Annotated in this window: 53 protein-coding genes, 3 tRNA genes and 2 pseudogenes; 28 read left to right on the forward strand and 30 right to left on the reverse strand. The window is 54.3% G+C overall.

Annotated elements, in window-relative coordinates; translation table 11 throughout:
• Positions 1-42: 42 nt before the first annotated feature.
• From QQ91_RS04860 to QQ91_RS04865, 3 genes are all read right to left on the reverse strand, one after another.
• Positions 43-336 carry a hypothetical protein gene (locus QQ91_RS04860; RefSeq protein WP_166280646.1) on the reverse strand — a complete coding sequence of 98 codons (294 nt, stop codon included), beginning with the start codon at positions 334-336 and terminating at the stop codon, positions 43-45.
• 107 nt (positions 337-443) lie between these two features.
• Positions 444-569, reverse strand: coding sequence for a hypothetical protein (locus QQ91_RS21595; RefSeq protein WP_284707156.1), 126 nt, complete (start codon positions 567-569; stop codon positions 444-446).
• Between the two features lie 254 nt (positions 570-823).
• Positions 824-1,291 carry a tellurite resistance TerB family protein gene (locus tag QQ91_RS04865; RefSeq protein WP_166280648.1) on the reverse strand — a complete coding sequence of 156 codons (468 nt, stop codon included), beginning with the start codon at positions 1,289-1,291 and terminating at the stop codon, positions 824-826.
• Between the two features lie 140 nt (positions 1,292-1,431).
• On the opposite strand from QQ91_RS04865, the gene QQ91_RS04870 reads away from it, so the two are divergent.
• Positions 1,432-2,673 (forward strand): ABC transporter substrate-binding protein, encoded by a 1,242-nt coding sequence (locus QQ91_RS04870; protein WP_375340936.1) that lies wholly within the window; start codon positions 1,432-1,434, stop codon positions 2,671-2,673.
• Between the two features lie 94 nt (positions 2,674-2,767).
• Here the strand turns inward: QQ91_RS04870 and QQ91_RS04875 are convergent, their stop codons facing one another.
• Positions 2,768-4,390, reverse strand: a complete 1,623-nt coding sequence (locus QQ91_RS04875) for a peroxidase family protein (protein WP_250833262.1) — start codon at positions 4,388-4,390, stop codon at positions 2,768-2,770.
• A 220-nt stretch (positions 4,391-4,610) separates the two neighbouring features.
• Between QQ91_RS04875 and QQ91_RS04880 the strand changes: the two genes are divergently transcribed.
• Positions 4,611-5,060 carry a secondary thiamine-phosphate synthase enzyme YjbQ gene (locus QQ91_RS04880; protein WP_166280654.1) on the forward strand — a complete coding sequence of 150 codons (450 nt, stop codon included), beginning with the start codon at positions 4,611-4,613 and terminating at the stop codon, positions 5,058-5,060.
• 65 nt (positions 5,061-5,125) lie between these two features.
• Here the strand turns inward: QQ91_RS04880 and QQ91_RS04885 are convergent, their stop codons facing one another.
• Complete coding sequence (locus QQ91_RS04885) at positions 5,126-6,463, reverse strand: hypothetical protein (protein ID WP_250833263.1); 1,338 nt, start codon at positions 6,461-6,463, stop codon at positions 5,126-5,128.
• 293 nt (positions 6,464-6,756) lie between these two features.
• On the opposite strand from QQ91_RS04885, the gene QQ91_RS04890 reads away from it, so the two are divergent.
• Together QQ91_RS04890 and QQ91_RS04895 are read left to right on the forward strand one after the other, a co-directional pair.
• Positions 6,757-7,356, forward strand: coding sequence for a Mo-dependent nitrogenase C-terminal domain-containing protein (locus tag QQ91_RS04890; RefSeq protein WP_166280746.1), 600 nt, complete (start codon positions 6,757-6,759; stop codon positions 7,354-7,356).
• A 34-nt stretch (positions 7,357-7,390) separates the two neighbouring features.
• Positions 7,391-8,059 (forward strand): type IV pilin-like G/H family protein, encoded by a 669-nt coding sequence (locus tag QQ91_RS04895; protein WP_166280658.1) that lies wholly within the window; start codon positions 7,391-7,393, stop codon positions 8,057-8,059.
• A gap of 23 nt (positions 8,060-8,082) precedes the next feature.
• Here the strand turns inward: QQ91_RS04895 and bioF are convergent, their stop codons facing one another.
• From bioF to QQ91_RS04915, 4 genes are read right to left on the reverse strand one after another with little or no spacing between them, the layout of a single operon-like run.
• A complete protein-coding gene (gene bioF / locus QQ91_RS04900) occupies positions 8,083-9,324 on the reverse strand; it encodes an 8-amino-7-oxononanoate synthase (protein WP_166280660.1) in 1,242 nt (413 codons plus the stop codon).
• Positions 9,325-9,341: 17 nt separating this feature from the next.
• Positions 9,342-10,295, reverse strand: coding sequence for a lysylphosphatidylglycerol synthase domain-containing protein (locus QQ91_RS04905; protein WP_166280662.1), 954 nt, complete (start codon positions 10,293-10,295; stop codon positions 9,342-9,344).
• 21 nt (positions 10,296-10,316) lie between these two features.
• Positions 10,317-11,591, reverse strand: coding sequence for a glycosyltransferase (locus tag QQ91_RS04910; protein WP_236096074.1), 1,275 nt, complete (start codon positions 11,589-11,591; stop codon positions 10,317-10,319).
• A gap of 31 nt (positions 11,592-11,622) precedes the next feature.
• A complete protein-coding gene (locus QQ91_RS04915; protein ID WP_166280664.1) occupies positions 11,623-12,615 on the reverse strand; it encodes an NAD-dependent epimerase in 993 nt (330 codons plus the stop codon).
• A gap of 330 nt (positions 12,616-12,945) precedes the next feature.
• On the opposite strand from QQ91_RS04915, the gene QQ91_RS04920 reads away from it, so the two are divergent.
• Positions 12,946-14,592, forward strand: coding sequence for a B12-binding domain-containing radical SAM protein (locus QQ91_RS04920; RefSeq protein WP_166280666.1), 1,647 nt, complete (start codon positions 12,946-12,948; stop codon positions 14,590-14,592).
• A gap of 25 nt (positions 14,593-14,617) precedes the next feature.
• Here the strand turns inward: QQ91_RS04920 and QQ91_RS04925 are convergent, their stop codons facing one another.
• From QQ91_RS04925 to QQ91_RS04935, 3 genes and pseudogenes are all read right to left on the reverse strand, one after another.
• On the reverse strand, positions 14,618-14,800 hold the full coding sequence (locus QQ91_RS04925; protein WP_166280668.1) for a hypothetical protein: 183 nt from the start codon (positions 14,798-14,800) through the stop codon (positions 14,618-14,620).
• Between the two features lie 235 nt (positions 14,801-15,035).
• Positions 15,036-15,129 (reverse strand): annotated as a pseudogene (locus QQ91_RS04930) (RNA-guided endonuclease TnpB family protein); the annotation flags it as partial.
• Positions 15,130-15,247: 118 nt separating this feature from the next.
• Positions 15,248-16,186, reverse strand: coding sequence for an NAD(+) kinase (locus QQ91_RS04935; RefSeq protein ID WP_166280670.1), 939 nt, complete (start codon positions 16,184-16,186; stop codon positions 15,248-15,250).
• A gap of 84 nt (positions 16,187-16,270) precedes the next feature.
• On the opposite strand from QQ91_RS04935, the gene QQ91_RS04940 reads away from it, so the two are divergent.
• A tRNA-Arg gene (locus QQ91_RS04940) sits at positions 16,271-16,344 on the forward strand.
• A gap of 41 nt (positions 16,345-16,385) precedes the next feature.
• On the opposite strand, the gene QQ91_RS04945 is transcribed toward QQ91_RS04940, so the two are convergent.
• From QQ91_RS04945 to QQ91_RS04970, 6 genes are all read right to left on the reverse strand, one after another.
• Complete coding sequence (locus QQ91_RS04945) at positions 16,386-17,480, reverse strand: hemolysin family protein (RefSeq protein ID WP_250833264.1); 1,095 nt, start codon at positions 17,478-17,480, stop codon at positions 16,386-16,388.
• A 396-nt stretch (positions 17,481-17,876) separates the two neighbouring features.
• Entirely contained in the window at positions 17,877-18,197 is a 321-nt protein-coding gene (locus QQ91_RS04950; protein WP_166280672.1) for a DUF2288 domain-containing protein, read from the reverse strand.
• Positions 18,198-18,244: 47 nt separating this feature from the next.
• The gene (locus QQ91_RS04955) at positions 18,245-20,116 is read right to left on the reverse strand and encodes a peptidoglycan D,D-transpeptidase FtsI family protein (protein WP_236096075.1); all 1,872 of its coding nucleotides are present in this window, start codon (positions 20,114-20,116) and stop codon (positions 18,245-18,247) included.
• 132 nt (positions 20,117-20,248) lie between these two features.
• Entirely contained in the window at positions 20,249-20,737 is a 489-nt protein-coding gene (locus QQ91_RS04960) for a hypothetical protein (protein WP_166280674.1), read from the reverse strand.
• Between the two features lie 297 nt (positions 20,738-21,034).
• A complete protein-coding gene (locus QQ91_RS04965; RefSeq protein ID WP_166280676.1) occupies positions 21,035-21,625 on the reverse strand; it encodes a hypothetical protein in 591 nt (196 codons plus the stop codon).
• 109 nt (positions 21,626-21,734) lie between these two features.
• Positions 21,735-21,977, reverse strand: a complete 243-nt coding sequence (locus QQ91_RS04970; protein ID WP_166280678.1) for a type II toxin-antitoxin system HicB family antitoxin — start codon at positions 21,975-21,977, stop codon at positions 21,735-21,737.
• Positions 21,978-22,174: 197 nt separating this feature from the next.
• Between QQ91_RS04970 and QQ91_RS04975 the strand changes: the two genes are divergently transcribed.
• The 3 genes from QQ91_RS04975 to QQ91_RS04985 are packed head-to-tail and all read left to right on the forward strand — an operon-like array spanning position 22,175 to position 26,388.
• Positions 22,175-22,522, forward strand: a complete 348-nt coding sequence (locus QQ91_RS04975) for a rhodanese-like domain-containing protein (RefSeq protein ID WP_375340937.1) — start codon at positions 22,175-22,177, stop codon at positions 22,520-22,522.
• A 37-nt stretch (positions 22,523-22,559) separates the two neighbouring features.
• On the forward strand, positions 22,560-23,651 hold the full coding sequence (gene hrcA / locus QQ91_RS04980; protein WP_166280680.1) for a heat-inducible transcriptional repressor HrcA: 1,092 nt from the start codon (positions 22,560-22,562) through the stop codon (positions 23,649-23,651).
• Positions 23,652-23,655: 4 nt separating this feature from the next.
• Positions 23,656-26,388, forward strand: a complete 2,733-nt coding sequence (locus QQ91_RS04985; protein WP_166280682.1) for a DEAD/DEAH box helicase — start codon at positions 23,656-23,658, stop codon at positions 26,386-26,388.
• Here the strand turns inward: QQ91_RS04985 and QQ91_RS04990 are convergent.
• Complete coding sequence (locus tag QQ91_RS04990) at positions 26,385-27,170, reverse strand: response regulator transcription factor (RefSeq protein ID WP_201277329.1); 786 nt, start codon at positions 27,168-27,170, stop codon at positions 26,385-26,387. The two genes, QQ91_RS04985 and QQ91_RS04990, sit on opposite strands and share 4 nt — an antisense overlap.
• A 413-nt stretch (positions 27,171-27,583) precedes the next feature.
• Between QQ91_RS04990 and QQ91_RS04995 the strand changes: the two genes are divergently transcribed.
• Positions 27,584-27,655 (forward strand) — tRNA-Asn (locus QQ91_RS04995).
• A gap of 1 nt (position 27,656) precedes the next feature.
• On the opposite strand, the gene QQ91_RS05000 is transcribed toward QQ91_RS04995, so the two are convergent.
• Positions 27,657-28,127 (reverse strand): hypothetical protein, encoded by a 471-nt coding sequence (locus tag QQ91_RS05000; RefSeq protein WP_166280684.1) that lies wholly within the window; start codon positions 28,125-28,127, stop codon positions 27,657-27,659.
• A gap of 326 nt (positions 28,128-28,453) precedes the next feature.
• Here QQ91_RS05000 and QQ91_RS05005 point away from each other — a divergent pair, with 326 nt between their 5' ends.
• The 3 genes from QQ91_RS05005 to argS all read left to right on the forward strand — a co-directional run bounded on the left by QQ91_RS05005 (position 28,454) and on the right by argS (position 32,158).
• On the forward strand, positions 28,454-30,052 hold the full coding sequence (locus tag QQ91_RS05005) for a serine/threonine-protein kinase (protein ID WP_166280686.1): 1,599 nt from the start codon (positions 28,454-28,456) through the stop codon (positions 30,050-30,052).
• A gap of 70 nt (positions 30,053-30,122) precedes the next feature.
• The gene (petN, locus tag QQ91_RS05010; RefSeq protein WP_166280688.1) at positions 30,123-30,212 is read left to right on the forward strand and encodes a cytochrome b6-f complex subunit PetN; all 90 of its coding nucleotides are present in this window, start codon (positions 30,123-30,125) and stop codon (positions 30,210-30,212) included.
• A gap of 188 nt (positions 30,213-30,400) precedes the next feature.
• On the forward strand, positions 30,401-32,158 hold the full coding sequence (argS, locus tag QQ91_RS05015) for an arginine--tRNA ligase (RefSeq protein ID WP_166280690.1): 1,758 nt from the start codon (positions 30,401-30,403) through the stop codon (positions 32,156-32,158).
• A gap of 79 nt (positions 32,159-32,237) precedes the next feature.
• On the opposite strand, the gene QQ91_RS05020 is transcribed toward argS, so the two are convergent.
• Positions 32,238-34,943 carry a CBS domain-containing protein gene (locus QQ91_RS05020; RefSeq protein WP_236096076.1) on the reverse strand — a complete coding sequence of 902 codons (2,706 nt, stop codon included), beginning with the start codon at positions 34,941-34,943 and terminating at the stop codon, positions 32,238-32,240.
• 117 nt (positions 34,944-35,060) lie between these two features.
• Here QQ91_RS05020 and psbZ point away from each other — a divergent pair, with 117 nt between their 5' ends.
• The 6 genes and pseudogenes from psbZ to QQ91_RS05050 all read left to right on the forward strand — a co-directional run bounded on the left by psbZ (position 35,061) and on the right by QQ91_RS05050 (position 38,144).
• A complete protein-coding gene (psbZ, locus tag QQ91_RS05025; protein WP_166280692.1) occupies positions 35,061-35,249 on the forward strand; it encodes a photosystem II reaction center protein PsbZ in 189 nt (62 codons plus the stop codon).
• Positions 35,250-35,541: 292 nt separating this feature from the next.
• Positions 35,542-36,012: pseudogene (gene ribH / locus QQ91_RS05030) on the forward strand (6,7-dimethyl-8-ribityllumazine synthase); the annotation flags it as partial.
• 192 nt (positions 36,013-36,204) lie between these two features.
• Positions 36,205-36,276, forward strand: a tRNA-Gly gene (locus tag QQ91_RS05035).
• 2 nt (positions 36,277-36,278) lie between these two features.
• Positions 36,279-37,052, forward strand: a complete 774-nt coding sequence (panB, locus tag QQ91_RS05040) for a 3-methyl-2-oxobutanoate hydroxymethyltransferase (protein WP_166280696.1) — start codon at positions 36,279-36,281, stop codon at positions 37,050-37,052.
• Positions 37,053-37,187: 135 nt separating this feature from the next.
• Positions 37,188-37,829 (forward strand): J domain-containing protein, encoded by a 642-nt coding sequence (locus QQ91_RS05045; protein WP_250833265.1) that lies wholly within the window; start codon positions 37,188-37,190, stop codon positions 37,827-37,829.
• Positions 37,830-37,865: 36 nt separating this feature from the next.
• Positions 37,866-38,144, forward strand: coding sequence for a DUF3143 domain-containing protein (locus tag QQ91_RS05050; RefSeq protein WP_166280698.1), 279 nt, complete (start codon positions 37,866-37,868; stop codon positions 38,142-38,144).
• A gap of 48 nt (positions 38,145-38,192) precedes the next feature.
• Here QQ91_RS05050 and uppS read toward each other — a convergent pair whose 3' ends face one another.
• Genes uppS through lysA form a run of 3 tightly spaced genes read right to left on the reverse strand, consistent with a single transcriptional unit; the run spans position 38,193 to position 41,345 of the window.
• Positions 38,193-38,942 (reverse strand): polyprenyl diphosphate synthase, encoded by a 750-nt coding sequence (gene uppS / locus QQ91_RS05055; protein WP_166280700.1) that lies wholly within the window; start codon positions 38,940-38,942, stop codon positions 38,193-38,195.
• Positions 38,939-39,856, reverse strand: a complete 918-nt coding sequence (gene cdaA, locus QQ91_RS05060) for a diadenylate cyclase CdaA (protein WP_166280702.1) — start codon at positions 39,854-39,856, stop codon at positions 38,939-38,941. Before cdaA ends, uppS begins: the two co-directional genes overlap by 4 nt.
• A gap of 52 nt (positions 39,857-39,908) precedes the next feature.
• Entirely contained in the window at positions 39,909-41,345 is a 1,437-nt protein-coding gene (lysA, locus tag QQ91_RS05065; RefSeq protein WP_166280704.1) for a diaminopimelate decarboxylase, read from the reverse strand.
• Between the two features lie 89 nt (positions 41,346-41,434).
• Between lysA and QQ91_RS05070 the strand changes: the two genes are divergently transcribed.
• Both QQ91_RS05070 and QQ91_RS05075 read left to right on the forward strand, forming a co-directional pair.
• Positions 41,435-42,019, forward strand: coding sequence for a GNAT family N-acetyltransferase (locus QQ91_RS05070; RefSeq protein ID WP_166280706.1), 585 nt, complete (start codon positions 41,435-41,437; stop codon positions 42,017-42,019).
• Positions 42,020-42,305: 286 nt separating this feature from the next.
• Positions 42,306-44,789 (forward strand): ATP-dependent Clp protease ATP-binding subunit, encoded by a 2,484-nt coding sequence (locus QQ91_RS05075; protein WP_166280708.1) that lies wholly within the window; start codon positions 42,306-42,308, stop codon positions 44,787-44,789.
• Positions 44,790-44,965: 176 nt separating this feature from the next.
• On the opposite strand, the gene QQ91_RS05080 is transcribed toward QQ91_RS05075, so the two are convergent.
• Both QQ91_RS05080 and uvrC read right to left on the reverse strand, forming a co-directional pair.
• Entirely contained in the window at positions 44,966-45,157 is a 192-nt protein-coding gene (locus QQ91_RS05080; RefSeq protein WP_166280710.1) for a replication restart DNA helicase PriA, read from the reverse strand.
• 279 nt (positions 45,158-45,436) lie between these two features.
• Positions 45,437-47,302: an excinuclease ABC subunit UvrC gene (uvrC, locus tag QQ91_RS05085; RefSeq protein ID WP_166280712.1), complete on the reverse strand. Its 1,866-nt coding sequence runs from the start codon at positions 47,300-47,302 to the stop codon at positions 45,437-45,439.
• 186 nt (positions 47,303-47,488) lie between these two features.
• Between uvrC and QQ91_RS05090 the strand changes: the two genes are divergently transcribed.
• Both QQ91_RS05090 and QQ91_RS05095 read left to right on the forward strand, forming a co-directional pair.
• Positions 47,489-48,172, forward strand: a complete 684-nt coding sequence (locus QQ91_RS05090) for an SDR family oxidoreductase (protein ID WP_166280714.1) — start codon at positions 47,489-47,491, stop codon at positions 48,170-48,172.
• Entirely contained in the window at positions 48,132-48,884 is a 753-nt protein-coding gene (locus QQ91_RS05095; protein WP_166280716.1) for a glycoside hydrolase family 24 protein, read from the forward strand. Before QQ91_RS05090 ends, QQ91_RS05095 begins: the two co-directional genes overlap by 41 nt.
• A gap of 48 nt (positions 48,885-48,932) precedes the next feature.
• On the opposite strand, the gene QQ91_RS05100 is transcribed toward QQ91_RS05095, so the two are convergent.
• On the reverse strand, positions 48,933-49,892 hold the full coding sequence (locus tag QQ91_RS05100; RefSeq protein WP_166280718.1) for a protochlorophyllide reductase: 960 nt from the start codon (positions 49,890-49,892) through the stop codon (positions 48,933-48,935).
• Positions 49,893-50,177: 285 nt separating this feature from the next.
• On the opposite strand from QQ91_RS05100, the gene QQ91_RS05105 reads away from it, so the two are divergent.
• Entirely contained in the window at positions 50,178-50,957 is a 780-nt protein-coding gene (locus tag QQ91_RS05105) for an MBL fold metallo-hydrolase (RefSeq protein WP_166280720.1), read from the forward strand.
• A 4-nt stretch (positions 50,958-50,961) separates the two neighbouring features.
• Positions 50,962-51,849, forward strand: coding sequence for a DUF72 domain-containing protein (locus QQ91_RS05110; protein WP_166280722.1), 888 nt, complete (start codon positions 50,962-50,964; stop codon positions 51,847-51,849).
• 29 nt (positions 51,850-51,878) lie between these two features.
• Here QQ91_RS05110 and dut read toward each other — a convergent pair whose 3' ends face one another.
• Entirely contained in the window at positions 51,879-52,307 is a 429-nt protein-coding gene (gene dut / locus QQ91_RS05115; protein WP_166280724.1) for a dUTP diphosphatase, read from the reverse strand.
• A 16-nt stretch (positions 52,308-52,323) separates the two neighbouring features.
• Complete coding sequence (locus QQ91_RS05120) at positions 52,324-53,250, reverse strand: glycosyltransferase family 9 protein (RefSeq protein WP_166280726.1); 927 nt, start codon at positions 53,248-53,250, stop codon at positions 52,324-52,326.
• 215 nt (positions 53,251-53,465) lie between these two features.
• Between QQ91_RS05120 and QQ91_RS05125 the strand changes: the two genes are divergently transcribed.
• Positions 53,466-54,524 (forward strand): alpha/beta fold hydrolase, encoded by a 1,059-nt coding sequence (locus QQ91_RS05125; RefSeq protein ID WP_166280728.1) that lies wholly within the window; start codon positions 53,466-53,468, stop codon positions 54,522-54,524.
• 45 nt (positions 54,525-54,569) lie between these two features.
• Here the strand turns inward: QQ91_RS05125 and tsaD are convergent, their stop codons facing one another.
• Entirely contained in the window at positions 54,570-55,622 is a 1,053-nt protein-coding gene (gene tsaD / locus QQ91_RS05130) for a tRNA (adenosine(37)-N6)-threonylcarbamoyltransferase complex transferase subunit TsaD (protein WP_166280730.1), read from the reverse strand.
• Positions 55,623-55,719: 97 nt separating this feature from the next.
• On the opposite strand from tsaD, the gene QQ91_RS05135 reads away from it, so the two are divergent.
• Positions 55,720-56,214, forward strand: coding sequence for a Photosystem I reaction center subunit III (locus QQ91_RS05135; RefSeq protein ID WP_166280732.1), 495 nt, complete (start codon positions 55,720-55,722; stop codon positions 56,212-56,214).
• A 48-nt stretch (positions 56,215-56,262) separates the two neighbouring features.
• On the forward strand, positions 56,263-56,379 hold the full coding sequence (gene psaJ, locus QQ91_RS05140; protein WP_166280734.1) for a photosystem I reaction center subunit IX: 117 nt from the start codon (positions 56,263-56,265) through the stop codon (positions 56,377-56,379).
• The last annotated feature ends 82 nt before the right edge of the window (positions 56,380-56,461 follow it).

Here is a 56,461-nt window from a genome sequence, read left to right on the forward strand (position 1 = left end):
GTCGGCTCAGTGTCAGTTTACTGAAGCGCGAACCGTCGAAGCTTAGTCTGAAGATGAAGCGCTATACTGCCGCGATGTGTGGGGCTTAAACTCCAACGCATCCGACTCATTAAACGCCAGCCGAATGCCCAGATTATCCCCAAACTTTTCGCTGAGAGTATCCCGCCCCCACTGCTGTGCCCTTTCAAAGGTATCCCGCACCTGCACCATTAAACGCTCTGGGTCAGTTTCCCCCTGCTTATAGCTGAACACATAGGATCGCATTTTCCCAGTCTTCTTCACCAGATCGATCGTGGCCTGCTCGTCATACCACTTGGCAAACAAAAATTTGACCATCGCATCCACTGCTTCCAATCCCGGCGATAGATTTTGGTATTCGTGCCGCTGGTCAGGATGGCATAACGAGCCGAAGGCGATGCACTCATGTCTGCATTGAGGCGATTTCAGTGCTCCACCCAGCCTTCCGGTTCCGTGCCCTCAAACTTCTTCCCTGGCTCCATCGCCTCCACCATAATGAAGGTCACATCTAACCCACCCCCTGCACCGATGTAGCGGTCAAAGACAATCACATCTGCCCGTCCCTGGTACCGCCGCCCCCCCTGATGCGTGCCTTCGGAAAAGTCAGCCTATAGTTCCAGTTCGAGGGCATCCAGCGGCACACTGTAACTCTTGATGTAGGAGGGCGATCGCCCAAAGGGTAACCGGATCTTCAGCCAGACGCACATAGGTACCGTCTGCCTTAAATAGTTTCGACAGACTGGGGTGCCACCGATAGTCCTCTGGCACATCGGCTCAGGGGGGACAAATAAATCAGCCCCCTTGCTCAGGATTTGGACTTAGATCGATGTATGAGTTTGCCGATGAACGCGCCAATTTTCTGCACCACTTGGGTGACATCGTGACCGATTGAATGGGCAATTTCCTGAACATCCTGAGGTTCTGGGGGATTAATGGCGGGAATTTGAGCCATTAAATCGTGGTAGTCGTCCAGAAGATCGTGCTCAACATCACTCACTTCATCATCGGCGATGAGTACTTTGCCAATCTTAGCCAGCAGTTGGAGCCGCTCACTTTCGGAACTATCGCGCAGATAGTCCACAACCCATCGCTCGGTCACCTCAAGGGGAATCGGTGACTCCAAGAGCGTCCTCAGTTCGCGATCGCGGCTCATCCCGTAGCGTTCCAGAAGCTGACGCAAAAAGGCGAGTTCCGCTGCTTCCAGATGGCGATCGGCCCAGGCCGCCCCGATGAGAATCTTAACAATCAGTTTGTGTTGTTGGGATTGATCCATTGCACCAAGCACCCTGCTAGACTACTGCATCATAGAACGATCCCTAGCCTGACGTGAGAAATTGCGATCGCAGCGAGAACCCGATGAATAGATTAAGCCAGTGGTGGAGAAGATTTGGTCTTTTTGCGCTGCTTGGGTTAATGCTTGCAGCCTTAATCAGCTGTGGTAACCCCGGCAGCAATGGAACCAATGCCAACGGCAAGCCGGAGGTTGAGTTTTGGACCATGCAGCTCCAGCCAAAGTTCAACGACTATTTTAATAATTTAATTGCCCAGTTCGAGCAGGAAAATCCCGAAATTTCGGTTAAATGGGTGGATGTGCCATGGGAAGCCATGCAAAACAAGATCCTGGCTGCCGTGCAGTCCAAAACCGCCCCCGATGTGGTCAACCTGAATCCGGATTTCGCCTCTCAACTGGCCGGTCGAAACGCCTGGCTGAATCTGGACGATCAGGTTTCCGCCGAGGAAAAAGACCAGTATCTTCCAAGCATTTGGCAGGCTAGCACCCTGGGCAATCAAAGCTTTGGATTTCCCTGGTATCTGACCTCGCGCATTGCCATCTATAACCAGGAGATTCTCAGCCAGGCCGGCGTTACCACTCCGCCTAAAACCTACGAGGAATTGGCAACGGTTGCCAAACAGGTCAAGGATAAAACGGGAAAATATGCCTTCTTTATGACGGCGGTTCCCGCAGACTCTGGAGAATTGATGGAGTCCTTTGTGCAAATGGGGGTAAAGCTGGTGGATGAGAACGAACGGGCCACCTTCAACTCCCCAGAGGGCAAAAAGGCCTTTGCCTACTGGGTTGATCTGTTTAAGCAGGGCTACCTGCCTCGGGAAGTGTTAACCGAAGGTCATCGCCGCGGCGTGGATCTGTATCAATCGGGCCAGCTGGCAATCTTAACCTCCAGTCCTCAATTTTTAAACAGCATTGCCACCAACGCTCCGAATATCGCTGCTGCCTCCGTTCCGGCTCCCCAAATCACAGGATCCTCTGGAAAAATAAACGTTGCAGTGATGAACCTGGTGATCCCTAAGGATTCCGATCAGCCAGAGGCAGCCGTTAAGTTTGCCAAATATGTCACAAATCCGGAGAATCAGCTTGCCTTTGCGAAGGAGGCCAATGTTCTACCCTCCACCCAGGCTTCTCTCCAAGATCCCTATTTTTCCCAAGCTGCGAACGATGCCACTCCTGCCGATCGCGGTCGGTTGGTGAGTGCCGATCAAATCCCCAACGCTGAGGTGCTCATTCCCAAGATCAAGGATGTGAAGCAACTCCAGCAGATTCTCTATGAAAATCTTCAAGCCGCCATGCTGGATCAAAAAACCGTAGACCAAGCCTTGGCCGACGCAGAACAGACCTGGAATCAAACCCGCGGGTAAAATCCCCCAAGCACACCGATGGCAGCGGCAGTGATTTAGATCCACCAAAACGCTTAGGAAGCGTATCAGCTAGATCCGGGTTGGCCAAGGGCAATTATCGGTAAAAGCTCACATGAAAAGGGCGCGGGCTTTCGGGAATATTGCGGTTAACGATGTCACTGAGCGATCGCGTTTCATGAATGACCTCCCAGCCAAGGGGGGAAAAGGTATCGGGATTAAAGATATTTTCGGCTAGGAGCGGGTTGGTGAGCGCCTGGGAAAAGGCATCAATGCCAACCAATCGCCCCATCAGGGGCGGCAGCGCCGAATTTGGACGCACATCCTCGGCATAGAGCCCTACATAAAATTCCAGGTTGTCCACATGCTGATAGAGCGATTTCAAAAGCTGCTGCGCCTGGGGGTCTGCCGTAATTTGATCAAAGTCCGTCACCCGAGGAAACTGACATAGCGCCCGATAATCGTTATAGCTGGCGAGTTTGGCTTGACGGCCCAGGTCAATACTGGCCAGTTCGGTAGAGTCCACCAGAAAATGAGGCGTGTTGAATAACCCAATCCGGGCGGCCGGTTGCCGAGAAGACTCCTCAAACAGGGCCGCGATCCCCACATCCATCAGCATCTGATTATTCCAGAGACTACGAGACATTGAGCAAGCTTCTCCCCGGTAAAGAAAGCGCTGGGGGAGGGCACTGTGCCAGCGGTAGACCAAGCTAAATTCCAGGGTCATCCAGTTAGTGCGATACCATTTTTCGTGAGTAAAGCTGAGGGGATCGCTTCGAAAATTAAAGTGATAGGGGGTGATGTGATTGATATACTCCTCAATCACAACCTTCATGATTTCGACGATCAGGATATTCCGAGCAGTTTGAAACAGGCGCTCATCATCCCAATCTGCATAGCGCTGAGCCAGCTGATCGCAAAGCCGATTGTGCTCCCGCAAGCAGAGCACATTGAACATCACGTAGCCTATTTGAACATTGGCCCGCTCAACCCCCATGGCAAACAGCTTGGACTTGAGCTGGGGATCTAGTTCTCGCTCGGCCCGTAGTGGTTCGTAGAGCCCCTCAAACTCCGATTTCATGCGTCCCTGCTCAGGATCTTCGTACAGAAAAGGTGGAAATTCCGCGCCGTCAATCAGCTGACTTTTGAGTTTTCCCCCAGAAAACGAACGAAGTCGATGGGTCATCGACGGGGTGAGACCATACACCGGGCTGAGATCAATGTGATGATTCGAGGTATTTTTTAAGCGGTTGTGACGATCAGTGCGCAGAAACCCATCGGTAAACCACTGCACCCAGTAAGGAAACAGCAGCGTCGATTTTTCAGCCTCCCGGCCCTGGGGAATGCCAGCCGCATCCTGGGGCTGATCAAACAGGACCCGCAGCGCCGACAGATCCGGCAGCCGATCAGCCTGGTTGAAGGCAAAGTCAGGGGGAAGGTGTCGCCCGGTATAGGTGCGATCAATTAAGGAATCCCAGGAGGTGTAGGTGTCTGTTTTCTTGGGTCGAGAGGTGCCTGGAATCACGGGTTCCAGAGTCATCAGGCTATAGGGATAGGGCCTAGTGGGAATGGCGTAAATGGCATTGTTGATCAGAAATTTATTAATGCGCCTTGAAAGAAAGGAACTGCGCTCAATCAGTTTCCAAACCCCAGCAAAATGGGTGAGGAGGAAGGTCTGAAGCTGGTTTTTAAAGCCGTCTTTTGCTGTATTTCTTGCCACGAGCACTCCTTGGACTCTGTGTCAAACCGCCATCATGATGGGTTCCATTGTGCCAGCCCTTTTTCCAAGTCCAAGCAATTCTTAAGGCAAAATCAAGGGAGGTCAGCCCTTGTTCTGATTTCGAGGAATGCTTAAGGCAAAATTAAGGAAGGATTCTTCATCTTGCTCCTCCCAGGGGCTAGACGGGAATTCCTGCAGCGGCCCCTAGAATCTTCTGCCCATGATTTGCTATTCCACCTATCTGACCCTAAAGACCTGCCAACCCATGGAGATTATTGATCTCACGACCCCACTGCGGGAGCAGGTCAGGCAGTCCCAGGTGCAGCAGGGACAGATCCTGGTCTCGGTCCAGCACACCACAACGGCCCTTGCAATCAACGAAAATGAAAGCCGACTCTGGCAAGACATCGAAACCTTTTTTCAGCGACTGGTTCCCGCCAGCGATCGCTATCGGCATAACGATCTCCACCTGCGCGACGTTCCAGCCGATGAGCCCGAAAATGCCCATGCCCACCTGATTGCCCTTCTCCTTGGGAGCAATGAGGCGATCGCCATCCAGGCCGGAGATCTGGTTCTGGGTCAATACCAATCGGTGTTATTCCTGGAGCTGGACGGTCCCCGACAACGTCGTGTCCACTGTCAAATCATGGGGATGGGTGAGGAAGCCTAATCCTGGCCCCCTTGAGATCAACCCCAAGAAGATAGCCCCAAGGGTACCCACCCTAGGAACACGCCCTAATTTGAGCTAACCACCGGTTGAATGTCGGCAAGCACAATGATGTCCTGGAAGTCGTAGGCGGAACTTTGGGGATTTGTCGTACCCACCTCAAACAGAAAAACCAACTGCTGATCTTCAATGGTGATCTGTTGAGTTTGCAAATCGAGAATGCCTGCCACAAAGTCTTCGATGGGCGTCTGACCGTCAAAGGGCTCAATCTGGGGAACCGAGGACCCATTGGCCAGGGTGAGAACCTGACTCCCCTGCTGATCCAGGGAGTTAACCTGAAACGAGGTTCCACAATTTGAGCCTGCCAGGGGCAAACGTTCCCCCACCAGCTTGACTCGGGTACCCGCAGGCACATTATTCAACGTAATCGGTTGATTCAGTTGGTTTGAGATCGCAACGGTTTCAGAGGTCTGGTTGGGCTTGAGCAAAACGATCTGACTGGCGGTGCCAATGGTCGGTCCGCCAGGGCCACAGGTGATAGCGCCACCCATAAATTTCACGGTGATCGTGGAGGTTTGGGTAATACAGGGGCCTTGGGGAGTAAATTGAAACACCCCAGACGAGGGAGCAGGACAGGGTGGGTCGGGGGGATCGCTGGGAGGCGGGCTGGCCCACATCGTATTGGATCGAGAGTAGGATTGACTCTTCAGACGGATGGAGGCGTTGCGGCTCAGGGGTTTGTTAATCTGCCCGAGCTGAAAAAGGTTGGCCATGCGAGCGCTGGGAGCAATACAGGCGTAGAATCCCACAGAGGCGATCGCTTGATCCCCGGCAGGACTGCGGTTCCAACCCTCGGGACAAGTAGGCGGAACCTCTGTTAGCTGTCCGCCATCGAGGGAGTCGACGAGCACCCGATGCTTCCAATCGTTTAAAGGCATCGGCGTGGCCCCATAATCACCCTCTGCATCAAAATCTGGCCCCCAGCGCAGGACCAGCTGCTGTCCGCGCCAGAGACCATTCCCAGAGGGTTCGGCAATATAGTACACAACGGGCAAATTGGGCTGAGAGGAAAACTCTAGTTGCAAGATCGGGCGAATGGCACTTCTTGAAGGGTTAATTTCACTTCCGTTCAGAGAATCCCAAAACTGCTGCGGTAAGTCGTCCGCAGGGATGACCCGCACGCTTTGAGCCTGACGAATTTCAGCGTTGATAAACTCCATGGCTCGGCTCAGTTCGCTCTGCCGTTCGGTTTCCGCACTGGAAACCTGGTTGGAATTGAGAACACTGGTCATGCCAACGCCCCCCAATAGCACCGTCATTCCCACCAGTCCTGCGCCAATAATCAGCTCCGGCAGACTAAATCCTGAGGATGAAGGACGGGGGAATTTCCAATGGGAGAAAATCAAGGCCGTAAATTTCACGGGGAACCGGTGAGGAGGAAGAAAAAGAGACTCGACTCTATCAAGCTTCAGAATAAAGACTCAAATCAGTTTATCGTAATTTTTAAAAATCTTTTTTTATTATTATTTTTTTGGCGAAAATCAAAGATCAATTCGGACTCCTCAGCCCAGGACTCATCGGCGGCTCTTAAGGTTTCCGCGTCCAGCGATTGGTTCATTCAAACGCTACACTAAAAGGTCGAAGGAGTCGATTGATCTATGAGGACGACGGCGTGGATAAGAAATCTTCCACTTGGTTAATGGGGCTTTTAAGCATTGCTTGGGCTGACGGGAACTTTGACGAATCGGAGCGTCATCTGATTGAAGATGTCTTGAGCGACGAGGACAATATTAATCTTGATCAAGCGTTTCAGCCCCTCTCCAGAGAGGTATTGCAGGCCGACATCGGCACCGATCCAGCCGATGCCGAAAATTTTGTAAAAACCGCCGTTATGGTGGCCCTTGCCGATGGCCTGTATTCCAGCGCAGAAGACGATATTTTACGTCAGTATTGTGAAGCATTAAATCTGGAACACACAGTCCTAGACCCCCTGCGCAGCACTCTAGATGGTCAGGCAGCAGGCCCAGCCCTGGCTCATGCCCCCGATCTCTTGGCTCCCGTCCGAGATTGGCTCGATGGGGTCGAAGTCAAGGATCCGAAAGTCGCCCGGTTCCTATGTCGATTAATTCCCGCTGACTGCCCCTTTGAGCGAGACGTAGTGCTCTTTGGTAAGAAAATTGTGCATATTCCAGCCATGTGTAAAATCAATCCCCTGTATGAGCAGTTAGTGGGCTTGCGGTTTCGGTCACTGTCCTATTTAGCCGATGACTGTCATGAAGATGTCTCTCCCTATCTCTAGGGCACAATAGGGTGTTCCTTTGTGTGAGTCTGTTATGGTTGCGAAACGGGTATCGCTGCTCGGTCTGATGATTTTGGCTACTGTGGTGGTGAGCTGTGGTTCAGCCCAGCGCGGGCCCAGATCCGGAGCATCCCAGTCACCGGATCCGACGGCCTCTCCCAGTTCGCAGCCAACGCCAGCGAGTCAGTCTACCCCCAAGCCCTCCCCTGATCCCAAGCCGAATCCAGCCCCCCCCAGCAGCCAGCCTGCGGATTCGTCCAGTCCACCACCGGCCAAGCCCCAGTCTGAGACTCAACAGCTGGCTGAGCAGATTTCCAAGGATGTGGAGTCCCAAGGGAATATTTCTCGCCAAAATAGCGGCTTAATCGCTTTAAATAGAATTTTGCTGGCCCAGAAAGCTCACTGGCTCATTTCCGGGCGGTTTTCCACAGATTTATCCCAACTCGATCCTGATCTGTCGGCCGAAACGGAGGAATATCGTTTTGAAATTCGCACAGCGGATGCCCAGAAATCCGTTGCCGTTGCCATCGCCAAGCAGCCCAAGCTGCCCAGCTATTCCGGGGCCACCTATGCCCAAGAAGCGGCCCTGCCCCTCTCCGGGCTATGTCAAACCCAGCAAGCCTCAACCCAGCCCCCCACAGCCCCCAGCCTCCAGGGAAACCAGGTCATCTGCCAGGCCCAGGCTGTCGGGGTACCCCAGTAGCGCGGGGGGCGCCGTTACAAGAACTAGATGATCTCCTCAGTTTTTGCCTCAGGAGTCCCGTAGATTGCCAAGGCGCTCAGGAGCTGCTGAATCTGGGCTTCGCTGTGGGTCGCCATGAGGGAAATGCGGATGCGACTGGTGGGAACGGTGGGGGGCCGAATCGCTGGAACAAAACAGCCCTGGGTTCGTAGCCACTGACTGAGATCCAGGGCAGCCTGGGGAGTCGGCAGCTCCAGGCAGTGGATGGCGGAATCTGAGGGTAAGAGCCGAGTTCTTTGGGACGCAAATGGCTGGGAATCTGGGGTCTGCCATCCCAGGGCTGCGAATCCTTGGCGCAGGATCTCAATATTGCGCCAGAGCTTTTGCCGCTGGGGCGGATCTCGACGACAGCGATTAAGGGCGGCGAGGGCGCTGGCGGCATCAGCGGGAGACAGTGCCGTGGTGTAGATCCATCCCGCCGCACGATTACGCAGAAAATCAATCAGGGAGAGCGATCCCGCCACATATCCCCCGAGACTGGCCAGGGCCTTGCTCAAGGTGCCCACCTGAATAAGCGGCTGATCGCTCAGCCCGAAGGCTTCCGCAGTGCCTGCGCCTGAAGGGCCAACCACTCCTGTGGCGTGGGCGTCATCAATCAGCAGCATGGCCGAATGGGCCGAGGCGATCGCCATGAGTTCCGGCAGTGGGCACAGGTCTCCATCCATACTAAACACCCCATCGCTGAGAATCAGGGCCCGTCGGTAGTCTTGCCGGTACTGGGTGATTTTCTGGACAAGATCGGGAGGGTGTCCATGCTTAAACTCCACCACTGCCGCCCCGCTCAGTTTGGCCCCCTTTTTCAGGCTGGAGTGGTTATAGGCATCTGCAAAGATAATATCCCGAGGGCCAACCAGCGCAGCAATTGTACTGAGGTTGGCCAGATAGCCCGAGCTAAAGACCAGAGCCGCCTCCGTTCCTTTCCACTGGGCGATCGCCTCCTCAAGCTGTTGGTGGAGCGATCGCTGTCCGCTCAGCAGTCGCGATCCCGTTGCCCCGGTGCCCAGATCCTGGATCGCGGCGATCGCCGCTTGCTTGAGCGCATCATCCGTGGACAATCCCAGGTAGTCATTGCTCGCAAAGTTCAGACAGGGTTGCCCCTCAATCATCAGCGTTGATCCGGCACCGGAGTCAATGGCATAGGGTGAACGATACCAATTGGCACGATGGATCACCTGGAGCGCATCCTCTATCCAGGCATAGGCACGGAGCGAGTCACCAGAGGGCATGGGAAAATTGTCCAAGGCTAAGGGGAGGAGGGGGAAAGGCGCATCATTTTCTCGTCTAGCCAGGCGGTGGCGGCACCTATCATTTCGGCCAGGGTTCCCACCAGCCTGGAAATTGCCACCGCCCCCAGCAGCTCCGCCTGCTGCAAATTAGTGGTGTGATCGAGCAAGCCAATCAGCGTAATCTCATAGACACCCAGCCCCCCCGGCGCCCCTGGGGTTAAATAGCCCATCAACCAGGCAATGCTGTAAACGCTAATCAGCCGCGGAACGAGGGCTAGGGGAACCGGCGCCAGGGCAAGAACTGTGAAGGCAAAGGCAATGCCCCGCAGCAAGACGTAGACAATTTCTCCCAGGAGCAAATTCATTGGATATTGCTTAATTTCAGGAATCTCATCCCTGTCTTGCGAGTCTTTTTTCTTAAAGGGCAGCTTGATCCGCCCCATAAAAAATCGCAGGCTTTTGGGATGAATCAGCACCAGGATCGCCATTAAGCCCAAGCCCGCGGCAAGAATTCCCTGCTGCGGAACGCTCAGCAGTCCTAGAATCCAGCCCGAGGCAATCACCAGCATCGAATCCAAAATAACGCTCAAGGAGGCAGCACTGGTGGGAATTCCAATGTTTTTAGCTGCCAGGGTGCGCCCATAGAGGTGCAACAGGTTGCTGGGCAAATATTTGGCAATATTCGTCAATAGAAAGGTCCGAATGGCCCAGCCTGAGGAAACCGAATGGCCGAGGGCACCAAGGATATATCCCCACACTTGTCCTGTCCAGATGTAGCTGAGCAGATTGATGCCAGTGGCCAACACCAAGCAGGCCCAACCGCGATAGGACAGGTCAATGGCAGAAACCTCCTCCCAATGACGCCGAAAGGTGATGCTGACAAAAATCACAATGGCTAGGACAAGGGCGCTTTGGAACCAGCGTTTATTCCGTTGCCAAAAGCGTTTACAGAGAATTCCAAAGCGTCGCATAGTCTCAGAGGGGAACAGCCATTACAGGGGGGAAGAGGGGGGCAGCGCGATCGCCTGCCATACTGGCAGCAGGTCTTCCCTAAACACAGTCTCCCACGTCGGCCAGGTGCGTTGAATATACTCTAGGGCTAATTGCCCCATCTGCTGACGTTTGAGGGGATTTTCATACAGATGCTGAATGCGGCTGGCCCAGTCGCGCGGATCCTGGCCAGCAATCACCTGATCTAGTTTTTCCGAAGCCTGGAGATGCTGTTGGCTCCCCCCTTGATCTGAGATGAGCACCGGTAGCCCAGAGGCGCGCGCTTCAATTACCACATTGCCCATAATCTCAGTTTCCGAAGGAAAGACGAACAAATCACAGCTGGCGTAAATGGTGTTGAGTTTCTCCTGGGGCAGGGTACCGAGGCAGGAAATCCCTGGGCCGAGAAGCGCTTCAATCTCTGCCTGGGCGCTGCCCTTGCCCACGGCAATGCCATGAATCGGAACGCCCTGATCTTGCAAAATCTTCACAGCCTGGGCAAAGGTCATCACCTGTTTACAGGCATCCAGGCGTCCCACAAACAGCACCCAAAAGCAATCCTGGGGAAGCTGATAGTGGTGCGCGAGAAACGATCGGTCTGCCCAGTGCGGGTGAAAGATTTCTGCGTCTAGACCTCGACGCAGATAGGACACCTGCTGGGGAGGCAGCAGCTGGCCAAGCAGGTCCATTTCAGCAGGCTGACCCACCCAAACGTGCTGGCAACCTTGCCAGTAGCGCTGTTGCTGGTGATCCAGCCTAGATCGGTAACGATCGGGCAGCTTGAGGGTGTGAAGACAGAGCGAGGAAAGCCAGCCCCCGCCCAGACTCCTCTGGATCTTTTCCTCCAGATAGAGCTGGGCATAGAGGGGAGCATCGGTGTGCAGCGAACAAACCAGAGGCTTGCGGGACCGGCGACAGTAGCGCTGGGCTGTGGCGCCAAAGGTAAACAGGGGATGGGTAACATGGAGAATATCCGTGGCCTCAAAATAGGGCAGGAGCCTCGGGTTGTGGGGAGCAAGGTCCGTGTCGCTCGGCACATCTCGCAGAAAGGGCAGTCGACGGGTGCTGAAGCGAGGCGGATGGTAGACGTAGCGAACATTCGGCCCAGGATGTTCTTCCCGGACGCCCTCGCCCAGGAAATGCAGCGTGAGGCTCAGCTGTCCAGAGGGCAGCCCCATGGCCACCCGGGCAAACTGTAGCCAGGAATTCACATGTCCTCCCACAGCATTATGCCGATCCAAATCAATCAAAACGTCGACTTTCACCGCTTGAGTCAATCCCAGTTCTCCTCTAGTCGTTACGCCGCCATTACACCTGATAGTAGCGGCGGTACCAGCTCACAAACCGCTGAATCCCGACCTCGATCGAGGTTTCTGGCTTAAAGCCAAACTCTTGAGTCAGATCGCTAATATCAGCGAAGGTTTCCAACACCTCCCCAGGCTGCATCGGCAGATAAATCCGTTGAGCCGACTGCCCGGTTTCCTGTTCAATCAAATCAATCAGCCGCAAGAGGGGCACAGGAACATGATTCCCCAGATTATAAATGCGGTGCAGGCGATTCGCTGGTTCATCCAGCGCCCTTTCACCCTCAGGCCGCGATCGCTCCATGACCCGGCAAACCCCGCTCACAATATCATCAATGTAAGTCAGGTCTCGCTTCATTTGTCCGTGATTGTAGACCTCAATGGGGCGCCCTTGAAACATGGCTTCGGTAAATTTAAAGTAGGCCATATCGGGTCGCCCCCAGGGACCATAGACCGTAAAAAAGCGCAGACCCGTGATGAGTAACCCATAGAGATGGCTGTAGGTCTCGGCCATGAGTTCATTGCTGCGCTTGGTGGCGGCATACAGGGAAACGGGCTGATCAACACGGTCGGTAACGGCAAAGGGAACCTTTGTATTACCTCCGTACACGGAGCTAGAAGAGGCATATACCAGGTGAGGGGTTTGCGATCGCCGACAGCCTTCCAGAATATTGATAAATCCCTCAACATTGCTTTCAACATACACAAAGGGATTGATCAGGGAATAGCGAATTCCGGCCTGCGCTGCAAGGTGAATCACTCGGTCAAAGGACTGCTGGGCAAACAGATCCAGAAGGGCAGTTCGATCCGTCAGATCGAGCTGACAAAACAAAAATTCCGGCTGGGACTGGAGCTGCTTCAGCCTCGCCCGCTTGAGATCCACATCGTAGTAATCGTTCAGATTATCCAGCCCCACCACCTGATCCCCCGCCGCTAAGAGTCGCTTGGCCAGGTGGAATCCAATAAAGCCGGCGGCCCCAGTCACTAAAACACGCATTGCAACTTCCCCATACTATTGCCTTCACCCCTCCCTGGCAATGCGACGGCTCAGTCGGGGAAATGAGACCATGACCCTGGTTTAGGGTGGCATTTATTCTTCTTAGAAGGTCATCCCGGATATTGTCAACCGTTCGGGCCACGCTCCACCGCGCCAGAGCGAGCAACGATCCCTCTCACTTCCAAGGCGTGATCCTGAGCGTCCCCCCTCAACGCGCTAGAGAGCACACTTCTAACATATCGTTGCAATCTAGCCCGATATCGTGAACATTGTGCTGTAAATAGATGAAAGCGCATCAGACTCTTTAGGTGTAGTGGAGATTGACGAACGATGACAGTAGCCCTCCCCTCCAAAGCGGCTCAACCGGTTCCCGAGAAGCAGACCCCGCGCGTAATTTATCAGCCTAAAAACAAGCGCAAAATCCTGTGCGTTTTTCCTCAGTACGGAAAATCCTTCGGAACCTTCTATCACTCCTATCCGTTAACCGATGGAGTCAAAGCGTTTATGCCACCCCAGGGAATTTTATTGGTGGCCTCCTATCTGCCCCAAAGCTGGGAGGTGCGCTTGGTGGATGAAAATATTCAGCCCGCCACGGCTGCCGACTATCGCTGGGCCGATGTGGTGATTACCAGCGGGATGCATATTCAGCGCCCCCAAATCAACGCCATCAATCGGATTGCCCACCAGTACGGCAAGCTCACCGTGGTGGGGGGACCATCGGTTTCAGCCTGCCCGGAATATTACCCAGAGTTTGACATCCTGCGCATGGGTGAACTGGGAGACGCTGACGATGCGTTGATTGAGTTGATTGATACCTCCCTTGATCGCCCCTCTCAACAGCTGCGGCTGGTGACCCAGGAGCGTCTTCCCCTTCAAGAATTTCCGACCCCGGCCTACCACCATATTGATTTAGGGAACTATTACCTGGGAAGCATTCAATTTTCCAGCGGCTGTCCATTTCGCTGTGAATTTTGCGATATTCCAGAACTATATGGCCGAAACCCGCGACTCAAAAGTCCAGACCAGGTGATTGCTGAGCTAGAGGCGATGCTCAAGGCAGGCCGCGTTGGGGCAGTTTACTTTGTGGATGATAACTTTATTGGCAATCGCCGGGCGGTGATGGAGCTGTTGCCTCGGCTGATTGAGTGGCAAAAAAGTCGGGGATACCCGCTCCAGTTTGCCTGCGAGGCCACCCTAAATATTGCCCAAAGCCCCAAGCTTTTGGAAATGATGAGGGAAGCCTACTTTACCACTATTTTTTGCGGCATCGAAACACCCGAAACCGATGCGCTCCAATCCATCTCTAAGGATCAAAATCTCAGCATGCCGATCCTGGATGCCGTTAAAATCCTGAACAGCTATGGTCTGGAGGTGGTATCTGGAATCATTATTGGCTTTGATACCGATACCCTGGAAACTGGCGATCGCATTCTGGAATTCATTCGCGCCTCAAACATCCCGATTCTGACGATTAACTTGCTCTACGCCCTACCCAAAACGCCCCTATGGCGGCGACTCGAGGAGGAAGGACGGCTGGTGCTTGAGGATGAGACGCGTGAGTCTAACGTTGACTTCCTGCTGCCCTACAATCAGGTGGTCGCCATGTGGCAGCGATGCATTACCGAAGCCTACTCTCCGGAGTTTCTCTACGAGCGCTTTGCCTATAATATTCTCAACACCTACAACAAGCGCATCAAGGCACCCAATTCAAAGGCAAGGCTCAACTGGGCCAATATTAAGCGCGGGTTGACGATTTTAGGGAAGATTCTGATTAAGGTTGGGCTGTTTGGCAACTATCGCCGCACTTTTTGGAAACTCATTTGGCCAGCCCTCAAGGAGGGACGCATTCAAAGCGTCATCCATGTAGGGTTGGTGGGCCACCACCTGATTACCTTTGCCCAAGAATGTGGAACCAATCGGGAATCTGCTTCGTTCTATTCCCAGAAAATTCGTAAAAAGCAAGCGATAGAGGGTTGAAGTGGCCACGGGAGGCTGAACAGGACTACCAGGATTTTAGACGATTATCCAAGTAATCGATAAACAGCAGTAAAGCATAGAGCCCAATCGACACAAACAACAGGAGCAGCAGCGGATTGGCAAGCATAAGCAAACTTAAAACTGCACAAAAGGTAACGCTGGTGAGGAGCAGGGCAAAGACAAAGGCCAGGGGACGGATAGATTCCATGGGGAACAGTTCAACATCCTAAATAGGGTTGATAAAACTTAGTTATCACCCTAGCAGATTTCTGTAACCTTTTGTTAATCTTTTCTGAGCGTCCGTTACAACGGAAATCACTTGAGCCGCAGCCATGTCTCTTGGCTTAATTGACCCACATTCAAGACAGTGAGAAATTTCTGACACTCAAGTCTTTTTTGACTTCGGCACCACAATCAGGTCGGAACTCGAAAGAAACTATTCTGTTCCAGACACTGCGGCACACATCCAAAATGTGCTCAATCTCTGAAACCTGCTCAGCTGTCAAAAGTTGGCTCTAGCTTAAATTCCCAGGTCATGTTTAAGGCTTAACTGAATTACTCCCTCCGGTCACCCGCCGCTGCGCACGTCCTGCGGCCTACACCCCCCCTAACCGCTTCGCGGGATAGGCGGATCACTGCGGCGGATCTTGGTAGGCTAGTTCCGATGATAATTGCTGTACTGGATTCGCGTCCCGGCCCAGTGCAGTTTTTCTCGCAGGGTTCGATAGTAAGAATACCCCTCTCTGAGCAAAATAAACTCTGCTTCACAGTGGGCCGCACTCACTTCAACCTTTTGTCCAGGCCAAATTGAGCTGGCCAGCACTCCATCGGACCAAAGCTTGGTGGTCAGTTCCTTATCCTCCAGGGGCCAGATGCTGACCCGAGCGCCGGGTGGGAGAACAATGGGGCGACTAGAAAGACTTAAGGGACAAATTGGCGTCACAATCATGGCGCTCATGCCTGGATGCAGAATGGGGCCATTGGCGGCAACGGTATAGCAAGTCGATCCCGTGGGAGTAGCCACAATCAAGCCATCGCCTTGATATTGATCCACCACCTCTCCATCAATTTCCAACTCCAGAATGGAGGTGAGCATTCGGTCCGCGGAGGCAGGTTTGACGCACATTTCGTTGAGGGCCCAAAAGACCTCTGGGGGATGGGGTTCAGGAGTTGTTCCCGCGGCAGCAGAGGATAAACCATCCGTTACCGTCGCTCGTAGCATCATGCGTCGCTGCACAGCGTAGCGATCCTGGATCAGGCGGGTCCAGGCCTGGGCCTCTCCTTGCAACACTTCCAAGGGCTCCGTCAAAAAACCCAGATGCCCCCCGGCATTGACAGCCAGAATGGGAATCGATTCCGGTGCGAGATGTCGGGCTGCGGCCAAGGCGGTTCCATCGCCCCCTAAAACCACAGCAATGTCAATTTTTTGGTTGGCAGAGGCTAGAAAAACGGGGTAAGGATTATCGCTGGCGCCACTCGGTCCCATGAGAATCTTGCAGCCCAGGGCATCCAATTCTTGCGCACAGCGTTCTGCACATCGCTGGCTCAGGCGATCGCCAGCTTTATACGCAATGATGGCATGCTTGAGGTCCATGAAATATCCTGATTTGACTGATGTCTGGTAGCATAGTTCTAATTCACTAGGTGCATGGTGCCTAAGGAATCGAATTGTAGAGATGGGCTTGTAGCTCAGTGGACTAGAGCACGTGGCTTCGGACCACGGTGTCGGGGGTTCGAATCCCTCCTGGCCCGTTTATTATCCCATTTACGCTTGAGTTGCCGACAAAGGGCCACTAGGAGGGATTCTCGCTATTGTGAGACTGGCGACTAAAGATGCGCATGCCTCGAAGTCGCGGATTTCGCAAGCGATTGGGATAGTCGCTTTCATCGTAGATTTCGCCCACCAGCTCTTCAATGATGTCCTCAAGGGTCACCAGACCCACGGTACCGCCATATTCATCCACAATAATCACCAGATGCAGGCGATCGCGCAGCATTTCCTTGAGCAGGTCAGCCAGCTTCTTGGTTTCGGGCACGTAAACCGGCTGGTCCATCACCACACTCACCGATTGATTTCCAAAGCGCTTGAGGTGCTTAAAGGCTTGTTTAAGGTGGATGACGCCCACAATGTCATCTTTAGATTCTTCCTGGACGGGAATTCGTGAATAGCCACTTTCCAGGCATAGGTCAATGAGATCTTCCAGGGAGGCTTCCCGCGAAATCGTGCGCATCTCAATGCGGGGCTTAATCACCGTTTTCACACTCAGCTGATCCAGCATCAGCGCCTTGTTGAGAATTTGCTTTCTCTGTAAATCAAGCTGACCTTTGCCCCCGAGCACCTCAATCATCAGCTGCAGATCAGCCACGGACTCACTGGGCTGATCCGCCTTACTTTGAAACAGACGAATGCCGAACTGAGCCACCCATTCAAAGGCCATCACAACGGGGCCAAGAATCGTGGACAGCCAGTTAATCGGGCCGACAACATAACGGAAAACAGCCATTGAATTGTTGACAGCCACAGACTTCGGGGTGATTTCCCCAAAGATCAGCAAGAAAATTGTAATCACGGCAGTCGCAATCCCAACGCCAACCCCCCCGAACCAGAAGACAAAAATATTGCTGGTCAGAATTGCGGCAAAATTATTCACCAGATTATTGCCCACCAGAATCGTGGTGATGAAGCGGGCCCGTTTTTCTAACACCTTTCGGTAAAGATGGGCGGGGTCGCCTTCCTCCTTCATCAAGGCTCGAAGTTTTAAGTTATCGACGGCAGTAATGGCGGTTTCCGACCCAGAAAAGATCGCTGAGAGCAGCACCAGCAGGCAGAGGATACCCAGATCCAAGCGAATGTCTCCGAGAAGAGGCTTGGCAGCATTCATTGTCATGAACGGGAAGTCGACCTTGAGCACAGAAAAATGCCAGTGCATGAACTCGTGGTTGAGCGATAGATCAGGTTACTCCAAATCATACTTTACTCAGCTCAAACCAAATCTCTGGGTTCGGACCGGTGCCCCAGAAGGCAGCGCTGGTTTCCAGAATTCTGTCCAGGCCAGTTGGGAGTCCCTACGAGGTGATCTGCCCTGCAACCCATCGGCTGACTACCAGGAGAACGCAAAGTCCAAACCACAGGGAACACCTCCGGCCCAGGGCCTGCATTTCCCAAGGTTTCCAAGATCCAGAGATGGTGGGACGGCTGTCCTCTCCTTGCCTAACCAGGGGATCCCCTGCAAGACTCTCTCCACCGCACCCTGTGTCGGTCGGCACAATAAAAGTGTCCCCTCTCAACTCCCAGGGTTGGCCACAATCAGCACATAGGGCTGCACAATCAAGGTGGGAAACAGGGTTTGCGGCTGTTCATTCCAGTGCTGGAGTTGATCAAGGGTGGGTTTTTGGATGAGGCCCTCTTGAATCCAGTGCTGCACCTGCGAGACTTGATCCTGGGCAATGGCAGTGGCAACCGCCACAAGGTCCAGGGTGGGATGCACGACAACTAACGCATCGCGATTGGCATGGGGCTTGAGATCACTCCAGCTCACCAATGCCAGGTCCTCAGCCAGCTGCGAAGCAACGGAGGGCTGAGAACTGGAGGAAGGAACAGTCATAGGCCAGTCAATCTAAGGGTGTGGGCTGGGGGGCACTCAGGCGGTCCTCAATCTCGTGGAGAGACGGAGTCAGCCTGTTGAGAGGATGGGGGCGCCTCGGGGGTCTTCTTCTTCAATTGTTGCAGCTTTTCCACGGTTAACTCCTCCGGGTGGGAGGGGGGGATGGCTTCAACGGCAATTAAGTTTTCAATGACGGCCTTCACCACAGGGGCGGCAACCGTTGACCCATAGGCATTTCCACCTTGAGGTTCATCCACCACGGTAAAGATCACGTATTGCGGATTCTCCAGGGGAAAAACGGAAACAAAGCTGGTAATTCGCGCATTGGAATACCCTCCCAGGGATGCCTTTTGAGCAGTACCGGTTTTGCCACCTAAACGGTAGCCGGGAATTTTTGCGGATTGTCCTGTCCCCTTCTCAACCACACTGCCCATCATTTTGACAACGGCCTGGGCCGTTTCGGGCGAAAACACCCGGCGAGGAGCAATGAGATCCGGCTGCACAACCTGTCGACCTTCGCTGTCGTATAAGCCACGCACCACGTGGGGCGTCACCAGTTTGCCCCCGTTGGCCAAAGAAGCGTGAAGCTGCACCATCTGCAGGGGGGTCACCGAAAAGCCCTGGCCAAAGGAGGTGGTGGCGGCTTCAATAATATAGTCAATAAACTGCTGTTTATCCTTCATCTGCCCAGGGGTTTCAAAGGGCAGATCCGTTCCCGTAATCTCACCTAAATTGAGCTTTTTCAGGAAATCAAAGTAAGTGGGCCGATCCAGCCGCTCCATGATGTGAACCATGCCCACGTTACTGGAATATTCCATCACCTGGGTGATGGTCAGGGGCCCACGACCCACACCGTCATTGTTCTGGATGGGCCACCCGCCGACGGAGATATTGCCTTCATCGAAAATCACGCTGTTTGGCTTAATGGCCCCCAACTCCAGGGCAATGGCCACGTTAATCGGCTTAAAGGTAGACCCCGGCTCGTACAAATCAGCGATCGCCCAGTTTTTAAACTGGGACGGGTCCGCCTCATAGAAACGTTCTGGGTCGAAGGTGGGCTGCGTCACCAGGGCCAAGAGCTCACCCGAATGCACATCCATGACAATGACAGCCCCGCGCTTCGCTTTAAACTCAAGCATCTGCTTTTTTAAAGCTTTGCGGGCTGCCCACTGCAGGCGGGTATCCAAGGTGAGCTGGAGCGAGAGTCGATCATCGCCCAGAGGACGGATAGGAAAGTCCTCGGGAAGCAAGAGTCCAGTGGCGTCCTTGGAAACCCAGTGGTTGGGGGGATCAACGGTGAGCAGGCGTCGCTGGCTATATTCAATGCCCGTTTGACCTTCGTGATCGGCGTTGACATACCCCACGGTATCGGACATCAAGTCACTATGGGGATAGACCCGCTGCCACTCCAAATTTAGCTCTAGTCCATCCAGGCTGAGGGCGCGAATTTGTGCGGCAACCTCTTCAGTAATGTTGCGCTGAATGGGAATGCCACTTTCAGCGGTGGCAAACATGGCCTCTAGCTGATCCGACTTAAGCTGGATCAGCGGGGATAGCTTGGAAGCAATCTCCTGAGTGGATTTTTGAAACAAAAAAGGGTGAGCAAACAGCCGAAAGCTCACGACATCCTTGGCCAAGAGGTTGCCGTTGCGATCCACGATGGGACGGAGCCCCTCGGTGGGAGGAAGCTTGACGCGCTGCTGATCCCTGGCAATTCCCTGAAGCGTTTGGGCCTCATGGATCTGAAGCCAGGCCAGGCGTCCGATGAGTCCCAGTTGACCCAAAATTAGAAATGCCCACACCAGCAGGAGCCTTAACCAGTGATTTTTTTGCCCGGACGAGGCTGGCGGCTGCGGGAGAGGGGGCAAGCCCTCCATCCGGCGTTTTTTTTCTCGCCGCTTCTGGGTAAGTAAAGGCATGGATCAATTGGATTAGGACATTACCAGGGAGGAAGACCGGGGACGCTGGAGGAACCTGGACCCCTGAGAATCAAGCATAGGGCCAAACTGAGCAGTTTGGGGGCCAGGGATCTCGTGAACTAGTAGCCGAAACTAGTAGCCGATGGGCAGGCGATCGTCTAAGGGTGTTGAGGGGGGACGAGCCGGTAAACTTTGCGGGGGAAGCGGGGGTTCCGCAGGGAGGAAGAGGGTGTTGTTCTGGGTTTGGGGAACAAAGTTTTCTGGGGTGGTTTCGTAGCGACGGGGCAACTGATAGTTTTGCCGCTCAAGCTCAATGGCAATGGCATTTTGCTGCCGCTGCGCCTGTTCCCACTGTCCGTAGGTTTTTCCCCACTGCTGCTGGAGCATCACGTTGGCGCTGTGCAACACGATCACGCCCACAATCGAGGCGATCGCTAAGGGCGTAGACCTCTGGCGAAGCATAATCACCCACGGGAGCCAGGATGGGTCCGGGCGATGAATGGACTCAATCACGGTAAACTGAGCTGCCTGTCCCTGCTTTGCAGCAGCCGATTGGGATCGCCAGGAGCGTGCCCGGAGACGTTCATCTTGGGTCCGACGGGATTTTACTGCGGCAGGCATACGTCAATTCCTCTTAACCAAATCCAAAATTTATACGAATTAGAACACAGCGCAACAATACATCATTGACTTCAGGAAAGGCCGGATCAATCCGCTTATCCGGAGGAAAAATTCCAGCAGTTGCTGTCAAAATCACGAAAGTCAATACGAAATGATACACAAGTCGCGGTAAATTTGCAGCCCTAATTTTAGAAATTTAGCTTTTCCTTAATTCCCCCAGGATCGCAACCCAGCCCAGAGGTGATCTGCACAGGCCACTTTGTCCGGCCAAGGCTGCTATCCCCAGAGGACATTACGTTAGATCTCAGGTCGAACCGTTGCTGCCGCCTCAACCTCCGGCCAAAGACGCGATAGGCGTTCGCGCCAGCGGGAAAGGGTTTGCTGTATGGTATCGCCAGGATCATTGAGATCGCCAATAATCCCTTCCCGGTACAACCGCTCCAGATTCTTTAAAGTGGCTTCGAGGGTTAGGCCCTGACCTTTGGAAGCCGCAATAATTAAGCGCACCTGCTGGTCCACATGGGCCTCAAAACAGCCAGATAATCCCTGCCGCTTGAGATCTAGCAAACATTTCACCCCAACGGCCAGGTCCGTTTCCTGAAGAGTGGCCAAGGAATGGTGAAAGGTACACCAGAGCACCTGATTGGAGAGGGCGTATCGCACTAAGCCCGTTAGCTCGAAATTAAACTCCATCAGATCACGCAGGAAGGGTTTAGCCTGGGAAGCCGTGGCAATCGGCACCTGGATCCGAAGCCATTGAGTATCCTCCGAGACCTGGATCATCCAGCTATCTGAGGATACATCCAGGGTCCAGAGGTGGTCTCCCGCCGCGCTGGGGAATCCCCCAAGCTGATGGTGTAAATGGTTGAGAACTTCGGAGATCAGCATTTTAATAGTCCAGCACCCAAGGGCTTCGTCACGATGGGGTCCGAGATCGGCCCGGCCCGGAATGGCCTCACCCTAGCCACCTTGAACGTCACGGCCTAGATTCACCGCCCTAGTGGACCTCGTAGTGAGCCAGTTCAATCCCGTCTAAAACGGGCAGCGGTAGTTTCCGAGAGAAACGAAAGAAAACCCACTCCTCCAGGGCTTCCAAAAGCTCTTTCTGACAGGTTTCCAAAGTATCACTGTAGGCTGTGACCTTGTCAAAGCCAGGAATTTCACCACGGACTCCTTCCTCCTCCCCGCAAATTTGGTACTGAGCGCGCTGCATGGCGGCATGGAGATAGTCATTTAACATTTACTTTACAATTGTGAGATCCGCGATGACACAAGGCGGTGCAATCGTTAAAATAGCTCTCAAACTCAACCTCCTCAGTGGAACCGACTGAATCAGGCGTAGTTAGACGTTTGATCGATCTAGTCGTTTTACTTAGGATAGACAGCTTTTGCCATTGTTGTCTCACTGATGTCTCACTGATACTGAACAGGTCTACCGTGTCCGCCTCTGATATTCCCGAAATTACCGTTGAAGCCTTTCAATCCCGTCTCCATGCCGGGGGCAGTTCGCTTCAGCTAATCGATGTGAGGGAACCGCAGGAGATCAATGTAGCTGCACTCCAGGGGTTTCAAAATTTTCCCTTAAGTCAATATCAACTCTGGCAGAATACAATTCTAGAGACCCTTGATCCCCGGGCTGAGACTTACGTCCTGTGCCATCACGGCATGCGTTCGGCACAAATGTGTGCTTGGCTCATCCACCAAGGATTTACCCAGGTCATAAACATTGGGGGGGGGATTGATGCCTATTCCCGTTGCGTCGATCCGTCTGTTCCCCGCTATTAAGGTGTTGATTCCTCCTTGTTGATTCTGGAGTTTGCCAATGACCTTTCACCTCACCCAACGTCAAGCACATATTTTGTGGGCCACCGTTGATCACTACATTTCAACGGCTGAGCCAGTCGGGTCTAAGGCTTTGGCCCAGGAGTACGAACTGCCGATTAGCCCAGCAACGATTCGCAATGTAATGGGCGGACTGGAAAAGTCCGGTTTGTTATTTCAGCCTCACACCTCAGCGGGGCGGGTTCCCTCAGATTCCGGCTATCGCCTCTACGTTGACAGGCTCATTACGCCCTCCCATAAAATTGCGGCCCACATCGCCCAACTTTTGTCAGAGCGGCTGTCTCCCCAGCGGGTCAGCCTGGAGACGTTGCTACGCCATGCTGCACAGATTCTTGCGCAGCTCAGCGGATGTCTAGCCTTGGTAACGCTGCCACAATCGCCCCAAATCACCCTACGTCACGTTCAATTGGTGTTGATTGAGCCCCATAAGGCTATGCTAATCCTGGTCACCCATGACTATCAAACCCAGTCAACACTATTGGATTTACCCGAGCTATCCGCCGATCCGCCGCTGGAGCGCGAGAGTCTTGAACAGGAGCTCTCTATTCTGACAAATTTTCTCAACCATCACATTACGGGCTGTACCGTCCGCGATCTACAAACCCTGGACTGGCAAGAGCTCGGACAAGAATTTCAGCACTATTCTAGTTTGGTGCACCATATCTGTCAGAAAATTGTCTCTCGCGTTGAGCCCGATCCCGTAGCGCCAGTACTCTTTGGGGGGCTATCGGAGGTGCTGCGCCAGCCTGAGTTTACTGAACTGAAACAGGCCCATACCCTGATTGATTTGCTAGAGGCAGACAATGCCCTACTCTGGCCGCTGATGTGGGACACTCATCGCGTGCACCTTCCCCTTGAGGAGGCGGGTGATCTCTCTAAGGTCAACATTAAAATTGGGACTGAGCATTCCTTGGAACCCATTCAATCTTGCACCCTGGTTTCCACTTCCTATCAGCATCGTGATTCAGCTTGGGGCTATGTGGGGGTCATCGGCCCCACCCGCATGGCCTACGAGAAGGTCATTGCTCTGGTGGAAGGGACCTCCTCTTACCTCTCGGCTGCTTTAGGATAGGCGCGTGGATGGATTATCCCAATTGCTGGATTTAAGCGAACTCTACCCATTTGCGCTAGACGAGTTTCAACAGCAGGCGATCGCGGCCCTGAATCAGGGCCAGTCCGTGGTGGTATCGGCACCCACGGGATCGGGCAAGACCTTAATTGGGGAATATGCAATCCATCGCGCCCGCAACCAGCGGAAGCGGGTTTACTACACAACCCCCCTGAAGGCCCTATCCAATCAAAAATTTCGGGATTTTCAAACCCAGTTTGGTCCCGATCAAGTGGGGTTGCTCACGGGGGATGTCTCCATTCACCGGGAAGCCCCTATTCTGGTGATGACCACGGAAATTTTTCGAAATATTCTCTACGGCACCCTTTTAAAAGACGTTAGTGCTTCCCTAAGCGATGTGGCGGCGGTGGTGCTAGATGAATGCCACTACATGAACGATCGCCAGCGGGGAACCGTTTGGGAAGAGTCGATTATTTACTGTCCGGCGCACATTCAGCTAATTGCCCTCTCAGCCACCATTGCCAATGCCCATGAACTTACCGATTGGATTGAGTGGGTACATGGCCCAACCCGACTCATTCAGTCTGACTCCCGACCTGTGCCGCTGCGGTTTCACTTTATTAACGGGCGGGGATTTTTTCCCTTGCTGCATCCCCAGCAGCCCAAACTCAACCCCAAGCTTAAGATTCAAAGCCGACGAGCGCAAACACGAAAGCAGAAACGCAGCGAAGTGCCTAGCCTTCCGGCCGTGGTCAAACATCTGAGCGATCGCGATCTGTTGCCAGCCATTTATTTCATCTTTAGCCGACGGCGCTGCGAGCAAGCCATCGATCAGCTAGGGTCGCGATCCCTGGTGACCGAAACCCAGGCCCAGGAAATTAACCGCCGCATTCAGCAAAAGTGGGAGGCCTTTCCAAACTTTGCCAAACCAGAGCAAATTTCAGCGCTCCAGCTGGGGATTGCCAGTCATCATGCGGGCCTGTTGCCCCTGTGGAAGGGGTTCGTCGAAGAATTATTTCAGCTAGGGCTGATTAAAATTGTCTTTGCCACAGAGACATTAGCCGCTGGAATCAATATGCCAGCCAGAACCACAATCATCTCTAGCCTGTCTAAACGGACCGATCTGGGTCACCGCCTCCTCAACGCCTCTGAGTTCCTGCAAATGTCTGGTAGAGCCGGACGGCGAGGCATGGACGAGATTGGCCATGTGATTACCCTGCAAACCGCCTTTGAGGGCGCACCGGAGGCGGCTTACCTGGCAACGGCGGATCCAGATCCGCTAGTGAGTCAGTTCACGCCCAGCTACGGCATGGTGCTCAATTTGCTCCAAACTCACACCTTCTCAGAATGCCAGGCCTTAATTGAGAAAAGCTTTGGGCAATATCTGTCCCTTAAAACCCTGGAACCTCAGCACCAGGCCATTCAGACCCTAGAGCAGGACTATCAACAGCTCCACCAGCAAACGGCCACCTTCGACTTTGGGGAAATTCACCACTATCAAAAACTGCAACAGCGTCTGCAAGTAGAACAAAAGCTGCTCAAAACCCTGCACCTGCAGGCGGAAGAAACGCGATCGCAGGAACTCCAAACCCAGGTGGATCACCTTGATCCAGGAGCAGTCGTGGGAATCAGCTCCAGGGTCCAAGGCCGACGATCCTCCATCCCCGAAACATTCCTTTCCTTAGAGTCAGCGGGCATTGATCCACCCCTCCCAGCCTGCGTAGTTCGCCAGCTGCCCAGTTCGGGCCAGCGGCCCTATTGGCTTTGCTTTGGCCAGGATAATCACTGGTACGTCCTGGGAGGGCCCCACATTGTGGCCTGCACGCCCCATCGGTTAGAGGCCTTGCCCAGCAAGCTTCCGGCCCCTCCTCCAAAACTGGTTCCCAAACCTGGCAAAAGCGCTCAGTCCACCCCTGAAACCCAAGCCCTTGCCGCCCAAATTCCTGATCTTGATCACTGGCAGCCCGCAGCAGAAGTCAAAACTCAGTTTCAACGGGTGCAGCGGTTAGCCTTGGACCTGCAGCAGCACCCGGCCCATGCCTATCATCGCCAGCACCAGCGTCTACTGCGCCAAGAGCGGCGATTAATAACCCTCAAACGCGATCTTGAGGACCGTCAGCAGAAACTTCATCAGCAAACCAGCGCTCGCTGGCGAGAATTCCTGGCCTTGGTGACGGTTCTGCAATCCTTTGATGCCATGGCAGGGGAGGCAATCTCCCCCTTAGGACAAATTGCGGCCCAATTCCGCGGGGAAAACGAACTCTGGCTGGCCTTGGTTTTCGCCTCAGGGCTGTGTGATCACCTGGCACCACACCATTTGGCGGCAGTAGTGGCGGCGGTCAGCTCCGAGTACAGCCGCCCAGACTCAAGCGTTCCTGGAGGAATTTCCCCAACCGTGGCGCAGACCCTGCAAGCACTACGTCCCCTCAAGCGTCAGCTCATTCAGGCACAGTACCGTCAAGCCATTTCATTTCCGGTCTACCTGGAAAAGGATCAGCTGGATTTGATTGAAAATTGGGCCTTGGAGGCAGGCTGGGATGAAATGACCCAATCAACCCCCCTCGACGAAGGAGACATTGTTCGACTGATTCGCAGAACCCTGGATATCCTTTCCCAAATTATTCATATCTCTGCCCTCCCCCCATCCCTGCGTCAGAACGCCAAGCGCGCTAAGTACCTGATGGAACGATTTCCCATTAGCGAACCCCTAGGAGCGGAAACGTTAACAGAGGAGGACTAGCTGGCTTCAAGATCCTTAATCAGCTCCAGGGGGGATCCCTCTTGCCCAGAGGATTCCTCCTCATCGGCTGAGAGGGCGGTGCTGGGCAACTCCAGGCAGTAGCCTGCCCCATAGACCGTTTTAATGTACTGAGGGTGACGCGGGTCCGGCTCTAGCTTTGTACGCAAATGGCGCACGTGGACCCGGATGGTTTCAATATCATCATCGGGATCGTAGCCCCAAACCTCTTGCAATATTTCACTGGGCGACACCGTTTGACCGTGACGCTGCAGCAAACAGTGAAGCAGCTCAAATTCTAATCTCGTCAGCTTAATCACAGACTCGCTCCAGAGCACCTCAAACCGCTCTGGGACCAGGGTCAAGGGACCATAGCTCAGAATTTCGCTGTGCCGAGCCGATTGGGGAATGCGGTTGGTCCGGCGCAGCAGCGCCCGGACTCGCACCAGCATTTCTTCAATTTCAAAGGGTTTTGTCAGGTAGTCATCCGCCCCCGCATTAAACCCCTCCACCTTGTCATGGGTTTGATTCAGGGCCGTCAACATCAAAATAGGAATGTCTGCCGTGCGCTCATCTCGACGCAGGCGCTGACAGATGGTAAACCCATCCACCTTGGGCAACATCAAATCCAGGATCACCAGATCAGGAACCAGCTGAACCGCTAGGGCTTGTCCTTTAATTCCATCGATGACAGGAGTCACCTCGTAACCCTCCATTTCTAAATTTATGGCGACTAACTCAGCAATTGCCGGATCGTCATCAATCACTAGAATGCGAGGTTTCATTTAAAAAAATCCAATGCTGCTGAACGGGCTGTTTCTATAATGCGTTTTCTGTAACTTACGTTATAAACTCTACAATTCAAGGCAACGATAGGAAATTGCGCACCGACAGGTCTGCCCAAATTATACGCATCCTCTCCCTATTTTGACGGAGGCCGAGCTGAAAATGCTAGATTTTTCAACATTTTTCTTTACAAAAATCCACACGTTGAGTTATTTATTGAAACAATTCCTCGATTCCTGGAGTAACGACTTCGGTTTACAGCTTTCGGCCTGAATCTTCCCCCATTAGCGGGGAGAGAGGGATCCCAGGCAAAATTTGCGACTTCTGAGGCCTGTGGCAAACCTCGGTTCCGAAAAAAAACCTAGATTGGCTTGCCAAACGAATCTATTTATCGTTACTATTTAATGCACGTTCCTCAGTAGCTCAGTGGTAGAGCGGTCGGCTGTTAACCGATTGGTCGTAGGTTCGAATCCTACCTGGGGAGTTTAAGACTTTAAGCTAGCTCTCGTTGAGCAGATCAGAAATTTTTGAATGTTTTCAAGCGCTTCCCTGGGGCGTTTGCAGTCGGTGGTCATGGATTGCGTCAGGGGAAGTACTTCTCCAGAGGTGAACTGGAGCTGAATTTGATAGAATGCGGTTCCAAAGATTTGAACTTTTTGGAGTGAGAGTTCTCGAATCTGGCTGATGGGGTAGTGCTTCGTACGCTGCTTCAGGCCGCGAATCTGGTGGAGCGTGAGGCAGTCTAAGGTTTTATCAAAGGTGCAAATCTCATTGGGACTAAGGACGTTAATCAAGCTGGCGATCGCAATGCACAGTCCGCCAAACAGGTCCACCGGCGGTTCGAAGGAGATAAAAATATAGAATCCGATCAAGGTGGTGCAGGCACTGATTAAGCGCAGGCCTAGAAGGTTTTCCTTGACCACAAGACGGACAGTATTGGCTTGGATAACCTTCATGGAATGGCAGCAGCGGCTGTGAAAGGAAAGTCAAGGGTCATATCGCGTTACGACAGGGGGGGAAGTTCTCCGCATCCCTGAGGAATACACCTGGCGTTAGTATGGACCAGAGGCCGTTAAGATTTAACGAGAGCAAGGCTGCAGATCCTCTTCAAAATCGTTCTTTATGGAGAGTTCGTTGGCGAGAAAAGGAGAGAAAATGCTTCGCAAGTTTGTGGGAAACTCAGAGAGGTGCCCCTTGAGCTGAGCACAAACTCATTGAAAATCGGGAAGACTAACTTCAGACTCCTTGATTGTTTGCGCCCCCTCCTCTTGAATTCATCGGCATGAGCTACTGCTTAAATCCTGCTTGTACCAATCCCAACAATCTTCCTCAGGATGTAACTTGTCAGACCTGTGGAAGCCCGTTAATCATGAACGACCGATATCGGGCCAGTCGGATTTTGGGGCGCGGGGGATTTGCCACAACCTTTCTCGCCATTGATGAAAGCCTACCGGGTCAGCCAAGCTGTGTCATTAAGCAGCTGCGTCCGGTGCTCTCGGCTCCCCATATTCTAGAGATGTCGCGGGAGCTATTTCAGAGAGAGGCCTCTACCCTGGGGAAAGTGGGAAATCATCCCCAGTTGCCGCGGCTGTTGGATTATTTCGAAGCAGATCAAGAGTTCTACCTGATTCAGGAATATATCGCCGGTGCCACCTTGCAGCAGGAGGTGCGGCGCGCCGGTCCCTTTGAGGAGGACAAGGTGAAGCAGGTGCTGGAGGAAGTCCTGCCCATCTTGAACTATCTCCACCAAAGTCAGGTGATCCACCGCGATATCAAACCTGCAAACATCATTCGCCGCGAGATCGATAGTAAGCTGGTGCTGATTGACTTTGGGGCAGTCAAGGATCAGGTGAGTCAAGTGGCGATCAACTCAGGAGACGACAATACGGCGCTCACGTCCTTCGCGGTTGGCACCCCAGGCTTTGCGCCCCCGGAGCAGATGGCCATGCGGCCGATTTACTCCAGCGATATCTACAGTTTGGGCGTCACCTGCCTGTACCTGCTCACGGGGAAGTCTCCTAAGGAGCTGAACTACAACTCTCAAACCGGCGAACTCGATTGGCAAAGCTGTATTTATGTCAGCGATGAATTTTCCCGTCTCCTAGGGAACATGATGGCGATTTCAGTCCGAGATCGCTATTCCAGCGCCACTGAAGCCCTGCAAGCCTTGGGCGCTCTCAAGCAGAGTCAGTCCCTCAATTTGGTGGACTCTCTCACAAGCGGCAACCTGACCACAGGGGGCCTGCGATCGGGCGGCAGTCGTGAGGCCAAGGCCTCCCCCTCTGCACGCTTGGCGGCCAAAATTCGAGCCCAACAAAATCGCCTGGGCACTGCCCACGATTCCGGAATGGTGCGCATGAATCAAGGATCGAACTATGCCGCAGCCCGGATGGGAAAGGCCGTCTCAGCCCCAGCGCAGCGATCGCGCCCTCGCCCTAAGAAAATCAATGCTAAGTCCCTGATGATGGCCTACGGCAGGGGAGAGCGCGATTTTTCGGGCTGCGACATGAGCCATATCCAGCTGCGCAAATGTCAACTGCGCAATGTCAACTTCCAGGAAGCAAAGCTCATCCAGGCCAACTTCCAGGAGAGCGATCTCAATAATGCCCAGCTTGGACGGGCCACCCTTACCGGCGCGGTGCTGAACAAAACCAAGCTGGTCCAAGCCTATCTCAGCTATGCCGATCTGGAGGGGGCCGATCTGCGAGGCGCTGATTTAAGCCTGGCCTATCTCAACAATGCCAATCTGCGCGGAGCTAATCTCTGTGGTGCCAACTTGACGGGAGCGAAGGTCTCCGAGCAGCAACTGGCCCTAGCCCGCACCAACTGGTCTACTATCTTGCCCAATGGAAAACGAAGCAAGCGCTTTGGCTTAATTTAGGAATGCCCCGAGAGGGAAGCTGAACCTGATAGAATAGGCGCTAGCGTTCTTTAGGGTTGGATTCAACACGATGGATATTTTAAGTTTTGGCTGGGTGGCTGTGCTCACATTGTTTACCTATTCCATTGCCATGGTGGTTTGGGCACGCCACGGCATGTAAGGGTGGGCCGTGACTCCTTCATTGACCAGTGTTTTAGCGACGCTTTCCTTTGCGATGCTGCTGTTCATCACCCTCGGCATCGTATATCTAACCTTTGTTGAATGGCGTGACCGGCGTCGGCGAGAGGATGAAAAAAGAGAGACTCGTCGGCGCTAGATCCCCTCTATCCTGTTCCCTCCATCCGCTCTATGCAGTCCGTTTCTGAACTCCTCACGGCTCAGTGCCGTGAGGCCCTCGTTGCTGCCTTTGGCCCGTCCTTTCAAGAGACGGACCCGCTTTTGATGCCCACCAATCAGCCTAAGTTCGGAGATTACCAGGCAAATGTGGCCCTATCCTTAGCAAAACCGCTAAAGCAGGCCCCAAGAGCGATCGCAGCCCAAATTGTAGACCATTTGGCCGTAGACCACCTCAGCGAGGCCCCCACCATTGCCGGCCCTGGGTTTATTAACTTTAAGCTCACGCCTGAGTTTCTCGCCCAGCAGCTTCAGCAGCTTCAGCAGCATCCCAGACTGGGCATTGACTCGGTCTCGGATCCCCAGAAAATCATCGTTGACTTTTCAAGTCCCAATATCGCCAAGGAGATGCACGTTGGGCATTTGCGATCTACCATCATTGGCGATTCCATTGCGCGGGTCCTTGAGTTTTTAGGTCATGAAGTACTGCGCCTGAACCATGTGGGTGACTGGGGTACTCAGTTTGGCATGCTGATCACCTATCTGCGGGAAGCCTGTCCTGAGGCGTTAATCCAGGCCGATGCCGTTGATCTTGGCGATCTGGTCACCTTCTATAAGCGCGCGAAGGAGCGGTTTGATCGCGATGAGGCCTTTCGCGAGGCGGCTCGGGAGGAGGTGGTTAAGCTCCAGGCTGGTGAACGGGACACCCTGCGGGCCTGGACCATTCTGTGTGACCAATCTCGCCGTGAGTTTGACAAAATCTATCAGCGTCTAGATATCAAGTTGCAAGAGCGGGGAGAGTCGTTTTACAATCCCCTGCTCCCCAACCTGGTTGAGTTGCTGCGTCAGCAACAACTACTGGTGGAGGACCAAGGGGCCCAGTGCGTCTTTTTAGAAGGTTTCCAGAATAAAGCCGGGAATTCGCAGCCGCTGATCGTGCAGAAATCCGATGGAGGCTATAACTATGCCACGACGGATCTAGCTGCGCTGCAGTATCGCATTCAAGATGATGGGGCCGATCGCATTATTTACGTGACCGATGCTGGACAGGCCAACCATTTTGCCCAAGTCTTTCAAGTTGCTCGCCGCGCTAAACTCATTCCTGACACCGTTGAGGTCGTTCATGTCCCCTTCGGTCTGGTCCAGGGAGAAGACGGCAAAAAGCTAAAGACACGATCCGGCGAAACCATTCGGCTGCGGGATCTGCTGGATGAAGCGGTGGAAAGAGCCAGGGCCGATTTCCTGGAACGCCTACGAACCGATGATCGCCAGGAGTCGGAGGCTTTTATTAATCAGGTGGCCCAGGTCATGGGTCTCGGAGCCGTAAAATATGCGGACCTCAGCCAAAACCGCACCAGTAATTACATCTTTAGCTACGATAAAATGCTGGCGCTGCAGGGTAACACGGCTCCCTACATGATTTATGCCTACGTGCGGGTACAGGGCATTAGCCGCAAGGGTAATATTGATCTGAGCAATCTGCGATCGCAACTGTCCATAGTGCTCACCGATGAAACGGAGCTGATCCTGGCCAAACATCTGCTCCAGCTGCAGGACACCTTAAAAACGGTGGCGCAGGATCTCATGCCAAACCGGCTGTGTCAGTATTTATTCGAGCTCAGTCAAAAGTTCAACCAGTTCTACGATCGCTGCCCGGTGCTATCGGCTGAGGACTCAGTCAAAGCCTCCCGTTTGCTGCTTTGCGATCTCACGGCGCGAACTATCAAACTTGGGCTGTCCTTGCTTGGCATCTCGGTAGTTGAGCGCCTTTAAGGGGCGATGTCAGTGGCGATCGCGATGGCGATCGCCGTGGGGATCGGTGCCGGCGGTGCGAGTTTCCAACGGGGTTTTCTCAGTCAAAGCGCTGGCGCACCATCTGCTGGGCAGAAGCGGGATCGCTCACCTGGCCATCAAGGGTTGCATCTAAGATAAAGTCCAGCATGGCGCGAAATTTTTTGCCGGGCCTGTAGCCCATTTCAATCAGGGTTGCGCCATTAATCATGGGCTGGACGTGCTGCCAAATTTGAAGATAGCGCCAAAGGATCGCGCGCACTGAAACTGAGACACACACGGCACCAAGAATGATGAGTTCAGGGGAATAGGGGCGCAATGTTTTCACGACCCGACTGGGGGATGGATGGCCCTGGAGTTGATCGGAGCACCGCTGCACCAATGCCTGAAATTGCCCCAGGCGCATCTGACTTCCCTCCGGTAGCTGCAACTTCTGGGCAACTTTGAGCCGTGCCGACTCGGGAAGCTGCAGCAGCAGCACCTCCAGAATGATGGGCCAGCGCCGATCCCCTGGCTCAGGGTTGAGGGCCTCTAGCCAACGCGCCGCCATTTTAATGGCTCGCAAGCTTGAGGGCGGCATTGCCAGATCAGGATGAATACAGCACCAAGCACCAAGATCCTGAATGAGCGCAAGCGCCCTTAACCAGTGCACCTCTTGAACAATGTACTTGAGCTCGTTGCGCAGTCGACTTTGAAGGGCGGGGGCTTTATGGTGGTTCCCCTCAGTTTGCTGATAAATGCCGCTGGCGATCGCAGTTTGAAGATAAATTTTTGTCTGCTCGTCCAGGGAAAAGCCCAGCCGACTGGCAAAGCGAATGGCTCGGAAGATGCGGGTGGGATCTTCGATAAAGCTGTTGGGATGTAGAACCCGAATCAACTTTTGTTCAAGGTCTTCCACACCTCCAAAAAAATCGAGCAGTTCGCCCCGCTGCTGGGGCGAATTTTGGTGGCCGGTGAGCCTAACGGCCAAAGCATTGATAGAGAAGTCGCGTCGATAGAGATCTTGACGAATGGAGCTAACGGATATCTCCGGATTGGCCGCCGGATAGGGATAAAACTCGCTGCGCGCCGTGGCAATATCCATCGAAAAAGGACCCAGATGGCTCTCGTCATGCCAGATTAAAGCTGCCGTTTGAAACTCCCCATAAATTTGCAGCTGAGCCTCGGGAAAGTCTTCGGCAATGGATCGAGCCAGTTCCCCTCCTGCCCCCTGAAGATCCGAAGTTCCCCCGCTATCCACCACTAGGTCAAACTCGCGGAAATGAACCTGAGATTGGGCAAGCAAAAGATCGCGCACCGCTCCTCCCACCAAATACAGCTGCCAGCCGCGGGCCTCGGCTTGCTGGGCCGCAATTTTCAAGAGCCCCTTGAGGGGGGGCGGGAGTGTGCTCTCCAGGAGGGATCGAATCGAGGTTTTTGTGATGCTGGCCTGGCCTGCCTGGGGTCTTTTTAGCTGGTGGATCTGCCGCAAAATATCCGTGCGCGTAACGATTCCAAGGATCTGCCCGCCATCGACGACGGGCAGGCGACCAATATCGTAGTTCACCATCAACGCTTCAATCTCGGGCAAAGCCGTATCTGGATGAATTGTTTTCACCGGACTTTTCATGTAGCCTTTAACCGGAGCATGCCCAAATCCATGGTGCAGGGCAATATCAAGATCCCGTCGAGAGATAATGCCGACTAGATCTCCGGAGGGATTCACCACCGACAGACCAGAATGTCCGTAGCGTAACAAAATTCGGCGGGCTTGATTAATAGTAGCCTCAGGGCGAAGGGTTCTGACCGGAGAAGACATCAGATCTCGCGCCGTGGGAGGAATAGGCAGGGATTGACGGAGCGAGGTCACCATTTGATCCAGGGCCGCGCGAGGATCCTCCGTTTTGAGAGTAACCGCAGCGGCATGGGCATGGCCGCCGCCCCCCAAGGGCTGCAAAACTTGAGCGACATCAATGCCGTCCGCCCTGGCTCGGGCAATGACCGTGAGTCGCGGCGGGCCTTCGCCGTGAGTGCGATAGATATGCCCCAGTAAAATGGCATCACTCTCACTGAGGGTTGTCAGCTGGGACGCCAAACTGGACAGACCAGGAACATAGTAAGACGTTTGAACCAGCACCCAGCCCAGGCGATACCCCCGAACTACCACCGTTTGCAGTTTTTGCAGCACCTCTGCCAGCAAATCCTGTAGCTCCGTTGAAAAGCCTGGCTCGATGTAGTCTGCGATCGCCCGCTGATTCGCCCCTTGAGCCATGAGCCAGGCCAGGGCTCTAGCGTCTCGCACCGTTGCCCCCTCATAAGTTAAGGACCCAGTATCCACGTGAATGCCCAGGGCCATCACCGTTAAATCCGCCACCGAGAGAGGAAGATGCTGCTGCTGACATTGCTCCACCATCAATGTAGTCGTAGCCCCGACGGCCTCCACCCGCAGGTTATCGGTCTTGATATCTGCATCATTACTGACGTGATGGTCCCAAACCTCAACCTGCACCTGCGGTAAATCAAGCCAGCCCTGGGCCGGTCCCAACTGCTCCCGTCGCTGGGTATCCACCACCGTGATTCGCCGAATCGCCTCCACCGTGACAGAACGACGCTCGATTAAGGGAAACTCATCTCGGTAAAGGGCCAAAAAATTCCGCACCGCCGGATGGGCGCCACCGCAAAGCACAATGCGGGTCCCAGGTCTCAGTCTGGCCAGGCCCACCGCCGCCCCCAGCGCATCAAAGTCCGCTGTACGATGACACAAAACCAGTTCAGACAACGAATGCAACGCTGTGCCCCCTTTGCGGTAATATAATCACGGTCGCTCAACATATAACAAAAGCAGTCGCTGTAATTATATTGCGCTTTCTTCAAATCAAGACTGGTCCAGCATTGGGAGAAAACAATGGTATTTATTTTTGATCTTGCCCTACTTGCGTTGGTTCTATTGTCCTTTGTCATGGCCGTTGGGGTTCCAGTTGCCTATGCCTCAGGTCAAGATTGGGATCGCTCTCGGCAGCTGATCTGGGTTGGGTCCATTGCCTGGATTGGTCTGGTTCTAGCCGTGGCCTTCTTAAATTCCTTTGTGGTCTAGCCAGTCTAGCCCGAAGTGGACCTCTCGGGTCGCGCAGGGCTTGGATCGCACAGAACTTGGATCGCACAGAACTTGGATCGCACAGAACTTGGGGATAGCTAGAGCTGTCCCCCCAAGCCCCTGCCCCCTGAGAAGACGGCTCCACGGAGGGTCTTACTCCACACCAGTCGCAATGGGCGGCTTTTTTTTGGGATCTTTTTTTGGCGGCAACCGTGCTGTAGCACGATGCCGACCCAGAGCGAGATAGCATAGGGTGAGGTAAACTCCAGTCCTCTCGTAACTCTTAAGTTTCATGGCCACATTTGAAGGAAGCTTTGTCAATCCTCAGGACTTTCGCTTTGCCATTGTCATTGGTCGGTTTAACGATCTGGTTTCCCTAAAGCTCCTGGAAGGCTGTCGGGACTGTTTGCAGCGCCATGGGGTAACGGTTGACCCTGAGGATTCGCAGGTGGACTATGTGTGGGTTCCGGGAAGCTTTGAGATTCCCCTGGTTGCCAAAACTCTGGCTCAAACCAGACGCTACGATGCCATTATCTGCATCGGTGCTGTGATCAAAGGTCATACCCCCCACTTTGACTATGTTGCGGGGGAGGTAGCCAAGGGAATTGCGGCAACCGGGCTGCAAACAGGGGTGCCGATCATCTTTGGAGTGTTAACGGTTGACACAATGCAGCAGGCCCTGGAACGCGCTGGCATCAAGAGCAACAAAGGCTGGGATTACGCCATGAATGCCCTGGAAATGGCCAGCTTAATGAAAACCCTTCCCCAAGCTTAATCAGGCTTGATCTAGATCTCCCGATCCCCCTGAACCAGCTGGCCCGCACCATCGCATCTGGCTCAAAGGCTGTTTCAGGGGATACCCAATCTGTCACCGTTGGAAAGACGCCGGAATCTCGATTGAAACTTTACTAGATTGTTGACAGTGGCCCCATCTTTTGAGAAGCTATTAGACGTTGCGGGTATAGCTCAGTGGTAGAGCGTCACCTTGCCAAGGTGAATGTCGCGCGTTCGAATCGCGTTACCCGCTTTATGAAAGTTACCGTTCATACTCTCCAAAAGAAGAAGCGTAACGCTGAGCCCATTGTGGCGCTTACGGCCTGGGACTATTTGTTTGCAGAGTTAATCGATCAAGCCGGTGTGGATGTGGTGCTGGTGGGAGATTCTCTGGCCATGGTAGCCCTGGGGCACCCCACAACCTTGCCCATGACGCTAGAGACCATGTTGCACCATGCCCAAGCCGTGAGTCGGGGAGTGCAGCAGGCGTTATTAGTGTGTGATCTTCCGTTTCTGAGCTATCAAGAGAGTCCTCAGGTGGCCTTCCAGGTGGCCGGGCGGATCATTCAAGAAACCCAAGCCCAAGCCGTCAAACTTGAGGGGGGATACTCTGCCATGGTGGACACCGTCTCGTTCCTGGTCCAGCGAGGGATTCCGGTGATGGGGCATCTGGGTTTAACCCCCCAGTCTGTCCATCAGTTGGGATATCGGCAGCAGGGAAAAACGCCGGAAGCAGCGGAGCAGATCCTGACACAGGCAAGGGCGCTCGAGTCCGCTGGCGCCTTCTCCATTGTGCTTGAGCATATCCCTAAGGATGTGGCCGCTCAAGTAACCCAATCTCTAACCATCCCCACCATCGGCATTGGCGCGGGGCCTGCCTGCGATGGCCAAATTTTAGTCACCGCAGACCTGTTGGGGCTAACCTCCAAACAGCCTCCCTTTGCTCCCCCCTACCTGAACTTGCGTTCCAAGGTTCAAGAAGCGGTGCAGGCTTACAGTCAAGATGTTCGTCAAGGCAAGTTTCCCTAGGGGTTGACATCCTCCCCGGCCCGAAGCGGCGGGGATTCCCAGTCTGCCCACAGCCATCCTCATGGCACAGGTTTTATCAGAAGGCAAACCATTGTGTCACAATAGCAAGGTTGGTTTGGCTGTCCAGAGGTGGGCGTGTCCTCTAATCCAGAAAAACAGGCTGAGCCAGTGGGGAATGGATTGAATCCAGAAAATTCCTACTACGACATCCTGGGAGTTTCAACCCAAGCAACTCAGGAGCAAATTCGTTCGGCCTATCGGCGCAAGAGCAAACAGTACCATCCTGATACCACCCCCTTGGACCCCCGTGAGGCTGCGGTAAAATTTCAGGTGCTCAACCAGGCCTACGATCATCTGCGAGATCAAAAAAAGCGGATGCTCTACGATCTGAATCTACAGGCTGCAGCTTCTCCAAATCCCCCTCCTAGCCGATCCCAGGACCCCCCACCGCGCACGGGATCTAATTCTGCCTTCCTAGAGGCCCGCGATCGCCCCCTCTCCCCAGGTGAAATTTTTGCCCTCTTCATTCTTGGACTGACCTTTGTGGGCTGTCTGCTATTAGCCATTGTGGTGGGAATTTCTCGGGGGGAGGTCCTGATTCAGGCGCTGCCCCAGGAGGCTGCGAAAAAACCGCAGGTCACTGCTCAACAGATCACGGTTCCTCTGCCCGACAGTCAACCTCGATCCCCGACTCAAGCCCAGAGCCAGTTTTCTACCCGCCCGGCTCCTCACCTTTTACATCCCTTAAACCTGCAGCGATCTTCGGCTTCCGGTTAGGTTTCCTTATCGACTCGATTTGCAACACCGCCTCCCATGACTCCTACGCTCCCATCATCCGATACGCCCTTATATAACCATCCGCTTCCTGCCATTGAACTGTGGCTGTCCGATCATGGATGCAGTCAAGATCGTCAGCTTCCCCATCTCTGGCACCTGGAGCACCCACAATGGCGGGCAGAGCTGAATTTAGATATCGAAGATCTCACTGTGGTTTATTACCTTAAGCAAGATCCCGACCATCCCATCAAGCGAACCTTTAAATATTCGCTGAGCCGTCAGGATCTCGATGCCGCAATTTTCATGGGGCCTTAGCGAGGTCAGACCCCCGTCTTGTCCCTCCGTCCTCCCTAAAAATTGCCCCTAAAGCTTGCCAAACCGCCGTTGTCGCTGCTGATAGGACACCAGAGCACGGTGAAACTCCTGCCGATTAAAATCTGGCCAAAGAGTATTGGTCACGTACAGTTCCGCGTAGGCCATTTGCCAGAGCAAGAAATTGCTAACTCGCATTTCTCCGCTGGTGCGAATGAGTAAATCTGGATCTCCAATACCTGCTGTATACAGGTACTGCTCAAAGATAGATTCATCAATCTCCTCTGCTGCCAGGCGACCTGCCTTGACAGCCTGAGCAATCGCCCGGCAGGCCTGAACAATTTCTGTTCGTCCACCGTAGTTGGTTGCCACCACAAACTGAATGTCCCGATTCATTTGAGTGGCTTCCATGGCCCGATTAATCTCGCGCTGCAGCGTATCGGGCAGAGCCTGCAAATCTCCAACAAACCGAATTTGGACCCCCTCCTCCACCATCTCCTGAAGTTCTCGCCGCAACACCCGCTCAAACAGCGTCATCAAAAATTCCACCTCGGGCATGGGGCGTCGCCAGTTTTCGGTGGAGAACGCATAGGCCGTTAAGGCCCCGATTCCCCAGTCTTTACAGCAGCGCAGCAGGGCCTTGAGCGCATCCACCCCGCGTCGATGGCCGATAAAGCGGGGCAACCCCTGTTGCTGTGCCCAGCGACCATTTCCATCCATAATCACGGCCACATGTCGCGGCAGCTTTTGAACCTCAAGGTCTACGGGCAGCTTATCCAGGGCAGTAGAATTCACAGTCATGTTTTTTTCCGGAAACCAGACAGGTTGAAAAGATGTTGAACCAGGGACACACTTTGACTATGGAGGGACTTAAAGATGGAACTAAATCCTGGAGTCACCACATCTCGCTCTAGCGTAGAGGTGAGACGAGAAGACAAGAGTTCTTTCAACTTGCTGCTGGTTAGAGGGCGCTGGAGGTTCCCCTTCTCAGCCAGAGAAATTGAACCTGTTTCTTCTGAAACAACGATGCAAACGCATTGATCAACTCGTTCTGTGATCCCCATGGCGGCTCGATGGCGCGTACCAAGCTGCCGTGAGGCATCAAGGCGGTCAGATATGGGTAGGATAACACCCGCTGCGGCAATGCGATCGCCCCGGATCAACAGTGCCCCGTCATGGAGCAAGGTCGTGGTTTGAAAAATGGTTTGAATCAGTTCCTTGGACAATTCCGCATTCAGCTTAACGCCGGGAACAGAAAAATCACGCTCATTCATGGGCGTTGGGGAAGTCTCAAGGATGAGGAGAGCACCGGTACGATTTTGGGAGAGTTCTTTGACCGCTTCGACCACCTTGTCCACAGGGCTTTGGGACTCTTGCAAACTATAGGCCTTGGGCTTGAACAGCTGAAACAGTTCACCGCGACCGAGCTGCTCTAAAAATCGACGGGCTTCAGATTGGAGAATGACCGCCATGGCAACGGCTGACCCAGTAACCAGGTTAGAGAGCAGAAAAAACAGAAGATCTAATCCTAACCGCTCACTAGCCTTTGCCGCCAGCATCAGCAGGATAAACCCTCGGACCATCCAGAGGGTGCGCCGCTCCGCGATCACCAACAGGACCATGTAGGTCAGGGCAAGGACTAGGCCAATGTCTAAAAACAGAAGCAATGACTGATTTGCGATCAAGTCACTCACCCATTGCTGTAGCCCTTCCATTGAGACGGTCTTACCCTAAGCTATTCGTTGCGATTGCCAAACGACCAAAAGGTCAGTGTGTCTGTAGACGTGCGGGAACACAATCCTGACGGAGCAGATCCTGGTAAGTTTCGCGCCGTAAAATCAAGTTCGCTTGCCCCTCTCGGACCATGACCGCTGCGGGACGCGGAATGCGATTGTAATTTGAAGACATACTGTAGTTGTACGCCCCTGTTGAGAGAACCACGAGGTGATCCCCCACCTCACACACTGGGATTTTGGCGTCCTTGACTAGGATATCGCCCGATTCACAATGTTTGCCAGCAATTGTCGCCACTTCCGAGATTGGCGCAGACATGCGGTTAGCTAGGACCAAGCTATAGAGAGATTGATACGTTATGGGGCGAGGATTGTCGGACATGCCTCCATCTACGGCAAGATAGGTCCGAATGTCTGGTACCACCTTTCGCGATCCAATGGTGTAGGCGGTCACGCAGGCAGGGCCAATCAGCGATCGCCCAGGTTCGCACAGCAGCTTCGGATAATCGAGATGCCAGGTTTGACAAGCGGCCACAATGCCCTCGCAGACCACTTTGGACCAGTCCTCAATACTGGGGGGATCATCGGATTCCGTATAGCGAATCCCCAATCCGCCCCCCACATTTAGCTCCTGCATGGGGAGCCCCATCTGAGCAGCCTTGACGAACCACTCCACTAGCACATCGGTGAGATCTCGGTGGGGCGCAACCTCAAAAATCTGGGATCCAATGTGGGCATGGACGCCGATCCATTCAATCTCCGGGTGCGCTGCGGCAAAGGCTAACACCTCAGGCATCTGATTGGGGTCGAAACCAAACTTGCTGTCCAGGTGCCCGGTGCGAATATATTCATGGGTGTGGCATTCAATGCCTGGCGTCAGGCGAAGCATGACCCGGGGCGATCCCTGGATCAGGGCAACGCCCGCTGGCAGTTCGTGGGGATCGATCAGAGGCGTATGACGGCGTTGAGCCACCAGATCAACGAGCAAGTTTAGCTCATACCAGTTATCTGCAATGATGGTGCAGCCCGCAGCAATGGCCAGGGCCAGCTCCTCACGCCCCTTGTTATTCCCATGCACATAAATACGCTGAGCTGGCATGCCCGCCGCTAGGGCAGTATAGAGTTCTCCCCCCGAAACAACATCAATCCCAACGGATTCATCGGCAACCAGGGCACAAACGGCCAAACAGTTCCAGGCCTTGGAGGCATAAAGGACCAGGGACTCTCCAGGATAGTGGCGCGCAAAGGCCTGCCGATACTGCTGACAAGCCACTCGGACCGTTTGCTCATCTAATATATAGAGTGGTGAGCCAAATTGCTGCACCAGTTGGGTCACGTCGCATCCTCCGATCTCAAGATGATCTTGATCGTTCACGCGAGCCGTGAGGGGTAGAAGCTGCTGGTTGGGCGATCGCAGATCAACCGATAGATCATCAAAAGGCGCAACTGTGAGATCTTGAGAAGACACCATGGGAAAAAGCTGTGTTTAACTTAACTAGTCTACAGTTTGGCGGCCTTTTCATGTTAAGAGAATCTGGGTCTCCTCACCTCCATTGCGCCATGACTTCAACGCTGCACATCCTGGCTTTGCCGCGGGAGTTCGCCGCCGCCGCCGCCGATCTTGACCGTCAGACCCTGGGAGGATTTTGGACCTTAGGGGCCTATCAACAGGAGATGCAGCGATCCAGTGCGGTGCTGTTGGGATTAGTCGCGCCCCTGAGCGCCCCGCTGAGCAAGACGGTGCCGCGCGCGGGTCACTTCGGGCTATTGGGCATGGTCTGCGGGTGGCACATTCTCGATGAAGTTCACCTGACGATGCTGGCAGTTCATCCCGATTATCGGACCTTAGGCTGGGGTGGGGGCCTGCTCAACCGACTGCTGTACCACACCAGTCAGCGGCAAGGCACGCGCGCAACCCTGGAGGTCAGATCCAGTAATCAAGCCGCCATTGGGCTCTACGAGCAATACGGATTTAAGGCCGTGGGTGAGCGCCCGCACTACTACCCAGACGGGGAAAGCGCCTCCATTTTCTGGCTCTCAGGGTTGCATACCCCAGCCCGTCGACAGGTCCTCACGGATCGGTGGCGCAATCTGCAATCACGGGTGGCGCGTGAACAGCACCGCCTTCTCACCTATGTGGACTGAACCTATGTGAACCGAACCTATGGGGACCAAACCTATGGGGACTGAGGCAGCGCCCAAGGTGGCGGTGGATGTGGAATACCGATCCATGCGCGATCCCCCCATCCCCTAGGGAAGTCTTTACAATGAGTCAAGAGAGGTGGGCTAGGGGTGCAGAGATAAAAATTTGTTTTTGTGCTCATTTTTACGAAAAACGTCCAGAAGCCTCCCGCCAAAGCGCCCAATTTTAGCGAGTTTCTCTATGTTAAGATTGGGTTTACCACAAAGGACCAGGTAGTGGGAAATTGCCATGTTTGAACGCTTCACAGAAAAAGCCATTAAGGTCATCATGTTGGCCCAAGAAGAAGCCCGACGGCTAGGTCACAACTTTGTTGGAACCGAGCAAATTCTGTTGGGCCTGATCGGGGAAGGAACGGGCGTCGCTGCCAAGGTCTTAAAATCCATGGGGGTTAACCTCAAAGACGCTCGCGTCGAAGTGGAGAAGATTATCGGACGCGGCTCTGGTTTTGTTGCGGTTGAGATTCCCTTTACGCCCCGGGCAAAGCGGGTCCTAGAACTATCCCTAGAAGAGGCGCGCCAGCTGGGTCACAATTACATTGGGACTGAGCATTTGCTGCTGGGCTTAATTCGTGAGGGCGAAGGGGTCGCAGCTCGTGTTTTAGAAAATCTGGGGGTTGACCTGGCCAAGGTTCGCACGCAGGTGATTCGCATGCTGGGTGAAACCGCAGAGGTTTCCACTGGAGGCAGCCAAGGACGCACCAAGACCCCGACCTTGGATGAGTTTGGATCGAATCTGACCCAGATGGCCACCGATGGCAAGCTCGATCCTGTGGTGGGGCGGAAGAAAGAAATTGAGCGGGTGATTCAGATCCTAGGACGGCGCACCAAAAATAACCCGGTGTTAATCGGTGAGCCAGGGGTTGGAAAAACGGCGATCGCTGAAGGCTTGGCTCAGCGCATTGCCACCAGCGATGTCCCAGATATTCTTCAAGATAAACGCGTGGTGACGCTGGATATCGGATTACTCGTGGCCGGAACCAAGTACCGGGGCGAGTTTGAGGAGCGTCTAAAGAAAATCATGGACGAAATTCGGCAGGCCTCCAACGTCATCCTCGTCATTGACGAGGTGCATACCCTGATTGGGGCAGGGGCGGCAGAAGGCGCCATTGATGCAGCCAATATCCTCAAGCCAGCCCTGGCGCGGGGAGAGCTTCAGTGCATTGGCGCGACCACCCTGGACGAATATCGCAAGCACATTGAGCGAGACGCCGCCCTGGAGCGTCGGTTTCAGCCGGTCACCGTGGGTGAGCCCTCTGTGGGTGAAACCATTGAAATTCTCTACGGGTTACGAGAGCGCTACGAAACCCACCACAAGCTCAAAATTACCGATGAAGCCCTGGAGGCGGCCGCCAAGCTAGCCGATCGCTATATTTCCGATCGCTATCTACCCGACAAGGCGATTGACCTCATTGACGAAGCCGGTTCACGGGTGCGGCTCCTCAACTCTCAGCTTCCCCCGGCTGCCAAGGAGTTGGACAAGCAGCTGCGGCAAATCCTCAAGGACAAAGATGAGGCGGTGCGATCCCAGGACTTTGACAAAGCAGGGGAACTCCGCGATCGCGAAATGGATATCAAAGGGCAAATTCGTGAGATTGCCCAGTCCAAGCGCGGTGATTCCCAGGACGCCGACATTTCACCGAACGTCACCGAAGAAGATATTGCCAGCATTGTGGCTTCCTGGACCGGCGTACCAGTGAGTAAGCTCACCGAATCTGAATCCGAGAAGCTATTGCACATGGAGGACACGCTCCACCAGCGGCTGATTGGTCAAGATGAGGCGGTAAAAGCCATTTCTCGGGCCATTCGTCGCGCTAGAGTGGGGCTTAAAAATCCCAATCGGCCCATCGCCAGCTTTATTTTCTCCGGTCCCACCGGGGTGGGCAAAACCGAGTTAACCAAGGCGTTGGCCACCTACTTCTTCGGTTCTGAGGAGGCGATGATTCGCCTCGACATGTCAGAGTATATGGAGCGCCATACGGTCTCCAAGCTCATTGGTTCGCCCCCCGGCTATGTAGGCTACAGCGAAGGGGGACAGCTTACGGAGGCGGTGCGGCGGCGTCCCTATACAGTGGTGCTGTTTGACGAAATTGAAAAGGCTCACCCGGATGTCTTTAACTTGCTGCTGCAAATTTTAGAAGATGGGCGGTTAACCGATTCTAAGGGTCGGACGGTGGACTTTAAAAACACGCTCCTAATCATGACTTCGAACATTGGATCGAAGGTCATTGAAAAGGGTGGCGGCGGTCTGGGCTTTGATTTTTCTGGGGAAAGTGAAGCCGATTCTCAGTACAATCGGATTCGCTCCCTGGTGAACGAAGAGCTCAAGCAGTATTTCCGTCCAGAGTTTCTCAACCGCTTAGATGAGATTATTGTCTTCCGTCAGCTGACGAAGGATGAGGTGAAGGAAATTTCGGATCTGCTGCTGAAGGAAGTCTTTACGCGCCTGTTGGAAAAAGATATCCAGCTCACCGTAACCGATCGTTTCAAGGATCGCCTGGTTGAGGAAGGATATAATCCCAGCTATGGGGCCCGTCCATTGCGTCGCGCCATTATGCGGCTGCTGGAGGACAGCCTTGCAGAGGAAATTCTCTCAGGCAAAGTTCAAGAAGGCGATGCCATTCAGGTGGACGTGGACAGCGAGGGTCAAGTCGTCGTGATCCCAGGCGAGAAACAGCAAGAGGCACTTCCCCAAACCGTAGAGGCTTCTTCCTAGGTCTCTTACACCCATTCTCTGTTGGTCATGCTCCCTGGGTTGATTTAAGCCCGATGCATGAAAAAAGTTCCCCGAAATTTCGGGGAACTTTTTTGCGAGAAGAAACAAAATAAACGGGAATTAAGGGGAGGGTGAAGGTGCGAGAGGGCTCACGGTTTACTGGGCCATTGGGTTCCCTAGCGGTTTACCAGCGAAACCATCGAGAGACCTGGGGCATAGGATTCAATCACGCGACCAGTCTCATTACAGGTGATCAGTAGATAGTCACAGGTGCGGCATTGGGTGCGGATTAAGCTGGTATTTTTAACGCGGTCTCGGGTTGCATGACTGCCACAGTTTGGGCAGCGAACTTGAGTAACGTGATTCATAAAAGATTTAGATGTAAAGGGGGAGTCAAGAAAATGGGAAGGTCTAGGCCCACAGACTAAACCGGGGCATTGGGGTTCCATGAAAATTTTGAAATCCAGGCTAAAGAATTTATTCGGGATCAAGCAATCTACATGATGGCGTAGATTTCTAAATTTCGCCTCAATCTTTAAGCTAAATTAAATATTTCTAGATGGAGATCAAAGAATTTTCACCTTTAATCCAGGAACTACAGCGTAATCGCAACGGGGATCACTTTAGGGTATGGGCTCGATTTCCGGTTAGGGATGGAAGTAATCATAAATTTGCTGGGCCAGTTTGGGTCCAATGCCAGACACCTGGGCTAGTTGTTCAGGGCTGGCATCACGAAGGTAGTCGATAGATCGGAAGGTGGCTAGCAATTCCCGTTGACGGTGGTGGCCTAGCCCAGGAATTTCGTCAAGCCGCGATCGCCGCATCCGTTCCGATCGCTGCTGGCGGTGAAACGAAACGGCAAATCGATGAGCTTCGTCGCGCAGTCGCCGAATCAGCTGCACTCCAGGCTGTTCGGCCCTGGTTTCCAGGGGAAGGGAGGCCCCAGGCCGAAAGATCTCCTCTCGCTGCTTCGCCAAGCTCACCACCTGCAGCCTGTCCTGCAGATTCAGCTGATCGAGGGTAGACATCACCGCGGACAGTTGACCTTTGCCTCCATCAATCATGATCAAATCTGGCCAGTCGGCATCGCCTACCCTTGCCTTGGGATCAGCGCCACTGTAGTCTCGAAACCTGCGCCCAATCACCTCAGCCATACTGGCAAAGTCATCGGAGTGGCCAGGGCGGACCGCTGGATTTTTAATTTTGTAGCGGCGATACAGTTGCTTGGCCGGAACCCCATCCATAAAGACCACCCGCGAGGCCACGGCATCTGATCCTTGGATATGGGAGATGTCATAGCCCTCAATGCGATGGGGCAGATGGGGTAAATGCAGCAAGTCTGCTAGATCCTGGAGCGCCTGCAGGTTGCGATCGCGCACGCGCTGCATTCGGGTCAACTCATGGATGGCGTTGCGCTCAACCATTTCCAGCAGTTCTGCCTTCCGCTGACGCTGGGGACAAATCAGGGTTACCTTTCGACCGCGACGATCGCTGAGGGCCCGGACCAAAATGTCGGCGTCCGGCAGCGGTGTAGGCACCAGGATTTCCGCTGGAATCTCAACGGCCGCCGCACTGATATAGTGTTCTTCTAGAACCCGCTGCAGGATATCGCCCACCGATCCGGTTTGACTGTCTGCAATGTAGCCAAGGCGTCCCACCAGCCGTCCGGCGCGCACCTGAAAAAGCTGCACACAGGCCACATGGTCATCTGCAGCCAGGGCAATGGCATCGCGCGAGACAGTGTCATCGGGCAGGGCCACCTTTTGATCAGCCCCTAGCTTTTCTAACCCAGCAATTTGATCTCGAATCCGAGCCGCCACCTCAAACTGGAGCGCCGCAGCCGCAGCGTCCATCTGGGGCTGAAGGGTGTGAATGAGTTCCTGGGTTCTCCCCTGGAAAATCATGGCCACGCGCTGCATCACTTTGCGATAGTCCTGGGGAGAAATTAATCCCTGGCAGACCCCTGGACAGCGGCCAATATCGTAGTTGAGACAGGGGCGGTCCTTGAACACCGGCTTGGGACGCTGGCGCAGGGGAAACAATCGCTTCACCAGCCGCAGGGTTTGACGGAGGGCATAGGTATCCACGTAGGGACCGTAATATTTATCTTGGGCCTGACCCAGGCGGCGTTTACGGGTAATAAAGATCCGGGGATAGTCCTCAGACCAGGTAATGCACAGATAGGGGTATTTCTTATCGTCCTTGAGCAACACGTTGAAGTGGGGCTGGTGCTGCTTGATCAGGTTTGCCTCAAGGGCCAAGGCCTCTGCTTCAGTGTCGGTGACAATAAACTCAATCTCCACAATCTGCCGCACCATCAGCTCAATGCGGGGAGGATGATCCTGGATCTGCCGAAAGTAGGAGCGCACCCGAGTCCGGAGCTTTTTGGATTTACCGATATAAAGAATGCAGTCCTGGGCATCCTTCATAAAATAAACGCCCGGCTCACTGGGAATTTCCTGAAGTCGAGCCTCTAGGCGATCAAGGGTTTTGAGGAGGGGGGGACGATCCATTAAATTGGGAACCATGCCAAGGCAACTTTAAACAAGCGACGGGTTGATCAAGGCACCCCCTGGGGATAGCCCTCTAGCAGGTTGCCTTAAGGCAGGGACCAGGGTTGGGTGATGGCGATCGCCAGATCTGCGGCGGCGGCGCGCTACAATCGCTAACATTGTCAGAAGTGCTACCTCTAGATCTCTATGAAAGCCTTCGTTGCGGGCGCCACTGGTGAAACAGGACGCCGAATTGTAACCGAGTTGAGAGACCAGCAGATTGAAGTCTGCGCCCTAGTGCGCGATCGCGCCAAGGCCCTCTCCATTTTGCCACCGTCCGTTGATTTGGTTGAGGGCGGACTGGAGTCGGTGGGTGCCCTGGCTGAGGCCATGGCCGGGTGCGATGTCCTCCTTTGCGCCACGGGAGCACGGCCTAGCCTCAACCCCCTCGAACCGATGACCGTAGATTATTTAGGCACCAAGAACCTCGTAGAGGCAGCTCGGGATCAGGGAATCGCACATTTTGTCTTGGTCTCATCCCTGTGCGTGTCCAAGCTGTTCCATCCCCTGAATTTATTTTGGCTGATCCTATTCTGGAAGCGTCAGGCTGAGAAATACCTCCAGGACAGCGGCCTGACCTACACCATTGTGCGTCCAGGCGGTCTTAAGTCCACCGATAGCCAGCCGCCCCTGGTGATGGCACCCGCGGATACCCTCTTTGAAGGCAGCATCCCGCGCCTCCAGGTGGCGAAGGTCTGTGTGGCAGCGCTGGGGAATGCCCATGCCCGCAATCAAATCGTGGAAATTGTGGCCTCGGAAAGCAATCCAGAGGTATCCATCGCCGATCTCTATGGCCGTATTGCACAGGCAGGTGGTTCTGTTGTCCCATAGCAACCTGATTGAAGGCCAGCTGGGCACCACGTCCCTGACCAGACGGAGGCCATTCTCCAGTGTGAAGGCGCTCATGGTGGTCCTGCTCCTGCTGGGAGGCGCGCTGTTGATTGTGCCGCAGCAGGACTGGCGGCGGTCCCTGCTGCCCAACGCCCGCCCAGGGGAGATTGCACCCCTAGCAATGGAGGGGGGCGATCCCTACGTGCGTGCCCTTCTGCGCACGATTTCCGCCAGTGAGTCCAATGACCCCAGCCCCTACACCGTGATGTATGGGGGCAAACACTTTAGCGACCTGAGCCGCCATCCCGACCAATGTCGCACCATTGTTTCTGGCCCCAATCGAGGCAACTGCACCACCGCTGCCGGTCGCTATCAATTCATCACCACAACCTGGGAGGAAAAGGCAACGCTGTACCATCCCAATCCCGAAGGAATGCTGTTTTGGAAGCGCTACAGCTATGAAGCCTTCTATCAAGATCAGGTGGCATACAACTGGCTCATCGATGCCGAGGCCTGGGGCATTGATATCCAACAGCTCCTCAGGGAAGGGGAAATCCGTACGGTTCTGCAGCGACTTTCCGGCACCTGGACCAGCCTGGGCTACGGCATTGAAGATAACTGGTTTACACCCGCGCTTCCCCGAATTTATCAGGAGCTGCTTCAGGAAGAGCTGGAGCGAGCCAAGGGAACGGTCGAGGAGTCTCCCGTATAGCGCCCGGATAAACCGGACAGTGGCAGGGACGCAGCTTAGCCGGGGGTCCTAGAGTCCCACCAGCTGAGCACTGTAAGTCCACATGCGCTCGGCACGCTCCTGGTCGCGGGCCTGGGGAGAAACACGCTGATCAAAGGCTTCGCGCCCCTCCTTTTGCCGATTCCCCCAGCTCCAATAGGCGCCAGACTGTTTGAACTGCGGATCTGCAACCACCATGGCTAACCGTTCACCGGCGAGTGCCTGAGAGACGTAGCCCTTGGTAATGTACTTTTGGAACAGCGGAAACAGCTTTTGAAACAGGGGGTAGTGGTTTCTAAACAGGGGCGTATCGGCAACACAGCCAGGATAAAAGGAGGTAAAGGTAATCCCGGTGGACTCATGGTAGCGACGATGCAGCTCCTTGGCCGTGAGAACATTGCACACCTTGCTTTCCTTATAGGCTCGCACTGGCTCAAATTCCTTGCCATTGACCATACAGATCGGCTTTTGAAACCCAGCTTCAAAGCCCTCCAGGTTGCCCAGATCGGGACGGGGATAAACCTTCCCGCCCGGTTCATCGGGGTTGTGGGTCACCGTACCTAAAATCACCAGCCGTTTATCCAGGGCTGGTGATTGTTGGAGATCTTCCAACAGCAGATTCGCCAGCAGAAAATGTCCCAGGTGATTGGTGGTCATGGTGAGTTCATACCCCTCCGGGCTCCAGAGGGGTTCTTTGATTAACGGCATATAGATGGCCGCATTGCAAACCAGGGCCTGCAAGGACCGACCGCTGGCCCGAAATTCACCGACAAACCGGCGCACCGTCTCCAAGGATCCCAGGTCAAGATGCTTAATGCTGTAGCTGCCCTCGGGAAAACCGAGCGATCGCGCGGCATTTCCGGCTTTTGTAAGATTACGACAGGCCATGACCACATGCCATCCCCGGTTGATCAGTGCCTTGGCACCGTACAATCCCACACCGGAGGAGGCACCGGTAATAATGACCACTGGCTGATGCGCTTGTCCCATGCTCCTAAATGACCAATTAGCTGGTATTGACTATCTTCAAAGATATTACTCCAGGGCGCAGCCCGAATGGATCAGGCTTTGCGAAGCTCAACGAATTCGATTCGCTCTGGGCAAGATCAGCCTCGGGCACACTGAGATCCATGCACCTCGAGATCTCAGACGGATCCATCTGGGGCAGCTCAACCTAGATCAGCTCAATCTAGAGCATCCTCTGCCAAACTTTCCAGTCCCTGGAGTCTTCGGACCCATCTTCGTTACCATCAAAGAAAACATTGGGAGCGCAACATGGAGCTGACATGGTACGGATCAAATTCCTGGCTCATTGAAATGGCAGGACAACGAATCTTGCTGGATCCCTGGTTGGTGGGCCCCTTGGTCTTTGGCAAGCAAAGCTGGTTCTTTAAGGCCGAACATGCCCAGCCGCCTCAAATTCCCGAGCAGATTGACGCTATTTTACTCTCTCAGGGGTTGCCAGATCACGCCCATCCGGAAACTCTGGCGGTCTTAGACCGAAGCATTCCAATCATCGCCTCGGAAAATGGGGCCAAGGTCGCGGAAAAATTTGAATATCAGCAGATTACACCTCTATCACCCGGCCAATCAACACAGCTTGGGTCCCTTCAGTTGCAAGCTTTTCCGGGGGCGCCCATTGGCCCGTTGCTCACCGAGAATGCTTACCTGCTGCAGGATCTAGACCAAGGTTTATCTCTGTACTATGAACCCCATGGATTTCACTCCCCTGAGGTCAGGGCCCAGGCACCGGTGGATGTGACCCTGGTGCCGATCATTGATCTCACCCTGCCGCTTCTGGGTCCCTTTATTCGGGGAGGGGAGGCGGCACTGGAACTGGTGGATTGGCTGCAGCCCCAACTCGTCATTCCCACCACGGTGGGGGGAGAGATCAGCTATTCGGGCTGGCTTGACTCCCTCCTCAGCAGTCAGGGCGATCTGGAGAGCTTTCGCAGGCAGCTACACCAGCGGCATCCCCAAACCCAGGTCAGCGATCCCTTGCCGGTGGGCCAGCCCTACTCGGTGCCGCTGCGAACGCTAGAGCCAAGCGGCTAATTCCATGACGAGCATTCATCTGGGCTGTGCCATCTGGGCCTATCGGGGCTGGCTGGGGGAGTTTTATCCAGCGGACAGTCCCGTTTCGGACCTGCTCAGGCTCTACGGCAATCGCTTTTCCACGGTGGAATGTAATGCCACTTTTTACTCAGTCCCTAGCCCCCCCACCGTAGACAAGTGGCGCAGAACGGTTCCCGAAGGCTTTTTGTTCTGTCCCAAATTTCCCCAAAGCATCAGCCATCAGGGGGCCTTACAACCTAAACTCCCCGAGGCCCTGGACTTCATTACCCTCATCCAGGGCCTGGGCGATCGCCTTGGCCCCCTGTTTTTACAGCTTCCGCCCCGCTATTCTCCCCAGGGACTCAGGGACCTGGCGCAGTTCCTGGGTGGGATTGCCGATGCCGGGGTAAGGTTGGGGCTGGAGGTTCGTCACCCACTCTGGTTTGAACCGCCCCACCATCAGGCCTTAAGGGAACTGCTGCAAGGGTTGAAGATTGGGCTGGTGCTGCTCGATACGCGCCCGATTTATCAGGGACCAGAGGATCCCCAGCACCAGTCTCAGAGAAAAAAGCCTCGCCTTCCTCTGCGGCCCTGCACCACAGCGTCCTTTACTTTCATTCGCTACATCAGCCATCCCCAACTCCCTAAAAATCAAGCCTTGATGGAAAGCTGGATGCCCCCACTGCGGCAGTGGCAGGCCCAAGGCCAGGAAATTTTCTTTTTCATGCACTGCCCCGTCGAGGAACATTCTCCTCGCCATGCCAAGTTTTTTCATCAGCTTTTGCAATCCCACGGCATTAAGGTGCCGCCGCTTCCCTGGGATCAGGTGGTAGCGCCCCCCGCCCAACTAGATTTATTCGCGCAGGCTGACCCCGGATCCGGGTCGCGCTGAGCAGACACCCTTGAGCCCCGGCCAGCGATTTACTGCCCTGTGGATCCAAAGCCCCCGCCACCGCGCGGGGATGCGCCTAGGGCTTCAACTTCATGAATCTGAACTCGCAGAACTGGGGCAATCACCATCTGGGCAATCTTCATGCCCAGAGTCACCTCAAAGGGCTGTTGCCCCTGGTTAATCAAAATGACACCCACCTCCCCTCGGTAGCCCGCATCGATGGTGCCGGGCGTGTTTAGAACCGTAATGGCATGGTGCAGGGCTAGACCACTGCGCGGTCGCACCTGGGCCTCGGTTCCCGGCGGCAGGGCCACCGCAATTCCAGTTTTAATTAACTTAGATTCTCCCGGTGCCAAACAGGTGGGTTCAATGGCAAATAAATCCAGGCCCGCATCCTCAGGATGAGCATAGCAAGGTAGTTTTGCCAGAGGATGCAGGCGGACAACGTTGAGATGCATGGCGGCAGGGAAAGAATCAAGATAACTGCTCAATAATTTGGATGGGCGGAATATCTGCCAGGTTGCCAGAGTCCGCACGCAGCCCCCAGCAGCGATCGCGGTGGGGGATCTTCAGATCTGGATGGGTCGGCCCGAACAGGCCCACCACCGCGGGCTGAGTGCCGACCCCCAGGTACAGAGGCGGGTGATCCGTCGAGATCACCCACTGAGCATGATCCATCAGGGCCGTAGCCTGTCCCAGACTCTGGGGGGTAAGAACGGTTAACTCCTGCACCTGATTGCGCAGGTCTGACACCCAGGACTGATTTTGATCGTCCTGCAAAAGCACCAGATTGATCTGAGGATAGCGATCGCGGAGGCCATCAACCACAGCCCGCCAGTTTTCGAGAGGATAGGCCTGGGGGGATTGGTGGGGAGCAGATCCCTCGTAGAGAACCCCGTAGGGGCGATCGCCAGCGGCCCGCTGCTGCCATTGTCGATCCGCTTCGGTGTAGCGCAGCCGGAGCGGGGACAGGGACAGAGAAGCCCCCAAACACCGCAGCAGGGCCTCCTGTTTACTCTGCAAGGACTGCTGCGGGGCATGAGCCACCGTCTCTGTGAGCCAAAAGGTTCCCCAACCGCCGTCATAGCCAATACGGCGCGGAATCCCCAAAAGCCAGAGAAAAAACCGGAGCGATCCATCCTGACTGGGGGTTAAGGCCACATCGTACTCGGGCTCCCGCACAATTCCAAACAAATTGCTCCAATCCGCCAGACCTTTGCGATGGTCAAAGTCAAAGGAAATCACCCGGTGGATCCCCGGTAAAAGCTGATAGACCGCCTTCACCTGGGGCACAACCACCACATCAATCTGGTCTACAGTTTTAGACAGGGTCTCTAGGGTTGGAAAAAAGAGCAGCTGTTCGGTAAGGCCACCAGGCAAGAGAGCGAGTAGACGCGTCATGGGATAGAAGACTAGGGGACTGGAAACTGGGAGACTCAAACGGGCATGGGTAGAAAGCGAATTTATTTTAACGCTGACTTTTCCTGCATAGGGCAATCCTTCTCAAGGCTTTATATTTTGATGCAAAGTCTTGCAGGGGATAACCCGATCAGCGCAATCGCCAGGGGAACCCCCTGGGGGGTGACGTCAGCTCCTTGCCAATTTAGGATGGAAATATGGCAAGAATCGACCTTTTAGGCGTCTCTCATCATTATGAGCTGACCCCACCCCCGGCCCAGTCTGATGTCACCCTTGTTTTCATTCATGGTTGGCTTCTGAGTCGTTCCTATTGGTCCCCCATGATTCAGCGCTTGGCCGGGGAATGTCGCTGTTTAAGTTACGACCTGAGGGGATTTGGTCGTTCCCAGGTTTCAAGGGACGCTCGCAACTGGGCCTGCGATCAGCAGTACGGTCTAGAAACAATGCTCCGTACCGATAGCGCAGCTGGTATTGAACTGGGCGGGCCGACAAACTTTGCAGTCAAACCGCCCGCAGCAACGCGAAACACGGCAGAGGGCCCCTGGAATAAGCTCTTTGCGCAGCGGTGCCGGGTTAGCCCCTTTACGCCAGCTTCCTTTGCCCGCGATCTGCTGGTGCTGCTCGATAAGCTAGAGATCCAGCGACCCTGGCTGGTGGGCCATTCCCTGGGAGGGGCGATTGCCATCTGGACCGCGGCCCTGTGCGATCGCGTGGTGGGAGTCACCTGTCTCAATTCCGGGGGAGGCATCTATATTGAGCAGGAGTTTGCCAAGTTTCGCGGAGTGGGGCAGCGACTGTTGAATATTCGCCCCCCCATCTTGCAATATCTGCCTGGGATGGACTGGGTCTTTAGCCGCATGAATGTGGCCGATCCAGTGGCGCGCCAATGGGGTAAGCAGCAAATTATTGATTTTGTCAGTGCCGACGCGGAGGCGGCACGGGGGGCGTTGCTCGATTCAACCCAGGCCGAGGAGGTGCTTTTGCTGCCTCGTCTGGTTCAGGGGCTAGGCCAGCCCATCTTTTTTATTGCCGGACAAAGGGATCCGGTGATGAACCTGAAATACGTTTACCATTTAGCCAGCTTTCATCCCCTCTTTCAGGGGTCTGGCGCCAATGTGATCGAAATCCCCAACTGCGGGCATCTGGGCATGATTGAGCATCCCACATCCATTGCGGAGCATCTGTGCCAGATGATGGCCCAGCACACCCCGGCAACCCGGACCCAAAGTTGCCCAGAGGGAACCTTAAGGTCCTAGATCTAAAGAGATCCTGAAACCAGAATATTCTGAAACCAGAATGTCCTAGAACGTAGAAGAATCATAGAGCGCCATCACCTGTTCTAAGCCAAAGCGAGATTGCGCCCCCAGGCTGAGCGAGGATTGATGGCCTCGCTCTAGGTGTTCTGCCGCGGCACAGGCAATCATGGCGGCATTGTCGGTGCAAAGCGAGAGCGGTGGAAAGATCACTGTCACCCCCTGTGCCTGGGCCGCGGCGGTGAGATGGCTGCGGAGAGCACTGTTGGCCGCCACCCCCCCGCCCACCACTAGGGTTGAGAGTTGATGGTCCTGGGCACAGCGCAGAGCGCGTTTGGTCAGCGATCGCGCCACAGAGGCTTGAAAACTTGCCGCCAGGTCCGCCACCGGCAGGTCCCCTTCCTGGGCACGCAGCCGCTCCACCAGCCGGAGGGCCGCGGTCTTCAAGCCGCTAAAACTAGAATCGTAGGGGTGGAAGCCGCCCGCGGGCAGGGAAATATTCCCCTCAGGAAAGTCAAAGGCTCCAGGGTCGCCCGCGCGAGCCGCCCGATCAATGGCCGGTCCACCGGGATAACCCAGGCCTAACAAGCGTGCCACCTTATCAAAGGCTTCGCCCACGGCATCATCGCGGGTTTGTCCCAGGGTGAGATATTGCCCGCAGTTCTCGACGCGAATCAGGCTGGTGTGGCCCCCCGAAACCAGGAGGCAGAGAAAAGGAGGCCTCAACTGGCGATCCACGAGATAGGAGGCGTAGATATGTCCTTCTAGATGGTGAATGCCAATCAGGGGCTTTCGCTGTAGCATCGCCAGGGTCTTGGCCGCAGAAAGTCCCACCAGCAATGCCCCCACCAGCCCAGGGGCTGCGGTGACGCCAATGCCGTCAATTTGATCCCAGCCCAAGCCTGACTGGGCGATCGCCTCGGCGACAACGGCATTGATCATTTCCACATGCAGCCGAGAGGCCACCTCTGGCACGACCCCCCCATAGGCCTGGTGGGCTGCGATCTGAGAAGATACAACGCTACTTAAAATGTGACGTTTCTTAACAACAGCCGCCGCTGTTTCGTCACAACTCGTTTCAATTGCGATGACTGTCGCCATTTCCTGGTAGTTTTTTGAATGACCCAGTGTGTAATTTTATTTCACGTTACGCGCTGAGCCGTTACACAACGTCAATTCTACAAAGGGAAACACCTCTATGCGACGATTGTTTGCTCTCGTTCTGGTTTGTACCTTGTGGTTTGGGTTCGCGCCAAGTGCTTCTGCTGATGTGGCTGGATTAGTACCTTGTAGCGAGTCTCAGGCCTTCCAGAATCGTGCCGCCACTGCGAGAAATACCACTGCTGATCCTGAATCGGGTCAAAAGCGTTTCGAACGCTATAGCCAGGCTCTGTGTGGGCCAGAAGGACTCCCCCGTCTGATTGTAGATGGCCGTCTGAGCCATGCGGGTGACTTTGCGATTCCCAGTGTTCTGTTCCTTTATATCGCAGGCTGGATTGGCTGGGTAGGACGAACCTATTTGCAAGCTATCCAGAAAGAAAAAGATCCGGCCATGAGCGAAATCATTATCAATGTTCCGCTTGCGGTTAAGTGCATGATCTCTGGGTTTGCCTGGCCTCTGGTTGCCTTTAAGGAGATCACCACAGGCGAAATGTTTGCCAAGGAAGAAGAAATCACGGTTTCACCGCGTTAGGGTTTTATCTAACGCCCGATGTCAGCCCTCTATTGTGGAGCAACAGTAATGAGTAAGTTCTTATCTTCAGCCCCAGTCTTAGCCGCGGTGTGGATGACTATCACTGCCGGAATTTTGATTGAATTTAATCGTTTTTTCCCCGATCTCCTCTTCCATCCCCTTTAGATCTCGGGAGAAAGTTTCCTAAAACATCCCTCGCGCTACGCCCACTGGGCCTGGGTGCCGATGTTTTGACTGTTCAGCGTTC

The sequence above is a fragment of the Lyngbya confervoides BDU141951 genome (genome assembly GCF_000817775.3).
Lineage (GTDB): Bacteria > Cyanobacteriota > Cyanobacteriia > Thermosynechococcales > Thermosynechococcaceae > Lyngbya > Lyngbya confervoides.

Coding starts and splice junctions, on each gene's coding strand:
- QQ91_RS04860 (WP_166280646.1), bottom strand. CDS start 336: ATGGTCAAATTTTTGTTTGCCAAGTGGTATGACGAGCAGGCCACGATC.
- QQ91_RS04865 (WP_166280648.1), bottom strand. CDS start 1,291: ATGGATCAATCCCAACAACACAAACTGATTGTTAAGATTCTCATCGGG.
- QQ91_RS04870 (WP_375340936.1), top strand. CDS start 1,432: ATGCTTGCAGCCTTAATCAGCTGTGGTAACCCCGGCAGCAATGGAACC.
- QQ91_RS04880 (WP_166280654.1), top strand. CDS start 4,611: ATGATTTGCTATTCCACCTATCTGACCCTAAAGACCTGCCAACCCATG.
- QQ91_RS04890 (WP_166280746.1), top strand. CDS start 6,757: ATGGGGCTTTTAAGCATTGCTTGGGCTGACGGGAACTTTGACGAATCG.
- QQ91_RS04895 (WP_166280658.1), top strand. CDS start 7,391: ATGGTTGCGAAACGGGTATCGCTGCTCGGTCTGATGATTTTGGCTACT.
- bioF (WP_166280660.1), bottom strand. CDS start 9,324: ATGCCCTCTGGTGACTCGCTCCGTGCCTATGCCTGGATAGAGGATGCG.
- QQ91_RS04905 (WP_166280662.1), bottom strand. CDS start 10,295: ATGCGACGCTTTGGAATTCTCTGTAAACGCTTTTGGCAACGGAATAAA.
- QQ91_RS04915 (WP_166280664.1), bottom strand. CDS start 12,615: ATGCGTGTTTTAGTGACTGGGGCCGCCGGCTTTATTGGATTCCACCTG.
- QQ91_RS04920 (WP_166280666.1), top strand. CDS start 12,946: ATGACAGTAGCCCTCCCCTCCAAAGCGGCTCAACCGGTTCCCGAGAAG.
- QQ91_RS04925 (WP_166280668.1), bottom strand. CDS start 14,800: ATGGAATCTATCCGTCCCCTGGCCTTTGTCTTTGCCCTGCTCCTCACC.
- QQ91_RS04935 (WP_166280670.1), bottom strand. CDS start 16,186: ATGGACCTCAAGCATGCCATCATTGCGTATAAAGCTGGCGATCGCCTG.
- QQ91_RS04945 (WP_250833264.1), bottom strand. CDS start 17,480: ATGACAATGAATGCTGCCAAGCCTCTTCTCGGAGACATTCGCTTGGAT.
- QQ91_RS04950 (WP_166280672.1), bottom strand. CDS start 18,197: ATGACTGTTCCTTCCTCCAGTTCTCAGCCCTCCGTTGCTTCGCAGCTG.
- QQ91_RS04955 (WP_236096075.1), bottom strand. CDS start 20,116: ATGCCTTTACTTACCCAGAAGCGGCGAGAAAAAAAACGCCGGATGGAG.
- QQ91_RS04960 (WP_166280674.1), bottom strand. CDS start 20,737: ATGCCTGCCGCAGTAAAATCCCGTCGGACCCAAGATGAACGTCTCCGG.
- QQ91_RS04965 (WP_166280676.1), bottom strand. CDS start 21,625: ATGCTGATCTCCGAAGTTCTCAACCATTTACACCATCAGCTTGGGGGA.
- QQ91_RS04970 (WP_166280678.1), bottom strand. CDS start 21,977: ATGTTAAATGACTATCTCCATGCCGCCATGCAGCGCGCTCAGTACCAA.
- hrcA (WP_166280680.1), top strand. CDS start 22,560: ATGACCTTTCACCTCACCCAACGTCAAGCACATATTTTGTGGGCCACC.
- QQ91_RS04990 (WP_201277329.1), bottom strand. CDS start 27,170: ATGAAACCTCGCATTCTAGTGATTGATGACGATCCGGCAATTGCTGAG.
- QQ91_RS05000 (WP_166280684.1), bottom strand. CDS start 28,127: ATGAAGGTTATCCAAGCCAATACTGTCCGTCTTGTGGTCAAGGAAAAC.
- QQ91_RS05005 (WP_166280686.1), top strand. CDS start 28,454: ATGAGCTACTGCTTAAATCCTGCTTGTACCAATCCCAACAATCTTCCT.
- petN (WP_166280688.1), top strand. CDS start 30,123: ATGGATATTTTAAGTTTTGGCTGGGTGGCTGTGCTCACATTGTTTACC.
- argS (WP_166280690.1), top strand. CDS start 30,401: ATGCAGTCCGTTTCTGAACTCCTCACGGCTCAGTGCCGTGAGGCCCTC.
- psbZ (WP_166280692.1), top strand. CDS start 35,061: ATGGTATTTATTTTTGATCTTGCCCTACTTGCGTTGGTTCTATTGTCC.
- panB (WP_166280696.1), top strand. CDS start 36,279: ATGAAAGTTACCGTTCATACTCTCCAAAAGAAGAAGCGTAACGCTGAG.
- QQ91_RS05050 (WP_166280698.1), top strand. CDS start 37,866: ATGACTCCTACGCTCCCATCATCCGATACGCCCTTATATAACCATCCG.
- uppS (WP_166280700.1), bottom strand. CDS start 38,942: ATGACTGTGAATTCTACTGCCCTGGATAAGCTGCCCGTAGACCTTGAG.
- cdaA (WP_166280702.1), bottom strand. CDS start 39,856: ATGGAAGGGCTACAGCAATGGGTGAGTGACTTGATCGCAAATCAGTCA.
- lysA (WP_166280704.1), bottom strand. CDS start 41,345: ATGGTGTCTTCTCAAGATCTCACAGTTGCGCCTTTTGATGATCTATCG.
- QQ91_RS05070 (WP_166280706.1), top strand. CDS start 41,435: ATGACTTCAACGCTGCACATCCTGGCTTTGCCGCGGGAGTTCGCCGCC.
- QQ91_RS05075 (WP_166280708.1), top strand. CDS start 42,306: ATGTTTGAACGCTTCACAGAAAAAGCCATTAAGGTCATCATGTTGGCC.
- QQ91_RS05080 (WP_166280710.1), bottom strand. CDS start 45,157: ATGAATCACGTTACTCAAGTTCGCTGCCCAAACTGTGGCAGTCATGCA.
- uvrC (WP_166280712.1), bottom strand. CDS start 47,302: ATGGATCGTCCCCCCCTCCTCAAAACCCTTGATCGCCTAGAGGCTCGA.
- QQ91_RS05090 (WP_166280714.1), top strand. CDS start 47,489: ATGAAAGCCTTCGTTGCGGGCGCCACTGGTGAAACAGGACGCCGAATT.
- QQ91_RS05095 (WP_166280716.1), top strand. CDS start 48,132: ATGGCCGTATTGCACAGGCAGGTGGTTCTGTTGTCCCATAGCAACCTG.
- QQ91_RS05100 (WP_166280718.1), bottom strand. CDS start 49,892: ATGGGACAAGCGCATCAGCCAGTGGTCATTATTACCGGTGCCTCCTCC.
- QQ91_RS05105 (WP_166280720.1), top strand. CDS start 50,178: ATGGAGCTGACATGGTACGGATCAAATTCCTGGCTCATTGAAATGGCA.
- QQ91_RS05110 (WP_166280722.1), top strand. CDS start 50,962: ATGACGAGCATTCATCTGGGCTGTGCCATCTGGGCCTATCGGGGCTGG.
- dut (WP_166280724.1), bottom strand. CDS start 52,307: ATGCATCTCAACGTTGTCCGCCTGCATCCTCTGGCAAAACTACCTTGC.
- QQ91_RS05120 (WP_166280726.1), bottom strand. CDS start 53,250: ATGACGCGTCTACTCGCTCTCTTGCCTGGTGGCCTTACCGAACAGCTG.
- QQ91_RS05125 (WP_166280728.1), top strand. CDS start 53,466: ATGGCAAGAATCGACCTTTTAGGCGTCTCTCATCATTATGAGCTGACC.
- tsaD (WP_166280730.1), bottom strand. CDS start 55,622: ATGGCGACAGTCATCGCAATTGAAACGAGTTGTGACGAAACAGCGGCG.
- QQ91_RS05135 (WP_166280732.1), top strand. CDS start 55,720: ATGCGACGATTGTTTGCTCTCGTTCTGGTTTGTACCTTGTGGTTTGGG.
- psaJ (WP_166280734.1), top strand. CDS start 56,263: ATGAGTAAGTTCTTATCTTCAGCCCCAGTCTTAGCCGCGGTGTGGATG.